Annotated in this window: 39 protein-coding genes and 1 pseudogene; 24 read left to right on the top strand and 16 right to left on the bottom strand. The window is 66.5% G+C overall.

Annotated elements, in window-relative coordinates; genetic code table 11:
• On the bottom strand, positions 1 to 947 hold a 947-nt coding region (locus tag ABE485_RS23440), incomplete at its 3' end, for a DMT family transporter (protein WP_346517644.1).
• Positions 948 to 1,048: 101 nt separating this feature from the next.
• On the opposite strand from ABE485_RS23440, the gene ABE485_RS23435 reads away from it, so the two are divergent.
• From ABE485_RS23435 to ABE485_RS23405, 7 genes are all read left to right on the top strand, one after another.
• The gene (locus ABE485_RS23435) at positions 1,049 to 1,936 is read left to right on the top strand and encodes a LysR family transcriptional regulator (protein WP_346517639.1); all 888 of its coding nucleotides are present in this window, start codon (positions 1,049 to 1,051) and stop codon (positions 1,934 to 1,936) included.
• Between the two features lie 459 nt (positions 1,937 to 2,395).
• Positions 2,396 to 3,442 carry a TRAP transporter substrate-binding protein gene (locus tag ABE485_RS23430; protein ID WP_346517638.1) on the top strand — a complete coding sequence of 349 codons (1,047 nt, stop codon included), beginning with the start codon at positions 2,396 to 2,398 and terminating at the stop codon, positions 3,440 to 3,442.
• 90 nt (positions 3,443 to 3,532) lie between these two features.
• Positions 3,533 to 4,153 carry a TRAP transporter small permease subunit gene (locus ABE485_RS23425; protein ID WP_346517637.1) on the top strand — a complete coding sequence of 207 codons (621 nt, stop codon included), beginning with the start codon at positions 3,533 to 3,535 and terminating at the stop codon, positions 4,151 to 4,153.
• Positions 4,150 to 5,433 (top strand): TRAP transporter large permease, encoded by a 1,284-nt coding sequence (locus ABE485_RS23420; protein WP_346517636.1) that lies wholly within the window; start codon positions 4,150 to 4,152, stop codon positions 5,431 to 5,433. Before ABE485_RS23425 ends, ABE485_RS23420 begins: the two co-directional genes overlap by 4 nt.
• 71 nt (positions 5,434 to 5,504) lie before the next feature.
• A complete protein-coding gene (locus tag ABE485_RS23415) occupies positions 5,505 to 6,188 on the top strand; it encodes a DUF2848 domain-containing protein (RefSeq protein ID WP_346517635.1) in 684 nt (227 codons plus the stop codon).
• Between the two features lie 91 nt (positions 6,189 to 6,279).
• Positions 6,280 to 7,629, top strand: coding sequence for an amidase (locus ABE485_RS23410; RefSeq protein ID WP_346517643.1), 1,350 nt, complete (start codon positions 6,280 to 6,282; stop codon positions 7,627 to 7,629).
• Positions 7,630 to 7,664: 35 nt separating this feature from the next.
• The gene (locus ABE485_RS23405) at positions 7,665 to 8,471 is read left to right on the top strand and encodes a putative hydro-lyase (protein WP_346517634.1); all 807 of its coding nucleotides are present in this window, start codon (positions 7,665 to 7,667) and stop codon (positions 8,469 to 8,471) included.
• A gap of 69 nt (positions 8,472 to 8,540) precedes the next feature.
• Here ABE485_RS23405 and ABE485_RS23400 read toward each other — a convergent pair whose 3' ends face one another.
• From ABE485_RS23400 to ABE485_RS23380, 5 genes are all read right to left on the bottom strand, one after another.
• On the bottom strand, positions 8,541 to 9,866 hold the full coding sequence (locus ABE485_RS23400) for an alpha/beta hydrolase (protein ID WP_346517633.1): 1,326 nt from the start codon (positions 9,864 to 9,866) through the stop codon (positions 8,541 to 8,543).
• Positions 9,867 to 10,066: 200 nt separating this feature from the next.
• On the bottom strand, positions 10,067 to 11,137 hold the full coding sequence (locus ABE485_RS23395) for a porin (RefSeq protein WP_346517642.1): 1,071 nt from the start codon (positions 11,135 to 11,137) through the stop codon (positions 10,067 to 10,069).
• A gap of 358 nt (positions 11,138 to 11,495) precedes the next feature.
• A complete protein-coding gene (locus ABE485_RS23390; protein ID WP_346517632.1) occupies positions 11,496 to 12,797 on the bottom strand; it encodes a TRAP transporter large permease in 1,302 nt (433 codons plus the stop codon).
• Entirely contained in the window at positions 12,790 to 13,290 is a 501-nt protein-coding gene (locus ABE485_RS23385) for a TRAP transporter small permease (protein ID WP_346517631.1), read from the bottom strand. Before ABE485_RS23385 ends, ABE485_RS23390 begins: the two co-directional genes overlap by 8 nt.
• Before the next feature lie 7 nt (positions 13,291 to 13,297).
• Positions 13,298 to 14,272, bottom strand: coding sequence for a TRAP transporter substrate-binding protein (locus ABE485_RS23380; RefSeq protein WP_346517630.1), 975 nt, complete (start codon positions 14,270 to 14,272; stop codon positions 13,298 to 13,300).
• 279 nt (positions 14,273 to 14,551) lie between these two features.
• Between ABE485_RS23380 and nudC the strand changes: the two genes are divergently transcribed.
• From nudC to ABE485_RS23365, 3 genes are all read left to right on the top strand, one after another.
• The gene (gene nudC, locus ABE485_RS23375) at positions 14,552 to 15,322 is read left to right on the top strand and encodes an NAD(+) diphosphatase (RefSeq protein WP_346517629.1); all 771 of its coding nucleotides are present in this window, start codon (positions 14,552 to 14,554) and stop codon (positions 15,320 to 15,322) included.
• A 130-nt stretch (positions 15,323 to 15,452) separates the two neighbouring features.
• Entirely contained in the window at positions 15,453 to 15,962 is a 510-nt protein-coding gene (locus ABE485_RS23370) for a winged helix DNA-binding protein (protein ID WP_346517628.1), read from the top strand.
• An 85-nt stretch (positions 15,963 to 16,047) separates the two neighbouring features.
• Positions 16,048 to 19,671, top strand: a complete 3,624-nt coding sequence (locus ABE485_RS23365; RefSeq protein WP_346517627.1) for a hydantoinase B/oxoprolinase family protein — start codon at positions 16,048 to 16,050, stop codon at positions 19,669 to 19,671.
• A gap of 28 nt (positions 19,672 to 19,699) precedes the next feature.
• On the opposite strand, the gene ABE485_RS23360 is transcribed toward ABE485_RS23365, so the two are convergent.
• Positions 19,700 to 20,734 (bottom strand): C45 family peptidase, encoded by a 1,035-nt coding sequence (locus ABE485_RS23360; protein WP_346517626.1) that lies wholly within the window; start codon positions 20,732 to 20,734, stop codon positions 19,700 to 19,702.
• A 167-nt stretch (positions 20,735 to 20,901) separates the two neighbouring features.
• On the opposite strand from ABE485_RS23360, the gene glnH reads away from it, so the two are divergent.
• The 3 genes from glnH to glnQ all read left to right on the top strand — a co-directional run bounded on the left by glnH (position 20,902) and on the right by glnQ (position 23,209).
• Positions 20,902 to 21,654: a glutamine ABC transporter substrate-binding protein GlnH gene (gene glnH, locus ABE485_RS23355; protein ID WP_346517625.1), complete on the top strand. Its 753-nt coding sequence runs from the start codon at positions 20,902 to 20,904 to the stop codon at positions 21,652 to 21,654.
• A gap of 173 nt (positions 21,655 to 21,827) precedes the next feature.
• Entirely contained in the window at positions 21,828 to 22,484 is a 657-nt protein-coding gene (gene glnP / locus ABE485_RS23350) for a glutamine ABC transporter permease GlnP (protein ID WP_346517624.1), read from the top strand.
• Positions 22,481 to 23,209: a glutamine ABC transporter ATP-binding protein GlnQ gene (gene glnQ / locus ABE485_RS23345; protein WP_346517623.1), complete on the top strand. Its 729-nt coding sequence runs from the start codon at positions 22,481 to 22,483 to the stop codon at positions 23,207 to 23,209. The genes glnP and glnQ overlap by 4 nt, the downstream gene beginning before the upstream one ends.
• Positions 23,210 to 23,272: 63 nt before the next feature.
• Here the strand turns inward: glnQ and ABE485_RS23340 are convergent, their stop codons facing one another.
• The 3 genes from ABE485_RS23340 to gmk are packed head-to-tail and all read right to left on the bottom strand — an operon-like array spanning position 23,273 to position 26,470.
• Positions 23,273 to 25,567 (bottom strand): RelA/SpoT family protein, encoded by a 2,295-nt coding sequence (locus ABE485_RS23340; protein ID WP_346517622.1) that lies wholly within the window; start codon positions 25,565 to 25,567, stop codon positions 23,273 to 23,275.
• A 22-nt stretch (positions 25,568 to 25,589) separates the two neighbouring features.
• Positions 25,590 to 25,793 (bottom strand): DNA-directed RNA polymerase subunit omega, encoded by a 204-nt coding sequence (rpoZ, locus tag ABE485_RS23335; RefSeq protein ID WP_006219679.1) that lies wholly within the window; start codon positions 25,791 to 25,793, stop codon positions 25,590 to 25,592.
• A 44-nt stretch (positions 25,794 to 25,837) separates the two neighbouring features.
• On the bottom strand, positions 25,838 to 26,470 hold the full coding sequence (gmk, locus tag ABE485_RS23330; RefSeq protein ID WP_346517621.1) for a guanylate kinase: 633 nt from the start codon (positions 26,468 to 26,470) through the stop codon (positions 25,838 to 25,840).
• A 224-nt stretch (positions 26,471 to 26,694) separates the two neighbouring features.
• Between gmk and ABE485_RS23325 the strand changes: the two genes are divergently transcribed.
• The gene (locus tag ABE485_RS23325; protein ID WP_346517620.1) at positions 26,695 to 27,465 is read left to right on the top strand and encodes an SDR family oxidoreductase; all 771 of its coding nucleotides are present in this window, start codon (positions 26,695 to 26,697) and stop codon (positions 27,463 to 27,465) included.
• 98 nt (positions 27,466 to 27,563) lie between these two features.
• Here ABE485_RS23325 and ABE485_RS23320 read toward each other — a convergent pair whose 3' ends face one another.
• Positions 27,564 to 28,160: a C40 family peptidase gene (locus ABE485_RS23320; protein ID WP_346517619.1), complete on the bottom strand. Its 597-nt coding sequence runs from the start codon at positions 28,158 to 28,160 to the stop codon at positions 27,564 to 27,566.
• 397 nt (positions 28,161 to 28,557) lie between these two features.
• On the opposite strand from ABE485_RS23320, the gene ABE485_RS23315 reads away from it, so the two are divergent.
• Entirely contained in the window at positions 28,558 to 30,057 is a 1,500-nt protein-coding gene (locus ABE485_RS23315) for an AMP nucleosidase (protein WP_430795463.1), read from the top strand.
• Positions 30,058 to 30,287: 230 nt separating this feature from the next.
• Positions 30,288 to 31,775 (top strand): amino acid permease, encoded by a 1,488-nt coding sequence (locus tag ABE485_RS23310; protein ID WP_346517640.1) that lies wholly within the window; start codon positions 30,288 to 30,290, stop codon positions 31,773 to 31,775.
• 22 nt (positions 31,776 to 31,797) lie between these two features.
• On the opposite strand, the gene ABE485_RS23305 is transcribed toward ABE485_RS23310, so the two are convergent.
• The gene (locus ABE485_RS23305) at positions 31,798 to 32,730 is read right to left on the bottom strand and encodes a YicC/YloC family endoribonuclease (protein ID WP_346517618.1); all 933 of its coding nucleotides are present in this window, start codon (positions 32,728 to 32,730) and stop codon (positions 31,798 to 31,800) included.
• A gap of 188 nt (positions 32,731 to 32,918) precedes the next feature.
• On the opposite strand from ABE485_RS23305, the gene rph reads away from it, so the two are divergent.
• Positions 32,919 to 33,653: a ribonuclease PH gene (gene rph / locus ABE485_RS23300; RefSeq protein ID WP_346517617.1), complete on the top strand. Its 735-nt coding sequence runs from the start codon at positions 32,919 to 32,921 to the stop codon at positions 33,651 to 33,653.
• Positions 33,654 to 33,767: 114 nt separating this feature from the next.
• Here the strand turns inward: rph and ABE485_RS23295 are convergent, their stop codons facing one another.
• Together ABE485_RS23295 and ABE485_RS23290 are read right to left on the bottom strand one after the other, a co-directional pair.
• Entirely contained in the window at positions 33,768 to 35,141 is a 1,374-nt protein-coding gene (locus ABE485_RS23295; protein ID WP_346517616.1) for an MmgE/PrpD family protein, read from the bottom strand.
• 13 nt (positions 35,142 to 35,154) lie between these two features.
• Complete coding sequence (locus ABE485_RS23290) at positions 35,155 to 36,315, bottom strand: acyl-CoA dehydrogenase family protein (RefSeq protein ID WP_008165724.1); 1,161 nt, start codon at positions 36,313 to 36,315, stop codon at positions 35,155 to 35,157.
• A gap of 230 nt (positions 36,316 to 36,545) precedes the next feature.
• Between ABE485_RS23290 and ABE485_RS23285 the strand changes: the two are divergent.
• Positions 36,546 to 37,979: pseudogene (locus ABE485_RS23285) on the top strand (methyl-accepting chemotaxis protein); the annotation flags it as partial.
• A gap of 150 nt (positions 37,980 to 38,129) precedes the next feature.
• Here ABE485_RS23285 and ABE485_RS23280 read toward each other — a convergent pair.
• Positions 38,130 to 39,926 (bottom strand): EAL domain-containing protein, encoded by a 1,797-nt coding sequence (locus ABE485_RS23280; RefSeq protein ID WP_346517615.1) that lies wholly within the window; start codon positions 39,924 to 39,926, stop codon positions 38,130 to 38,132.
• Between the two features lie 259 nt (positions 39,927 to 40,185).
• Here ABE485_RS23280 and rdgB point away from each other — a divergent pair, with 259 nt between their 5' ends.
• From rdgB to ntrC, 5 genes are all read left to right on the top strand, one after another.
• Complete coding sequence (rdgB, locus tag ABE485_RS23275; protein WP_346517614.1) at positions 40,186 to 40,809, top strand: RdgB/HAM1 family non-canonical purine NTP pyrophosphatase; 624 nt, start codon at positions 40,186 to 40,188, stop codon at positions 40,807 to 40,809.
• 32 nt (positions 40,810 to 40,841) lie between these two features.
• Entirely contained in the window at positions 40,842 to 42,062 is a 1,221-nt protein-coding gene (hemW, locus tag ABE485_RS23270) for a radical SAM family heme chaperone HemW (protein ID WP_346517613.1), read from the top strand.
• Between the two features lie 184 nt (positions 42,063 to 42,246).
• Positions 42,247 to 43,659, top strand: coding sequence for a type I glutamate--ammonia ligase (gene glnA, locus ABE485_RS23265; protein ID WP_008165729.1), 1,413 nt, complete (start codon positions 42,247 to 42,249; stop codon positions 43,657 to 43,659).
• Positions 43,660 to 43,850: 191 nt separating this feature from the next.
• Positions 43,851 to 44,915, top strand: a complete 1,065-nt coding sequence (gene glnL / locus ABE485_RS23260) for a nitrogen regulation protein NR(II) (RefSeq protein ID WP_346517612.1) — start codon at positions 43,851 to 43,853, stop codon at positions 44,913 to 44,915.
• Positions 44,915 to 46,417: a nitrogen regulation protein NR(I) gene (ntrC, locus tag ABE485_RS23255; protein ID WP_346517611.1), complete on the top strand. Its 1,503-nt coding sequence runs from the start codon at positions 44,915 to 44,917 to the stop codon at positions 46,415 to 46,417. Before glnL ends, ntrC begins: the two co-directional genes overlap by 1 nt.
• Positions 46,418 to 46,466: 49 nt before the next feature.
• Here ntrC and ABE485_RS23250 read toward each other — a convergent pair whose 3' ends face one another.
• Positions 46,467 to 47,390 (bottom strand): LysR family transcriptional regulator, encoded by a 924-nt coding sequence (locus tag ABE485_RS23250; protein WP_346517610.1) that lies wholly within the window; start codon positions 47,388 to 47,390, stop codon positions 46,467 to 46,469.
• Positions 47,391 to 47,561: 171 nt separating this feature from the next.
• Here ABE485_RS23250 and ABE485_RS23245 point away from each other — a divergent pair, with 171 nt between their 5' ends.
• Positions 47,562 to 48,260, top strand: a complete 699-nt coding sequence (locus ABE485_RS23245; RefSeq protein ID WP_346517609.1) for a pirin family protein — start codon at positions 47,562 to 47,564, stop codon at positions 48,258 to 48,260.
• Positions 48,261 to 48,262 lie beyond the last annotated feature (2 nt).

The following is a 48,262-nucleotide window of genomic DNA, read 5'->3' as shown; positions in this document are numbered from 1 at the left end:
GCCCTGGCCGGCGCGGCCGCCTGGGCTTTGCCGCGGCGCCATTCGATCAGTCCGATGCGGATGCCGCTGGCGCAGATGATCGCGATCCCCAACCAGGTCAGCGGGTCTGGGAAATGCCCCCAGACCAGCCAGCCCACCGACGTGGCGCTGATGATCTGCAGGTAGATGAAGGGCGCCAGGGTGGAGGCGGGCGCGCGGCGATACGCGGCGATCTGGAACAGGTGGCCCACGCCGCCCGTGATGCCGGTCGAGATCAGCAGCAGCCAGTCCAGCGTGGACAAGCCCTGCAGCACGGGCAGGGCGGGCGGCAGGATGAAGGGCAAGGTGAGCGTGAGGCAGGCGGTGCCCACCGCGCCGCTCCAGATCAGCGAGGTGAACGGATCGTCGCCCGCCACGCGCCGCGTGGCGATGAACTGCGCGGCGAAGCAACAGGCGGTCAGGAGACCGAAGATGGTGCCGACCGGATGCAGCCCGCCGCCCGGTCGGATGACGATGATCACCCCGATGAAGGCGATGCCCGCCGCGACGAAGCGCGACAGGCGGGCGGGTTCCTTGAGGATCCAGGGCGCCAGCGACAGCACCAGCAGGGGGGCCAGGAAGTTGATGGAGGTGGCTTCGGCCTGCGGGATGTAGCTCAGCGTCGTGAAGAACATGAGCGTGGCCAGGAACATCGATCCGCCGCGGATAAGCTGCTCGCGCGGTTTGGTGCTGCGCAGCACGCGCACGCCGCGGGTGGGCAGCACCAGGGCCAGGACCAGCACCAGATGGATGGCGTAGCGGAACCAGGACAGCACCAGCAGGGGCACGCCGGCGTTCATGACCCACTTGCCGCTGGCGTCCAGGCAGGACAGCGTCCACATCGAAAGGACCAGCAGCAGTATGCCGATCATCGGGCCGCGTGCGGCGGGCGCGCTGGCGCGCGGGCGACCGGTATCGGCCGGGGGCATGGACAAGGCTCCTTTCAGCGTGAAATGGCCGCGCCGCGATTCGAGGCGACGGGCGGCTGACATGATACGCTCATCCCGCCGGGGGAAGAGGTCTTGGGCCAATGATAGAACTACGCAACATCGAAACTTTTTTCTGGGTCGCCACGCTGGGCAGCTTTCGCGCCGCGTCGGACAAGCTCAACACCACGCAGCCCGCCGTCTCGCAGCGCATCGCCTCGCTCGAGGCCGACCTGGGTGTCAAGCTGTTCGAGCGCGAAGCCCGCGGCGTCAAGCTGACCGCCAAGGGGCATGAACTTTTGTCGCACGCGGAACGCATGCTGCAAGTGCGGCGCGACATGTTCGAAGCCGCGCGCGAACAGAACGTCATGACCGGCACGGTGCGCATCGGCGTGGCCGAGACCATCGTGCAGACGTGGCTGCCGGCCCTGATCGAGCTGATCCATACGACCTATCCGGCCCTGGTGCTGGAGATCGAAGTGGACACCACACACGTCCTGCGTTCGCACCTGATGTCGCGCCAGATCGACCTGGCCTTCCTGATGGGGCCGGTGCTGGAGGCGCGCGTCGAGAATCTGCCGCTATGCACATATCCGCTGGCGTGGGTGGCCAGCCCGCTGCTGGACCTGGGGCCCGAGCCCCTGACGCTGGCGACGATCGGCAAGCTGCCGATCATCACGTATCCATCCAACAGTTCACCGTACCGGGTAGTGCGCGACATGCTCACGCGGGCGGGCGTCACGTCGCCGCGCATGTATGGCAGCGCGTCCATGTCCATGGTGGTCAGGATGACGCAGGACGCCATCGGCACCAGCGTGATCGCGCCGGTGTTCCTGGGCAAGGAACTGGCCCGGGGCGAGTTGCGCATCCTGCAGGTGCAGGCCGACCCGTTGCCCGAACTGAGTTTCACCGCGACCTGGGTGCAAGGCCCGGACAGCCACGCCGTGCGCGTCATCGCGCAGATGGCGCAGAAGGTCGCGGCGCAGGCCTGAAGACGCGTTCTCTTCGTAGGTGTTTACCCCAGCCGCCCGGACCGCCCGCCATTGCGCGAGCGGCCGGCCAGACCGATTCCGGATAGCCAGGACTGCCCGCAAAGCCGCGCCAATGCTGGCTTTGCGAAAATGCCGCGCGGGCGGCGCCGGCGAGACTTAAAAATTATTTATACCCCCACATCGCAACTTACGATTGGACGCTCTTGTCCCCTGGCGATGCAATGGCGCTACAGAAAAAAGCAGCGCCTGGATAAACAGTGCGGGGGAAAACCATGAATAGGCATCGATTGCTGGTCAGGCCGAGCGCGGCGAGGCGCCATGCGCGACTTTGCGCAGGTTCCGCTTGCGGTTTCCCCGTTTCTGCCTCGCGTTCCTGAACCACCGATTCTTACCGGCGCGCGACCAGGATAACGGGATCCCGCGCGCGACAGACCATCCCGCCAGCCAGGAGTTTTGTTCATGAAGAAGTCTCTTGCTTTCGCCGCCGTCGCCGCCAGCCTGCTGGCCGGCGCCGTCCAGGCCCAGGACCTGCCCAAAACCAATCTGAAGGTCGTGGGCGGCCTGTCGAACCTGACCGCCTACAACGATTACGAGAAGCCGTTCTGGACCAAGACCATCCCCGAGCTGTCCAAGGGCCAGGTCACGGCGGAAATCAAGGGCTTCAACGAAATGGGCCTGAAGGGTCCCGAGCTGCTGCGCCTGATGTCTCAGGGCGTGATCGAATTCGGCACGGCCACGCTGTCGTACTTCGCCAGCGACAATCCCATCAATGAAGCGATCGACCTGGCCGGCCTGGCGCCCGACGTCAAGACCGCGCGCGCCGTCACCGACGCGTTCGAGCCTGTCTACTCCAAGCTCTACGGCGAAGGCAACAACGTCAAGCTGCTGGGCATCTCGACCTATCCGGGCCAGGTGCTGTTCTGCAATGCCGAGATCAAGAGCCTGGCAGACATCAAGGGCAAGAAGGTGCGCACCAGCAGCCGCACCACCGCCGAGTTCGTCGAGGCGCTGGGCGGCTCCAGCGTGACGATGGCCTTCGGCGAAGTGGTCCCCGCGCTGCAGAACAAGGTCGTCGATTGCGCCATCACCGGTTCGCTGTCGGGCTATTCGGCCAAGTGGTATGAAGTGTCCACCCACCTGGTCGCGCTGCCGATCAACTGGAACCAGCAGATCCATGCCGTCAACCAGAAGGCCTGGGACAAGCTGGATCCCAAGGTGCGCACGTTCCTGCAGGCCAATGTGAAGACGCTGGTCGACAACATCTGGGACGCCGCCGCGCGCCAGACGCAGGAAGGCTATGACTGCAACACCGGCGCCGCCGCTTGCCCGTACCCCGTGAAGGGCAAGATGGTGCTGGTGCAGCCCTCCGAGGCCGACCACGCCCTGCTGAAGAAGGTTGCGCAAGAGGCCGTGCTGCCCAAGTGGGCCGCCCGCTGCTCGGCGCAGTGCGTCAAGGACTGGAACGCCACCGTCGGCAAGACGCTTGGCCTGACCGCCAGCAAGTAAGCACCGGGGCGCGCCTCCCCGCGGGACGGCGCGCCTTGCTGCCTTTGATACCGGCCTGTGATACCGGGCTGAACCCCAGAGGTTCCATTCATGACTCAAACCGAACACTTCCGCCTGCTCGGCGGCCTGTTGCGGCGCGCCGAGAGCTTTTCGCGCGCGGCCGTCTGGGCCGGGGGCGCCTTGACGGTGGCCAGCGTGCTGCTGATCTCCTTCGACGTGCTGGCCCGCAAATTCCTTGGCTTCACGACGGGCGGGGCGGACGAACTGTCCAGCTACGCCTTCGCGATCAGCACGTCGTGGGCGCTGGCATTCGCCACGCTGCAACGCGCCAACGTGCGCGTCGACGTGCTCTACCAATATCTTCCGGTGCGCCTGTCGGCCGTGCTGGACTGGATTTCCATGGTGGCGCTGGCCGTCTTCATGGTGTTCCTGACCTACTACGCCTATGACGTGGTGCAGACCTCCTGGATGCAGAAATCCGCCGCCAACACGCCGCTCGCGACCCCGCTGTGGATCCCGCAGGGATTGTGGGTGCTCGGCCTGGCCTGGATGTGCATCACCGTCGCGCTGATGCTGGCGCGGGCGTCGGCCGCGCTGGTCACGGGCGACATCGAACTGGTCAAGCAGATCTGCGGCGTGCGTTCCGCGCAGGAAGAAGCTGACGAAGAAGCCGCCGCGGGCGAGCGCATGGTGAAGGGAGAATCCGCATGATTTCCACCGCTTTGACACTGTTGCTGGTGCTGATCGGGCTGTCGATTCCCGTGGGCGCCGCGCTCGGCGTGCTGGGGCTCATCCTGGATCCGCTGTTCTCGATGCTGCCGCTGTCGCGCGCCATCGGCGAGATCTCCTGGAGCTCCAACAACGAATTCCTGCTGGTCGCCATTCCGCTGTTCATCATGCTGGGCGAGGTGCTGCTGCGCGCCGGCTTCGCCGAGCGCATGTACAGCGCAATGAGCCTGTGGCTGTCGTGGCTGCCGGGCGGGCTGATGCATGCCAACATCGGGGCGTCCACGCTGTTTTCCGCGACCTCCGGGTCCAGCGTCGCCACGGCCGCGACGGTTGGCACCGTCGCCATCCCCCAGATCCGCAAGTACGGCTACAACGAGCCGCTGTTTCTGGGCAGCCTGGCCGCGGGCGGCACCCTCGGCATCCTGATTCCGCCGTCGATCAACCTGGTCATCTACGGCGTGCTGACGAATTCGTCGGTGCCCAAGCTGTACCTGGCCGGCATCATCCCCGGCTTCGCAATGGCGGCGCTGTTCATGCTGACGGTGGTCATCGCCTGCGTGGCCAAGCCCTCGTGGGGCGGCAAGAAGATCACCGCGACCTGGGGCCAGCGCATCGCCAGCCTTGTGCACCTTGCACCGCCCCTGGGCATCTTCTTCCTGGTGGTGGGCTCGATCTACGCCGGCCTGGCGACGCCGACGGAAGCCGCCGCGCTGGGCGTGTTCGGCGCGTTCATCCTGGCGGCCTGGTTCCGCCGCCTGACGTGGTCGATGCTGCGCGAGGTGATGGAAGGCACGATGCGCTCCACCGCCATGATCATGCTGATCGTCATCGCGGCCAGCTTCCTGAACTTCGTCATGTCCGCCACCGGCCTGACCGATGCGCTGACGCAGTCGATCACCGGCCTGGGCCTGTCGCCGGGCTGGATGCTGCTGATCGTGGTGGTGTTCTACCTGGTGCTCGGCTGCTTCATGGAAACGCTGTCCATGATGATCACGACGATCCCCATCGTCGCTCCCATCATGATCGCCCTGGGCTACGACCCGATCTGGCTCGGCATCGTGATCATCATCCTGGTCGAGGCCGCCCTGATCACGCCGCCCGTCGGTCTGAATCTGTTCGTGGTGCAGAGCCTGCGCAAGAGCGGTTCCATGAGCGCGGTCATCGTCGGCAGCCTGCCGTTCGTCGCGGCCATGTTCGTGATGCTGGCCCTGCTGGCGTTCTGGCCCGACATCGCGCTGTGGCTGCCGCGCGTCTTCGGCTGATCCCATCCATTTTCTGAATCCGGCGCGGCTTCATGCCGCGCGCCCCTCAAAGACATCTTCGCAGGACTGATATGAAAGCCGTATTCAAGATCGACGACGCCAATCCCCGCCAGGTGGAAGTGGACTTCAACTCCGTGATCGTGGCGGGCTGGGCCGGCCGCGACATGGCCGCCATCGAGCATCACATCGAGGAACTGGCCGCCATCGGCGTGCCGCGCCCGACCAGCGTGCCGCTGTACTACCGCATCGCCGAGAACCAGCTCACCCAGGCCGCCAACGTGCAGGCGCTGGGCGTGGAATCCTCGGGCGAAGTCGAAACGTTCGTGTTCGCCGTGGACGGCGAGATGTACGTCAGCATCGCGTCGGACCATACCGACCGCAAGCTGGAAACGGTCAGCGTCGCCATGTCCAAGCAGGTCTGCGCCAAGCCCGTGGCGACCGAAGCCTGGCGCCTGGCCGACGTGGCGGCCCACTGGGACGAGCTGATCATCCGCTCGTACATCGTCGAAAACGGCGAGAAGGTGCTGTACCAGGAAGGCCCGCTGTCCACGCTGCGCACGCCGCAGGACCTGATCGCCGGCTACACCGGCGGCGCCGCGGTGCTGCCGCAAGGCGCGGGCATGACCTGCGGCACCGTGGGCGCCATTGGCGGCATCCGCGCCGCGGCGGATTTCACCATGGAGCTGTTCGATCCGCGCCTGCAGCGCACGCTGCGCCACAGCTATCATGTTGAATCGCTGCCTGTGGTGGCCTGATTCCCGCCGCGCACGGCCTTGATCACCAGGCGCTTGCCCTTCGGTTGCGCCTGTCCGCACTTTTACGCCGCCAGGCGGCATTAGGACAATGATGGTTTCGACCCTGAACGATCTGACCCTGGCCCTGAACGAGGGCCGCAGCACCTCTGTCGAGCTGACCGAAGCCGCGCTGGCCCGGGCGCGGGACGAGGCGGGCGAGGGCGCCCGCGTGTTCACCAAGCTGTACGCAGAAGCGGCGCTGGCCCAGGCGCGCGCCTCCGACACCCTGCGCGCGGCCGGCATCGTGCGTTCCGCCGTGGAAGGCCTGCCGATCAGCATCAAGGACCTGTTCGACATCGAAGGCGAAACCACGATGGCCGGCTCGGTGGCGCGCGAAGGCGAGCCCGCGGCCGAAGAGAACGCCGAGGTCGTGCAGCGCCTGATCGCCGCGGGCGCCGTCATCATCGGCCGCACCAACATGACCGAATTTGCCTATTCGGGCCTGGGCATCAACCCCCATTACGGCACCCCGCTGAACCCCTATGACCGCGCCACCGGCCGCATTCCCGGCGGTTCGTCCTCGGGCGCCGCGGTGTCGGTCGCGGACGGCATGGCCGTTGCGGGCATCGGTTCGGACACGGGCGGTTCCGTCCGCATTCCCGCCGCCCTGTGCGGCCTGACCGGCTTCAAGCCCAGCGCCTGGCGCGTGTCCATGCAGGGCGTGCTGCCGCTGTCGGCAAACCTGGATTCCATCGGCCCGATCGCGGCCAGCGTGCGCTGCTGCGCCGAACTGGACGCCATCCTGTCCGGCGACGGCGGTCCGGTGCCGCAAGCGATGCCCGTGCGCGGCCTGCGCCTGGCCATTCCCACCACGCTGGCGCTGGATGCGATGGACAAGCACGTCTCCGACACCTTCGCGGCGGCGGTGCAGCGGCTGCAGGACGCGGGCGCGCTGGTCGACAGGATCGAGATCCCCGAATTCGCCGAACTGGCCTCCATCAACAGCAAGGGCGGCTTTACCGCCGCCGAGGCCTGGGCCTGGCACCGCGACCTGATCGCGCGCGCCGGCAAACGCTACGATCCGCGCGTCGTGTCGCGCATCATGCGCGGCCAGGACATGTCCGCGGCCGACTACCTGGACCTGCTGGACGCGCGCGAAGCGTGGGTCGCGGCGGTGGACCACCGCATCGCGGGCTACGACGCCCTGATCATGCCCACCACGCCCATCGTGGCGCCGGCGGTGGCGGACCTGCAGGCTTCCGATGACGCCTATTACGCGGCCAACGGCCTGATCCTGCGCAACCCGACGTTGATCAACTTCCTGGACGGCTGCGCGCTGTCGCTGCCTTGCCAGGCGGCGGGCACGGCGCCCGTCGGCCTGATGATCGCGGGCAGCAACGGCACGGACCGCCGGATCCTTGGCATCGGGCTGGCGGTCGAAGCGCTGTTCGCCAACCGCTGATCATCGTTCGAACAACCTGCAACACGAGACTTTCCATGGCTGACGCCAATCCACTTCGACACAGCGTCGCGCTGGCCCGCCAGGCGCGGCTGGACGCGCGCAGCGGCCGCCTGACCGGTCCCACGGCCAACCTGGCGCCCGGGCACGTGCAGGCCAACCTGGCGATCCTGCCGCGTGCGCTGGCGGCGGACTTCCTGCATTTCTGCCAGCGCAATCCCAAGCCGTGCCCGTTGCTCGCCATGTCCGAGCCCGGCGATCCATCGCTGCCGGAACTGGGCGCGGACATCGACATCCGCACCGACGTTCCGCGGTACCGGGTCTGGAAGAAGGGCGAGCTGGTCGCGGAGCCCACCGATGTGCGCGACATCTGGCGCGACGATCTCGTGTCCTTCCTCATCGGATGTTCGTTTTCATTCGAAGAGGCGATGCTCGACAACGGCCTGCCGGTGCGCCACATCGAGCAAGGCAGCAATGTACCGATGTACCGGACGAACATTCCGACGCAGCAAGCTGGCGTGTTCGGCGGCCCCCTGGTCGTGTCGATGCGGCCGTTGAAGGCGGCCGACGCCATCCGGGCGATCCAGGTCACCTCGCGCTTTCCGTCGGTGCATGGCGCCCCGGTTCATATCGGGGATCCGGCGCTGATCGGTATCAAGGATATCGATCGTCCCGACTACGGCGACCCCGTGGAGATACGCGCGGGCGAGATGCCGGTGTTCTGGGCTTGCGGCGTGACGCCGCAATCCGTCGTGGCGGCCGTGCGGCCCGATTTTTGCATTACGCACGCGCCGGGCCACATGCTGGTCACCGACCTCATCAACAGCCGCATGGCGGTGCTGTAGGCCACCTGTGCGAAACATTGCGCCCGTCCGCCGTCAGTGCGGACGGGCGCTTCTTTTTGGGCCCGCGGTTCAGCGGGGAGCGGGCGCGGGCCTCAGGCCGCGCATCAGGTCCTCGACGCGTTGCTCGTAGTCCGCGGGAAAGGTCCAGAAGCGCATGCCCTGCGGCGTGAATGCCTCCTGCAACCCGCGCTCGGCCGGCGCCTTGTGCCACAGGAACTGCATCAGGACATCGCTGCTGACCCACGCGTTGCTGAACCAGAAGCTGTGTGCGCGGCGTCCCATGTCGGGAATGTTGCGGGGGTCCACCCGGATCATGTCGAAGTTCAGCCGTTGCGATGCCGCGTTAACGAATTCGATCTGTTCTTCGGTAAGGTCATCGGCATTGGGGCGGCCGGCGCGCGACGCACGCTGGTGCCGCGCCGCGAAGCGCAACGCGCGGTCGCCCAGGTTGGCGCCCAGGCTTACGCGCTGCGTCAGGTCGATGTACTGGCGCAGGTCGGTCACGAAGCGGTAAGTGTCTTCGTCCGGTGCGGCGAAATAGATCTGTCCCAGGCGCAGCCTTGCCCGCAAGGCGTCGCGCGATTCGCCTTCCCGAGGCTGGGCCAGCGTGGCAAGGCCTTCGCTGGCAATCCGGGCGCCTGCGCTGAACGCGAGGATGTTGATGTGCTCCGCGTTGGTGTTCTCGGACAACAGTTCGATCAGGCGCGCGAACGCCGGCACGGACGCCCGCGCGGACCGGACATCGGTCGCATAGGAAAGCAGGCTGCCGGCCGACGGCCACAGGAAAGCCAGGACGACGGCCTGGCGGCCGGTGAAATGGTGGAATTGCGCGGCTTGCGCCGTGCCGCGCCACACCGCGTTGTTGAAGCCATGCACGTAGACGATCAGGTCCGGGTGCTGGCTGACGGCCAGCGCCTTGTTGATGACGCTGAAATACGCCTGCGCCTCGGGCGAGGCCGCGGCGTCGCTTTGCGGCGTGAGCGCAACCAGTTCGTCCATCCGCTCCAGGCTCAGCACGGGCCTGCCGCGCTGGCTTGGCGATGTGGAGAGCTGGCGCAGCTGCTCCCAATCCAGCGTGCCGTCGCCGACCTGGACCTGCGCCACGCCCAGGCGCAGGGTGTCGCTGGGGAAGATCGAGTAGAACGGCTGGCGCGACTCGATGAAGACGGCGCGATTGGTGGCGTACAGCAGCGGTATCGACGTGCTGTCGCCCTTGGCTTCGTTGAGTTTGAAGGGGTCGGTCTGGCCGGCCGTGAACTTTACCGGCGTCGGCATGAGCTGGACGGGCGAGGAGCAGGCCGCCAGCAGGGCCAGCGTGGCCAAGGCCAGGGATGTCCGGGCCGCGCGCGGCAGGCGGGCGGCGGACGCGAACGCGCGGACATCGTAAAGGCTCATGCGGCGGGCCCGATTGATGTTGGAGAATTGGCGCTGCGCATGGGCCAGGGGCAGGGTGCGGGCGGCCAGAGGAATTCCACGGGAAACGGCGAAGGCACCCGTTGGATTGTCGCCGTGGTTTTTGCGGCGATCAAGGGGGGGGGCTTGGGGGGGAGGGGTTGGCTGGTGTCAGACACGCACGGTGTCTGACACGCAGGAGGTTAGAAAATGTGCCGGAAGCCCACTGCCGCGCCGACCTGGTTGCTCTTGCCGGCGATTTCGCCGCTGGCGGCGTCGCTGACCTTGTTCCAGTCCACGGTGCCGTACAGTTGCGAGCGCTTGGACAGCGAGTACTCCGCCACCGCGACGAGCGCGTAGCGCTTGCCCTTGTCGCCTTCCACGACCACGTTCTCGCTGCGGTCGTAGTAGGCGGCGCCGGTGATGGCCCAGCGCGGCGTGGCCTGCCAGGTCACGCCGGCGAAGTAGCCGTTGTCCTTGCGGTCCAGGCTGGCGGTGGTGGTGCCGCCCATGACGCCGTTGACCCAGCCCGTTTCGTCGCGGCCATTGAAGTAGCCGACGAACACCTTGGCGGAGTCGAACTGGTACGTGGCGTTCAGGTTCCAGGCACGCTGGCGCAGGTCCGAATCGGTGCCGTCGTAGGTCTGCTGCCAGGCGGCGCCCAGGCCCAGTTGGCCGGCGGTGTAGCGCAGGCTGGCGCCGTACTGCTGGCCTGCCTTGTGGTCGTCCCAATCATCGCCGTTGGCCCAGGACGCCACCACGGCCAGGTTGCCGAAGGTGTTGGCGTACTTGGTCATGTTGTTGGTGCGCACGCGCGACATGGCGGCGGGCAGCCAGGCGTTCTGGTCGTAGTTGCCGACGGTCAGCGGGTCGAAGTAGTCGGCCAGCAGGTCGAACATCGGGGTGTTCTGCAGGCCCAGCGTCAGGGTGCCGATGCCGCCTCCGTCCAGGCCTACGTAGGCCAGGCGGCTGAAGGCCTTGGTGGTGTCCGAACCTTTCCCGTTCTGCAGGTTGATGCCGTTTTCCAGGCGAAAGAAGGCGCGGTTGCCGCCGCCCAGGTCTTCGGAGCCGCGCAGGCCCCAGCGGCTGTTGGAGATTGCGCCGTTCTCCATGGAGACGCGGCTGCCGTCTTCGCCCACGCTGCCGGCGCTGGTGCTCAGGTAGCGGATGCTGACGTCGGCGATGCCGTACAGGGTGACGCTGGTTTCGGCGCTGGCCGCGCCGGCGGCCATGCCAACGCTGGCTGCCGCCAGCGCTAAGTTGATGCGTTTCACGGTGATGCGTTTCACGTAGGACTCCTCCTGGTGTAGCTGATTTGTGGTTGCGCCGCGCTTGTGGCCCGGCTGGTTGCTTGCGGCGGATCGCCGCAAGCCAGGCCGCTGCACCGACGCTTTGGGTAAGCGCGGGTCCGGAGCTTGGGCCTTGATGCAGGTTGCGCCATGCCGGTGCCGCGCATGGACGGATGGAATTCTAGAAAAGTTGGGCGGGGCGAAGGGCAGAAATCCTTGCGCGTTTTCCCTGGTTTACACAGATGGAAAACAGGGGGAGGGGGTATCGAATCCGGGCGCGGGCCCAAAAAAAACCCCGTTCATGGAACGGGGTCTTGTGGCGGGGGGCTGGCGGGGCGCCGGCCTACAGCGTCATGTGCAGCGGCAGCCAGGTGGCGATGCCCGGCGCCACATAGAGCAACAGCACGGCCAGGATCATCAGGAAGAACATCGGCAGCGAGGCGCGCGCGATGTAGGGCAGTTCCCGACCGCTCATACCAGACAGAACGAAGAGGTTGAACCCCACCGGCGGTGTGATCTGTGCCATTTCCACCACGAACACGATGAAGATGCCAAACCAGATCAGGTCGATGCCGGCCGCCTGCACGGTCGGCAGGAGCACGCCCATGGTCAGCACCACGATCGAGATGCCGTCCAGGAAGCAGCCCAGGACGATGAAGAAGACCATCAGCGCCATGATCAGGCCGAACTGCGACAGCCCCAGCCCGCCGATCCATTCCGCCAGCGCGCGCGGCAGGCCGATATAGCCCATGGCCAGCGTGAGGAACTGCGCGCCCGCCAGGATCAGCGCGATCATGCAGTACAGCCGGGTGGCGCCCAGCAGCGATTGCATGAAAGCGGAGCGGTTGAGGGACCCCTGCAGCGCCGACAGGATCAGCGCGCCCACCACGCCCACCGCCGCCGCTTCGGTGGCGGTGGCGATGCCGGTGTAGATGGAGCCCAGCACGGCGCCGATCAGCAGCAGCACGGGAATCAGGTGGCGCGAGCGCGACAGCTTTTCCATGAACGACAGGCCGGGATCCGCCGCCGGTACTTCGCCGGGATTGCGGATGGCCCACCAGGCGATATAGCCCATGAACAGCGCCGCCAGCAGGATGCCGGGCACGATGCCGGCAATGAACAGCTTGGCGATGGAGACATCCGCGGCTACGCCATAGACGATCATGATGATCGAGGGCGGAATGAGCAGGCCCAGGGTGCCGGCGCCCGACAGCGTGCCGAGGATCTTTTCCTCGGGGTAGCCGCGGCGCGTCAGTTCCGGGATGGTCATCTTGCCGACGGTGGCGCAGGTGGCGGCCGAGGAACCCGACACCGCCGCGAAGATCGCGCAGCCGATTACGTTGGTATGAAGCAGGCGCCCGGGCAGCCGGTTGAGCCAGGGCGCGAGCCCCTTGAACAGGTCCTCCGACAGCCGCGTGCGGAACAGGATTTCCCCCATCCACAGGAACAGCGGCAGCGCGGTCAGCGTCCAGCTGGACGATGCGCCCCAGATCGTGACGGCCATGGCGTCGCCTGCCGGGCGGCTGGAGAAGATCTCCATGCCGATCCAGGCCGTGCCCGCCAGGGTCAGGCCGACCCAGACCCCGCAGCCGAGCAGGACGAAGATCGAAACGACCAATAAGGTGATGACGAGAAGTTCATTCATGGGTTTGCTGCGAAGTGGCGGCGGCCTGGCCGCGTGAACGGCGGACCAGTTCGTCGACGAGCGCGACGAAGAACAGGATCGTGCCCACGGCCATGGTTGACTGCGGAATCCAGAGCGGGGTGGCGTCGTTCGATGTGGAAATGTCGTTGAACAGCCAGGAGTCGTAGGTCAGCTTGACGCTGAAAAAGGCAAACGCGGCGGCCAGTAGGCAGCCGACGGCCAGTGCGAAGATGTCCAGCCGGCGGCTGCTTGCGGGAGCCAGCGAATTGAGCAGCAGCGTCACGCGGATGTGTTCGCCGTGCTTGAAGGTGCTGGCCAAAGCCAGGAAGCCGGCGGCGGCCATGAAGTAGCCGGCGTAGGCGTCGGTGCCGGGGATGTTGAAACTGAGCTGGCGGGCGATGATCGCCGCCAGCACCGAGACCAGCACGCCGATCGTGCACAGGCCGGCCAGCAGGCCGGCCGCGCCGTACAGGCTATCTAGAAAACGGCGCATGGCGATATCACTGCTTCTTGTAGGCGTCGATCATGGCCTGGCCGTCCGCGCCAGCCTTCTTGAGCCAGTCGTCCAGCATGCGCTTGCCGATCACGCTCAGGCCTTCCTTGAGCTCAACCGTGGGCGCAATGGTTTCCATGCCGTTCTTGGCCAGCTCGGCCTGATACCACTTGTTCTTTTCCTGCGACAGCTTCCAGCCGCGTTCCTCGGCCTGCGCGCCGGCCTTTTTCAAGGCTTCCTGCGTGGCGGGGTCCAGGGCGTCGAAGGCCTTCTTGTTGACGATGATGGCGTTCTTGGGCAGCCAGGCCTGCGTGTCGTAGAACTTCTTGATGTATTCGTAGGTCTTGGTGTCGTAGCCGGTGGACGCGGACGACATGTAGGAGTCGATCACGCCGGTGGCCAGCGCCTGGGCCAGTTCGGCCTGCTGCACGGTCACGGGCTGGGCGCCGACCAGTTCGGCGATCTTGGCCGTCACGGGGCTGTAGGCGCGCCACTTCAGGCCCTTCATGTCGCTGATCTGCTTGATGTCCTTGTTGGCGAAGATGCCCTGGGGCGGCCAGGCCACCGCGTACAGGAGCGTCATGCCTTGCGAGGCCAGCTTCTTTTCCAGGAACGGCTTTTGCGCCTGGTACAGCTTGAACGAGGCGTCGTAGCCGGTGGCCAGGAAGGGCAGGCCGTCCAGTTCGTAGATCGGGTCTTCGTTGGCAAAGTTGGTCAGCAGGATTTCGCCGATCTGCGCCTGGTTGCCTTGCACCGCGCGCTTGATTTCAGGCGCCTTGTACAGCGAGGCATTGTTGTGCAGCGTGATCTTCAGCTTGCCTTGCGACAGCGAGTCGACGTCCTTGATGAAGGTCGTCAGGTTCTCGACGTGGAAGTTGCTCGCCGGATAGGCGCTGGGGAGGTCCCACTTGGTCTGGGCCTGTGCGCCCGCGCTGAATGCCAGGACGATGCTGCCGGTCAGCAGCGAGATTTTCTTGTACATGATGGTCCTTCTTTGCGAATGATGAAGACGGGCCTGGCCCGATAGGCATTGCGGAAAAAAGAATGCGCGGCGCGGCGTCGCGCCGCCGTAGCGCCGTGCCATTCTATGTTGCTGTGCGGTAACAAAGCGCGGGAAATCGCGCCTTTACGGGTAATTCCTAGGGGCCGCTGTTGCACGGTGGTTGAAGGTTCAATGTTTCGTCCGCCGCGCGCATTGCGATCCGGCGCGCGGCTTTTTCTTCTAAGATTGCGGGATTGCATACGTAGCGCCGAGGGCAGCGTGAATTTCGTTTTTCGCCGTGATGAGTTGCTGGTCGAGGAATCGTCCAGCGTGTTGCCGGATACGGCGTTGTGCGAACGCATCGGGCTGCAGGCCGCGGCGCTGCAGCCGGTATGGATGCAGGTGGGCTCCCCGTATCGCACCGTGTGCGTGGATCCGGGGATCGAAGCGCCTCAAGGCTATGCGTTCAAGAAGCTGCGCTCGCTGTTCGGCGTGTTCGACGACGAAGGCATGGCGCTGGCCGGCCGCGCTTACCAGATCGCGGAATGGGCGCGCACCCACCGCTTTTGCGGCGCCTGCGGCACGCCCGCGGAGCGCGTCAGCCACGAATTCTGCCTGCGCTGCCCGTCCTGCGGCTTTTCGGCCTATCCGCGCATCTCGCCGGCCATGATGGTCCTGATTCGCAAGGGGGACAGCATCCTGCTGGCCCGTCACGCCAACTCGCCCACGGCCCGCTATACCGCGCTGGCCGGCTTCGTCGAACCCGGCGAGAGCATCGAGCAGACCGTGCACCGCGAAATCTACGAAGAGGTCGGGCTGAAGGTCGGCAATCTGCAGTACTTCGGCAGCCAGTCCTGGCCCTTTCCGCATTCGCTGATGGTCGCGTTCACCGCCGACTACGTGTCGGGCGATATCCGCGTCCAGGAAGACGAAATCGCCGACGCGCGCTGGTTCGGCCCGGGCGACGCCATGCCCGACATCGCCGCCCGCATCTCCATCGCCGGATGGCTGATCCGTGCGAACCTTCCCATGGGCTGGTCAGCCCCCTGATCCTGGCCCTGTTCCGCTAGGGGTATTCCCTCGAACCGAGGGAATTCTGGCGTTCAGTCGTTATTTTTTATTGATGAAATATAGATAAATTATTAGTATTTCACTCAAATAAACTCGGCTTTGGTCTCTTATGACACCCGCTTTGATAGCGTCGTCGGCCCATCTGGCCGGCGGCAGCGCGCCCGACCTCTCCGAAGTGGAGTTCGGCCTGATGATCGCCAGCCATGCCTTTGACCGCTGGACCGTGCGTTGCATGGCGGCGGCGGGCCTGCCCGACCTGACCCCGACCGACGTCATGGTCTTCCACCACGTCTACCACCGGCAGCGGCCCAAGAAGCTTGCCGACATCTGCTTCACCTTGAATGTGGAAGACACCCACATCGTCAGCTACGCGCTCAAGAAGCTGGACAGAATGGGCGTGGTGCGCGGCGAGCGCAGCAGCAAGGAAGTGTTCTACAGCGTCACGCCCGAAGGCGCGGCGATTCTCAAGCGCTACGGAGAAATCCGCGAGCAATGCCTGACCGCCGGGCTGGACACGCCGGGCGGAGGCGGCCTGGATTTCAGCCGCCAGCTGGCGCACACGCTGCGCGCACTGTCCGGCCTGTACGACCAGGCGGCGCGGGCCGCGACCTCTCTCTGAACCCAACACGCGGGGCTTGCCCCGATATCAGCAACCCGACCGTGGCCGCACGCGCCCCGGCGGCCTCTTGTTTTCGAGGATACCTATGAAGTGGCAATTCTGGATTGATCGTGGGGGCACCTTCACCGACATCGTGGCGCGTCGTCCCGATGGCAGCACCACCACCGCGAAGATGCTGTCCGAAAACCCCGAGCAGTACCGCGATGCGGCGGTCGCCGGCATCCGCAAGCTGCTGGGCATCGCGCCGGGCCAGCCCGTGCCGGCCGACCAGGTCGAGTGCGTGAAAATGGGCACCACGGTGGCCACCAATGCCCTGCTCGAGCGCAAGGGCGAACGCACGCTGCTGGTCACCACGCGCGGTTTCCGCGATGCCCTGCGCATCGCCTACCAGAACCGCCCGCGGCTGTTTGACCGCAATGTGCTGCTGCCCGAGATGCTTTACGAATCCGTCGTCGAGGCGGACGAGCGTGTGGCCACCGACGGCGAGGTCATCCGCGCGCTGGACGAGGCAGGCCTGCGCAAGGATATGCAGGCCGCCTACGATAGCGGCATCCGCGCGGTCGCCATCGTGTTCATGCATGCCTGGCACGCCCCGGCGCACGAACAGCTGGCGGCGCGGATTGCCGCCGACATCGGTTTCACGCAGGTTTCCGTGTCGCACGAGGTCAGCCCGCTGATCAAGTTCGTGTCGCGCGGCGACACGACGGTGGTGGATGCGTACCTGTCGCCCATCCTGAAGCGCTACGTGGACCAGGTGGCCGGCGAACTGCCGGGTATCCGCCTGATGTTCATGCAGTCAAGCGGCGGCCTGACCGACGCACACCGCTTCCGCGGCAAGGACGCCATCCTGTCGGGCCCCGCCGGCGGCATCGTCGGCATGGTGCGCACCAGCGAGATCGCGGGCTTCCCGAAGGTCATCGGCTTCGACATGGGCGGCACGTCCACGGACGTGTCGCACTACGCGGGCGAATTCGAACGCGAATTCGAAACCCAGGTGGCCGGCGTGCGCATGCGCGCGCCCATGATGAGCATCCACACCGTCGCCGCCGGCGGCGGGTCCATCCTGCATTTCGATGGCGCGCGGCTGCGCGTCGGCCCGGATTCCGCCGGCGCCAACCCCGGCCCCGCGTGCTATCGCCGGGGCGGTCCGCTCGCGGTCACCGACTGCAACGTCCTGCTCGGCAAGATCCAGCCGGACTTCTTCCCCAAGGTGTTCGGACCCGAGGCCAACGAGGCACTGGACCGCGAGGCCGTGGTCGCGCGCTTTGCCGCCATGGCCGACGAGGTGCGCACGGCCACCGGGCGCGAGATGTCGCCCGAGCAACTGGCCGAGGGCTTTCTCGAAATCGCCGTGGGCAACATGGCCGAGGCCATCAAGCGCATTTCGGTGCAACGCGGCCATGACGTGACGGAGTACGCGCTGACCGTGTTCGGCGGCGCGGGCGGCCAGCATGCGTGCCTGGTGGCCGATGCGCTGGGCATGACGACGGTGTTCGCCCATCCGCTGGGCGGGGTGCTGTCGGCCTATGGCATGGGCCTGGCGGACCAGACCGACATGCGCCAGAAGACGGTCGAGAAGGTGCTGGACGCCGCGCTGATGGGCGAGCTGAAGGACGAACTGGACGTCCTGGCCGGCCAGGCGGTCGGCGAACTGCGCCGCCAGCACGTGGCGGAAGGCGACATCAGCGTGCAGCGACGCCTGCACCTGAAGTACCGCGGCACCGACACCGCGCTGGAAGTGGCCTATTCCGATCTGGAGCAGGCGCGCCGCGATTTCGAGGCCGCCTACCGCCAGCGCTATTCCTTCCTGATGCCCAACCGCGAACTCGTGGTCGAGACCATTTCGGTCGAGGCCACCGGCGGCGGCGAACGCGTGGGCGAGGCGTCGACGTCGCGCACCCGCGAGGGCGCGCTGGCCGCGCGTCGCGTGGTCAGCATGTACAGCGCCGGCGCGTGGCGCGACACGCCGCTGTACGTGCGTGAAGACATGGCCGGCGGCGACGTGGTGGCGGGTCCCGCCATCATCTCCGAACCCAACCAGACCACGGTGGTGGAACCGGGCTGGCAGGCCGAACTGACGGCCCAGGACCACTTTGTGATCCGCCGCGTCGAAGCGCGCCCGGAGCGCCGCAAGGTCGGCACGCAGGCCGACCCGGTCATGCTCGAGGTCTTCAACAACCTCTTCATGTCCATCGCCGAGCAGATGGGCTACCGCCTGCAGAACACGGCGTACTCGGTGAACATCAAAGAGCGCCTGGACTTCTCGTGCGCGATCTTCGACGCGCAGGCCCGCCTGATCGCCAACGCGCCGCACATGCCGGTGCACCTGGGATCCATGGGCGAATCGGTCCGCACGGTGATGAACGCCAACGCCGGCAAGATGATGCCGGGCGATGCCTACGTGGTGAACGATCCCTACCATGGCGGCACGCACCTGCCCGACGTCACGGTCATCACGCCGGTGTTCGACAAGGCCGGGCGCGAGATCCTGTTCTACGTGGGTTCGCGCGGCCACCATGCAGACATCGGCGGCACCACGCCGGGCTCGATGCCGCCGGATTCCAAGACGGTGGAAGACGAGGGCGTGCTGTTCACAAACTTCCAGCTGGTCAAGAACGGAGAGTTCCGCGAGCAGGCCGCGCGAGACATCCTGGGCTCGGGCCGCTGGCCGGCGCGCAATCCGGACCAGAACATCGCCGACATGCACGCGCAGATCGCCGCCAATGAAAAGGGCGTGCAGGAATTGCTTCGCATGTGCGACCACTTCGGCCTGGATGTCGTGCGCGCCTACATGGGGCACGTGCAGGACAACGCCGAAGAGGCGGTGCGCCGCGTGATCTCGGTGCTCAAGGACGGCAGCTACGAGTATCCGCTGGACAACGGCGCGGTCATTCGCGTGGCGGTGCGCGTGGATACCGCGGCGCGCAGCGCGGTGGTCGACTTCACCGGCACGTCGGCGCAGCTGGACAACAACTTCAACGCGCCGGGCGCGATCGCCGTGGCCGCGGTGCTGTACGTGTTCCGCACGATGGTCAACGACGACATCCCGCTGAACGACGGCTGCCTGGTGCCGCTGTCCATCATCGTGCCGGAAGGCTCGATGCTGCGTCCGAACCCGCCGGCCTCGGTGGTGGCGGGCAACGTGGAAACGTCCATGTGCATCGTCAACGCGCTGTACGGCGCGCTGGGCGTGCTGGCGGCCAGCCAGGGCACGATGAACAACTTCACGTTCGGCAACGCGCGGCACCAGTACTACGAGACCATCTCGGGCGGCACGGGCGCAGGTCCGGTGCGCATCGACGCGGCGGGTCCGCAGGACGAAGGGTTCGCGGGAACGTCGGTGGTGCAGGCGCACATGACCAACTCGCGCCTCACCGATCCCGAAGTCCTGGAGTTCCGGTTCCCGGTTCGGCTCGAATCCTACGAGATCCGCAAGGGCTCGGGCGGCGCGGGCCGGTATCCGGGCGGCGACGGCGGCGTGCGCCGCATCCGCTTCCTGGAAGACATGACCGCGGCGATCCTGTCGAACAACCGCCGCTTTGCGCCGTTCGGCCTGGCCGGCGGCCAGCCGGGCGCGATGGGCCGCAACACGGTCGAGCGCGCGGACGGCAGCATCCAGGAGCTCGGTCCGCAGGACAGCGCCCAGCTGCATCCGGGCGACGTGTTCGTGGTGGAAACGCCGGGAGGCGGCGGCTACGGCGCCGCCTGACCCGCGCCGGCGTGATGTCCGGTTCCGGTCAGCCGGGATCTGACATCACGTCCAGCGCGATGTCCGCGCGCGCCTTGCGGTCGTGCACGCGCAGGACCACCTCGCCATCGCGTATCTCGAAGATCGCGGTGGCGAGCGTGTTTTCGTCGTCCGGGTCGTCTCGGGCGGTGCGCAGGATAGGCAATTTGCCTTCGGTGTCGAGCAGGGCGGCGAGCATGTCCGCGCTGCCCGAGTCGGCGGACCAGCCGTCCACCAGGCCCTCGATGCGGTTCTGTCGCGCGCGCGACGAATCGGTGATGATCTGCGGCTGTCCGCGGGTCTCGACGTGCACCATGTGGTTGGCGTGGCCGTAGCGCCTGCCGATCTCCAGGATCGATACCGACCCCGGCGTGACCTCGGCGCTGATGATGCGCGGGTCCGTGGCCGCGGCCAGCGTGTGGTGAAAGCCCCCCGAATGCGGCAGGTCGCGCAGCAGGTCCAGCGCTTCGTCCAGCGTCGCGCAGTCGAGCACCGCGCGCGCCAGGAACATGCGCGGCACGCCAGGATGGCGCTGGCGCGTGCGCAGGTTGTTGATGGTCTGGACCAGCCCCGCGCGGTTTGCGCCGAACGTGTGGCCCGGCAGCGATCCCGGATAGTAGAAGCTCAGGTAGCCCGGCGCGCCTTCCAGGGCGACATCCACCAGATGGCATCGGCCGTGCAGGTAGGGATCGCCGTCTTCGTTGTGGCCGATCCAGCGCGAGCCGTCGGCGGCTTTCAGGGCCACGGAGGTGCAGCCGTCCGTGGTGCTGTGCAGCAGATCGCCCCGGCAATGCCACAGCAGCACGTCCTTGATGGGCATGCGCAACCCTTCGGCCATTCCTTCCAGTTCTTCCCAGACCTGGGGCAGGGCGGCCTGCGCCTGCTGCGCGAGTTCGTCGACGTACGGATGGCCGCGCCATGGCCTCAGGGCTTCCCAGGCGCCGCTCTGGTCCAGGTAGGCCGCCATGATGGGGCGGGCAAGTTTGCCCAGCGCCTGGCCGACCTGGCGACGGTTTCCAGCGATGCGTACGTATTTGTAGGCCATGGGAATCCTCCGGGTGTCACGCGGATTGTAAATTTTCCGGGAGCCGCCGGGTGGGGACTCATGCGTTAAGATCGTCGGTAAGTTGCGCCGGACATCCCGGCGCAACCCAGGAATCATGCCCTTACAACAACCCCGGGGTGCCTGGTGCTCCCCAAGAGGAGAGTTTCATGATCAAACGTAAAGTCGCCGCCGCTCTGGTCGGCCTGTCCGTGACCCTGTTCGGCGCCGCCTCGGCCGTCCAGGCCCAGGGCAAGGAATTGGTGGTGGCCACCGATACCGCTTTCGTGCCGTTCGAGTTCAAGCAGGGTAATACCTACACGGGCTTCGACGTGGATCTCTGGGCCGCCATCGCCAAGGAACTCAACCTCAAGTACAAGCTGCAGCCGATGGACTTCGCGGGCATCATCCCCGGCCTGCAGACCAAGAACATCGACGCCGCGCTCGCGGGCATCACGATCCGCGACGACCGCAAGAAGGTCATCGACTTCTCCGATCCCTATTACGAAAGCGGCCTGGCGATCCTGGTGGGCGAAAAGAACACCGACATCAAGGATGCCAAATCCCTGGCCGGCAAGACGGTCGCCGTCAAGACCGGCACCGCCACGGTGGACTTCCTGAAGGCCCAGGTGCCGGACGCCAAGCTCAAGCTGTTCCCCAACATCGACAACGCCTACCTGGAACTGGCCACCGGCCGTGTCGACGCCGCCGTGCACGATACCCCCAATGTCCAGTATTACGCCAACACCGCCGGCAAGGGCCGCGTGAAGGTCGTCGGCTCGGTCAAGAGCGGCGACTTCTACGGCATCGCCTTCCCCAAGGGCAGCGATCTGGTTCCGCAGGTGAACAAGGCGCTTGCCACGCTCAAGGCCAACGGCCAGTACGACGCGATCTACACCAAGTGGTTCGGCAAGAAGCCCTGACCGGCTTCGCGAGCGGCACTTTTCAAGGGCGCGCCAGCTAGGCGACGGTTAGGGGGCAGGATCCGGCGGCAACGCCGGACGCCGGCGCGGCGGCAGCCGCAAGCGGCATCGGCACCCTCCCGCGGGCGCGTCCGCCATGATGCGGCGCGCCAGCGCGCCGAAGGGGGACGATCGTGGAGTTTGACTGGGCTGTAATCGAAGGCGCGCTACCCAATCTGCTCGAGGGTACGCTCATGACCATCAAGATCACCTTCTGGGGGCTGGCGGGCGGTTTCCTGCTGGGCGCGCTCTCGGGGGTGACGCGGGCCTACGGGAACGCGATATTGTCGGGCATCGCGCAGGTCTATGTCGCGGTCATCCGCGGCACGCCGATCGTGGTGCAGGTCATGTTCATCTACTTTGCCTTGCCCCTGCTGGCGGACATCCGGGTGGACGCCGAATGGGCGGCCATCGCCACCCTCATCATCAACTCGGGGGCGTACATCTCCGAAATCGTGCGCGGGTCGCTGTTGTCGGTGCACAAGGGTTTGCGGGAAGCGGGGCAGGCGATGGGGCTGCCCTTCCACAAGATCCTGCTCCATATCATCGGCCCGGTCGCGTTCAGGCGCATGATTCCGCCGCTGGGCAACCAGTGCATCATCAGCCTGAAGGACTCATCGCTGTTCATCGTGATCGGGGTGGCCGAGCTGACCCGGCAAGGCCAAGAGATCATGGCCAGCAACTTCCGTGCGGTTGAAATCTGGTCCGCGGTCGCGATCATCTACCTGATCCTGACCGGCCTGATGGCGCTGGGCCTGCACCTGGTGGAAAAAAGGATGCGCATCCTATGAGCATGGTCGAATTTCATAACGTCACCAAGCGCTTCGGCGAATCCACGGTGCTCAATGGCATTTCGCTCAACATCGACGCGGGCGAGGTCGTGGTGGTGGTCGGCCCCTCGGGGTCCGGCAAGTCCACCTTCCTGCGCTGCATCAACGTGCTGGAAACCATCAACGACGGCGATCTGCTGGTCGATGGCCTGAGCGTGAAGGGAGATCCAGCGCAAGTGCGCGAGATCCGGCGCGAGGCGGGCATGGTCTTCCAGCAGTTCAATCTGTTTCCGCAGATGACGGCGCTTGAGAACGTGATGTTCGGGCCGGTGCATACGCGCGGGCAGGGCCGCGCCGAGGCGCGGGAAGAGGCCAAGGCGCTGCTGGCCAAGGTTGGCCTGGCCGAGCGCATGAACCACTACCCGGCGGAACTCTCTGGCGGTCAGCAGCAGCGGGTGGCGATCGCCCGCGCGTTGGCGATCAAGCCCAAGCTCATGCTGTTCGACGAACCCACGTCCGCGCTCGATCCCGAGCTGCGCCACGAGGTGCTCAAGGTGATGCGCGACCTGGCGGAAGAGGGCATGACGATGGTGGTCGTCACGCACGAAATGGAGTTCGCGCGCAAGGTCGGCAGCCGATTGATCTTCATCGACGCCGGCAAGGTCGCGCACGATGGCCCGCCCGAAGACCTGCTGACCAATCCGCCCAGCCAGCGGCTCAAGGACTTCCTGCAGCACGTGACCTGAGGCCGCGAAAAAAAAGCGTCCGGCCATGCCGGACGCCTTGTTTCCTGCGGCTCAAGCCGAGGCTCAGCCTTTCACGCGGACGATCTTCTGGACCTGCGGCACGTGCCGGATGGCGCGGATGACCTGGGCCAGGTGCTTGCGGCTGTCTACCTGGATGGTCAGGTGCAGCGACACCGTGGACACCGCGTCGTCGTGCATCGTGACATGCATGATGTTGGCGTCGGCGGCGGTGACTTCCGCCGCCAGCCGGCCGAGCACGCCTCGCTCGTTGCGCGTGATGATGTCCAGGCGGGTGGCCAGGTGCTTGGCGGTGTGGGCGTCCCAGCCGACGTTGATCCAGCGTTCGGGTTCGCGCAGGCGCTGGCGCAAGGCCACCGGGCAATCGGCGGTGTGCACCACCAGCCCATGGCCCATGCGCATGCCGGCCACGATGGGGTCGCCCGGCAGCGGGCCGCAGCAAGGCGCAAGCTGGACGGCCTGGCCTTCGTTGCCCTGGATCAGGATGGGCGCGCTGCGCGCCGAGGTCAGTTCGTCCACCGCGGCGGCGGTGGTGGCCACCAGTTGATGTTCGGGCGCGAAACGGCGGGCCACGACGGCGGCCAGGCGCTTGCCCAGCCCGATGTCGGCCAGGATTTCCTCGCGGGAGCTGGCGCCCGTGCTGCGCGCCAGCTTCTGCCAGGCCGGATCGTCCGTGGCGGGCAGCGGCATGTGCAGCTCTTGCAGGGCCTGGCCCAGCAGGCGCTCGCCGAAGGCAACCGACTCTTCGTACTTGACCGTGCGCAGGTAGTGCCGGATTTCCGAGCGGGCCCGGCCGGTGCGTACATAGTTGAGCCACTGCGCATTGGGGCGCGAAGCGGGCGAGGTGACGATCTCGACCGTGTCGCCGCTGTTGAGTTCGGTGCGCAGCGGCACGAACTCGCCGTTGACCTTGGCGGCGACGGCCTGGTTGCCGATGTCGGTGTGGATCGCGTAGGCGAAATCCACCGGCGTTGCGCCGCGGGGCAGGGAAATGATCTTGCCGCGGGGCGTGAACACATAGACCGCGTCCGGGAACAGATCGACCTTGACGTGTTCCAGGAATTCGCCGGAATCCCCGGTCTGGCTCTGGATGTCCAGCAGCGACTGCAGCCATTGGTGCGTGCGCTTCTGCAGGTCGTTGAGGGTAAGGTCTGCGCCCTTGTACAGCCAGTGCGAGGCCACGCCTTCTTCGGCGACATGGTGCATGTCGCGCGTGCGGAACTGGAATTCCACCGGCGTGCCGTAGGGGCCCACCAGCGTCGTGTGCAGGGACTGGTAGCCGTTCACCTTGGGAATGGCGATGTAGTCCTTGAACTTGCCGGGCACGGGCCGGTAGAGCTGATGCAGCGTGCCCAGCGCCAGATAGCATTCCGGCAGCGTATGGACCACGACGCGAAAGCCGTAGATGTCCAGGACGTCCGAGAACGACTTTTTCTGGTCGACCATCTTGCGGTAGATGCCGAACAGGGTTTTCTCGCGCCCGCTGACTTCGGCCTCGATGCCGGCGGCGGGCAGGGCCGCGCGCACGGAATCGGCGATCTTGGTGATGACCTCTCGGCGGTTGCCGCGCGCGGCCAGGACGGCCTTGTACAGCACCTGGTAGCGGTTCGGGTACATCGCGGCGAAGCACAGGTCCTGCAGTTCGCGGAACAGCAGGTTCAGGCCCAGGCGATGCGCGATGGGCGCGTAGATGTCCAGGGTCTCGCGGGCGATGCGTCGCCGCTTATCAGGATTGACCGCGTCCAGCGTGCGCATGTTGTGCAGGCGGTCGGCCAGCTTGATGAGGATGACGCGCACGTCGCGCGCCATTGCCAGGAGCATTTTGCGGAAGCTCTCGGCCTGCTGCTCGGCCTTGGTGGCGAAGTCCAGGCGGTCCAGTTTGGACAGCCCGTCCACCAGTTCGGCCACTTCAGGGCCGAATTTCTCGGCAAGCTCGTGCTTGGCGATGCCCTGGTCTTCCATCACGTCGTGCAGCAAGGCCGCGGACAGCGCGTTGACGTCGAGCTTCCAGCCCGCGCAGATTTCGGTGACGGCGATGGGATGCGAGATGTAGGGCGAGCCGCTGGCGCGGAACTGGCCCAGGTGCGCCTGATCCGCGAAGCGATAGGCTTCGCGCACGCGTTCTACATCTTTCTTGTCGAGATAGCTGCCGATGATTTCGGTCAGCGGCGCCAGCGAGGCGACCGGCGAGGCGGTCGTGTCCGCCGCTTCTTGTGCGGCGACGGACGGTGGCGTAGGGGAATTCTTGTCTTTCTTGCCCGTGCGGCGCCCTAGGCGGGAGCCGGCACGAAGTGCGGCAAGCAGACCAGATGAAGCGTACTTCAGCCCGGGAAAAGCCATGCTTGCCGCCCCCCGGAAATGATCAGGTGGGAACTTTACGCAGCATTTCCACGCCGGTTAGGCCGCCCGCGATTTCGCGCAGTGCTGTGACCGTGGGCTTGTCTTTGCTGTCCAGGCGCGGGGCATGGCCTTGCGCCAATTCACGGGCGCGGTACGTTGCGGCCAGCGTGAGCTTGAAACGGTTGGGGATTTGATTCAGACAGTCTTCGACGGTAATGCGAGCCATTAGGACACCTGGTGCTGATGGAAGATGGGGAGAATGCGTTCGGCTCAGTGTTCGGCCGGAATGCCAAGTTGCGCAAACAACTGGGCATGGCGGGCGGCCTGAGACGAAAAGCGCAGCCGTGCGGCGCTGACTATTTGGGTCAGTTCCGACAGGGCCACGCTAAATTCTTGATTAATAATAACATATTCGCATTCAGGCGCATGGGCGATTTCGCCGCCCGCGGCCATGAGCCGGCGCGCGATGACTTGCGGCTCGTCCTGGCCGCGCGCCTTCAGGCGGTTTTCGAGTTCGTCGATAGACGGCGGCAGCACGAATATGCCGATGGCGCGGGGGAAGCGCTGCTTCACCTGGCGCGCGCCTTGCCAGTCGATTTCGAGGAGCACGTCGCGGCCCTGGCTGGTGGCTTCGTCGATGCGGTCGCGCGGCGTGCCGTAGAAATTGCCATGGACTTCAGCCCATTCCAGCAGGTTCTGGGCTTCGCGCATGAGCTTGAATTCGTCGGACGACACAAAGCGGTATTCGCGGCCGTCTTCTTCGCCGGGCCGGGGCGCGCGCGTCGTGCAGGAAATGGACAGCAGGATGGAGGGATCCTGGGCAAGCAAAGCCTTCACGAGGCTGGACTTGCCGGCGCCGCTGGGCGCGACGACCATGAAGACGTTTCCGGGAGTGGCGTGCATGAATGAATGTGACCGGCGTGTGATGCTAAGACTCGAAGAATAGCAAATCGCGGCCGATCGCGCGGCCTGGGGCACGGGGATGGCGGCCGGTGCGCCATGGGAACTGCGGCGCTTTCTTCTGCTTACGCAGTGCGCTGAAACTGTGTTGCGCTTGGAACCTTCGCTTGCAGCATCGGCGGGGCGATTCGGGTAGCATTTCGCCGGTTGATAAGAAGGAGAATCCGATGAACACGAACGAGATCGATCCGCCCCGCGTAGCGCTGGTCACCGGCGCCGGCACCGGCATAGGCCGCGCGGTGGCCCTGGAATTCCTGGCCCAGGGTTACCGGGTCGTGCTGGCCGGCCGCCGGCGCGAGCCCCTGGAAGCGACCCGCACGGCGGCGGGGGAAGACGGACTGCGTGCGCTGGTGGTGCCCACGGACGTGTCCGACGAGCAAGCCGTGCGCGATCTGTTCGATACCGCCCAGCGCGAATACGGCCGCCTGGACGTGCTTTTCAATAATGCCGGACGCGGCGCGCCGGCCGTGCCGATCGAAGAGCTGCCGGTTGCGGTCTGGCGCGAAGTGGTCGACACCAACCTGACCGGCTTGTTCCTGTGCGCCCAGGCCGCCATCCGCATCATGAAGGCCCAGACGCCGCGCGGCGGCCGCATCATCAACAACGGCTCGATTTCCGCGCACGCGCCGCGGCCGTTCTCCATCGCCTACACCGCCACCAAGCATGCGGTGACGGGGCTGACCAAGTCGATTTCGCTGGATTGCCGGCCTTACGGCATCGCCTGCGGCCAGATCGACATCGGCAACGCGGCCACCGACATGACGGAGCGCATGGCCGCCGGCATCCTGCAGGCCGACGGCAGCACCAAGGTCGAGCCGCGCATGGATGTGGCGCACGTCGCCCAGGCGGTGGCCGCAATGGCCCGCCTGCCGCTGGAAGCCAACGTGCAGTTCATGACGATCATGGCGACCAACATGCCCTTCGTGGGCCGCGGCTGATTCAGCCGAAGTCGCCTGATCGGCGCCGGCACGGCGTGCCGGCCCCTTTGCGATCAATCCCCTGGGCGCCCGCCGGGCGCCGTCCGCCGGACTTGCGCTCAGCGCGAGGCCTGGGCGAGCATCTGCTTGGGCGTCGTGTCCAGGTAGGCGCGGGCGCCGACGTAGCGCTTGGCCCAATAGGCGGTCTTCATGTCGTCCACCCGCACCTTGGTGCCGCGGCGCGGCGCGTGGACGAATTTGTTCTGGCCGATATAGATGCCGACGTGGGAGGTCACGCCGCGACCGCGCGTGGCAAAGAACACCAGGTCGCCGGGGCGCAGTTCTTTCTTGGCCGAGACGGTCTGTCCCTCGCTGCGCTGGGCGCGTGCGGTGCGGGGCAGGTCCAGGCCGGCGATTTCGCGGAAGACATACAAGACCAGGCCGCTGCAATCGAAACCTTCGGCGTCGTCGCCGCCCCAGCTATAGGGGGTACCGATGGCATCCAGGCCTGCCTGGACGACGCGGTCACGCAGGGTGGGCACGGTGGGTTCTTGCGCCAGGCGCAGGCCACTGAGGGTGGGGCGGGCTTGTTCGGCGGGCAGGGACGCCTGGGCGGCGCCGGGAATCCAGGACAGCGTCAGGGCCAGGAGGGGCGCTGACAGGAATGCGGGAGTGCGGAAATTGGCAAATCGAGCTTTTCGCGTGGGCGGAGTCATTACGTCACTTCAAGAATCGGAGTGGGCGGCATGGCTTTGCCCGGGGGAGGGCAAGCCGGCGGAAAGGGGGAGGCTCACGGGCAGAACACCCGGAACGCTTCACGATTATAGTGTAATAAAGTTTCATTACATTTGTAGTGCAATGCAGCATTCTGGGGCCGGACGGGTTACGCGCCGCCCCGCGGAACTCGTAACGGGACCCTCATTTGGGAGCGCCGGGTACCCGACACGGACCCGCGCGCGCTGCAACCTCTGCAGATGACACTTCATATTGCATGCGCTCGTGCATAATCGACGGCATCGGTCCGGGCCTTCGGGCTTGCCTGCCGCCCGGGGCCGAGGATGCGAGCAAGACAGATAAGAAGGTGAAGCAAATAAGAAGGCGGAGTAAAGCTCAATGATGAACGCAGTACACCCTTTGTCGTCCATGGACCGGCCTGACGCCTTGCCCTTCGAACCCTTCCAGGACGCGGAATCCGCGGTCGACCGGCTGGTCGAAATCTACGCCCGCAACACGGCTTTCCTGCGGGCCGCGTTCCGCGAAGTCCTGAAGGGAACCGGTAACGGCCGTGAACGGGCCCGGGCCTACTACCCGGCCATCCGCATCGTCGTGGAAACCTACGACCCCATCGATACCCGGCTGTCCTACGGCCACGTGGCCGAACCCGGCATCTACCAGACGACCATCACCCAGCCGGCGCTGTTCCGCGACTACCTGATCGAGCAGGTCGGCCAGCTGCTGCAGAACCACCGGGTGGCGGTCGAAGTCGGCGAGTCCGATTCGCCGATTCCCCTGCATTTCGCCTTCCCCGAGGGCGCCTACGTGGAAGGCGAGCACCTGGAGGCGCTCAAGCGCCCGTTGCGCGACCTGTTCGACGTGCCGGACCTGGCAGTGACGGACGACGCCATCGTCAATGGCTCCTGGCGCGGCAAGGAAGGCGAGCCCAAGCCGCTGGCGCCGTTCACCGCGCAGCGCGTGGACTACTCCCTGCATCGGCTGCAGCACTACACATCCACCGCGCCGGCGCATTTCCAGAATTTCGTGCTGTTCACCAACTACCAGTTCTACGTGGACGAGTTCTGCGCCCGGGCGCGCGCGCTGATGGCCAGCGGCAACGAAGACTACGAAATGCTGGTCGAACCCGGCAACCGCATCACGCGACGCGGCGAAAGCGGCCCGGGCGATGAGGGCCAGACGGTCCGGCTGCCGCAGATGCCCGCGTACCACCTGGTGCGTGGCGACCATTCCGGCATCACGTTGGTGAACATCGGCGTGGGGCCGTCCAACGCCAAGACCATCACCGACCATATCGCCGTGCTGCGCCCGCACGCCTGGCTGATGCTTGGGCATTGCGCCGGCCTGCGGGATTCGCAGCGGCTGGGCGACTACGTGCTGGCGCACGGCTACGTGCGCGAGGACCACGTCCTGGACGCCGACCTTCCCACCTGGGTGCCGGTGCCCGCGCTGGCCGAGGTGCAGGTGGCGCTGGAACAGGCGGTGGAAGAAGTGGCGGGGCTGTCCGGCTGGGACCTCAAGCGCATCATGCGCACGGGGACCGTGGCGACCATCGACAACCGCAACTGGGAGCTGCGGGACCATGTCGAACTCGTGGAGCGTTTCGCGCAGTCGCGGGCGATCGCGCTGGACATGGAATCGGCCACCATTGCGGCGAACGGCTTTCGCTTCCGGGTGCCGTACGGCACCTTGCTGTGCGTGTCCGACAAGCCGCTGCACGGCGAGCTCAAGTTGCCGGGCATGGCCAGCGCGTTCTACCGCCGCCAGGTCAACCAGCACCTGGAAATCGGCATCCGGGCCCTCGAGCGCCTGCGCGACATGCCGCCGGAACGGCTGCACTCGCGCAAGCTGCGCACCTTCATGGAAACGGCGTTTCAATAATTCCGTGAGCTGGCGGCGCGTCGCGCGGACGATCCGTCCCCGGCGCGCCGCCGTTTTTCATGTCGGGGGCGATTGCGCTATTCTCGCCCGTTGCTCGGAAATCCCCGGGCGCCCGGGGTTGCTTGCGCGGGCGCCTTCAAGACGTGAAGGAATGCATTTTGGCACCATCGGAACACGATGATCGCCGCTCAGGCGGCACGCGCAAAGCGGACGGGAACGGCCCTTCCGAATTGCGGCGCACGCTGTCCGCGCGCCATCTGACCATGATTGCGGTGGGCGGGTCGATCGGCACGGGGTTGTTCGTGGCCTCGGGCGCGACCATTGCCAAGGCCGGCCCCGGCGGCGCGTTGCTGGGCTATGTGCTGATCGGCATCATGGTCTATTTCCTGATGACCAGCCTGGGCGAGCTGGCGGCGGCCATGCCGGTGTCGGGCTCGTTTTCCACGTACGGCGCGCGCTACGTCGAGGACGGCTTCGGCTTCGCGCTGGGCTGGAACTATTGGTACAACTGGGCGGTCACCGTGGCGGTGGACCTGGTGGCGGCGCAGCTCGTCATGGCGTACTGGTTTCCGGACGTGCCGGGCTTTTACTGGAGCGCCTTGTTCCTGGCGATCACTTTCGGACTGAACGCCATGTCCGCCCGCGGCTTCGGCGAAGCTGAGTTCTGGTTCGCCCTGATCAAGGTGCTGGCCGTGCTGGGTTTCGTCGCGATGGGCGTGATGATGCTGCTGGGCATCATCCGCGGCGGCGAAACCGGCGGGCTGGCCAACTGGACCGTGGGCGACGCGCCTTTCGCGGGCGGCTTCGCCGCGCTGATCGGCGTGGCGATGGTCGTGGGGTTTTCGTTCCAGGGGACGGAGCTGATCGGCATCGCGGCGGGCGAATCCAAGGACCCGGCGCGCAACCTGCCGCGCGCCGTGCGGCAGGTGTTCTGGCGCATCCTGCTGTTCTACGTGGCGGCGATCCTGGTCATCGGCCTGCTCATTCCCTATACCGATCCGCACCTGCTGCGCAATGATGTCGAGGACATCAGCGTCAGCCCCTTCGCCCTGATCTTCGAGCGCGCGGGCTTGCTGGGGGCGGCCTCCATCATGAACGCCGTCGTGCTGACTTCCGTGCTGTCGGCCGGAAACTCCGGCATGTACGCGGCCACGCGCATGCTCTACAGCCTGGCCCGCGAAGGCAAGGCGCCGCGCATCTTCGGCCGCATTTCGCGCAGCGGCGTGCCGCTGTGGGCGCTGCTGGCAACCACGGTCGTGGCCGCGCTGTGTTTCTTCACGTTCATCTTCAGCCCGAACGCCGTCTACATCTGGCTGCTGAACACGTCGGGAATGACGGGGTTCATCGCGTGGCTGGGCATCGCGATCAGCCATTACCGGTTCCGCCGGGGCTACGTGAAGCAGGGCAACAGCCTGGCCGATCTGCCGTATGTGTCGCCGTTTTTCCCCTTTGGCCCGATCTTCGCGTTCGTGCTGTGCCTGGTCATCACGCTGGGCCAGAACTACCAGGCTTTCCTGCAGGACAAAATCGACTGGGGCGGCGTGGTCGCCACCTATATCGGCATTCCGCTGTTCCTGCTGATCTGGGCCGGCTACCGGCTGGCGCGCGGTTCGCGCTTCGTGAATTACCGCGACATGCGGTTCCCGGATGCGCGCGCCCGGAGCGCCTACCTGGATTCGGCCCTGCGGGGCGAGCCCGCCACGGGCGAAGTCCGGTAAGTCGGGGCGGCGCGCGCGCTGCCTACTCGATGTTCTGCGCCTGTTCGCGCATCTGCTCGATCAGCAGCTTCAGATCCATGGCGGCGCGGGTGACTTCCATGCTGCCGGCCTTGGAGCCCAGCGTGTTGGCCTCGCGGTTCATTTCCTGGAACAGGAAGTCCAGGCGCTTGCCGGCGCTGCCGGCATTTTTCTTGCCGCCGGCCGATTTGCCGCCGCCGTCGGTCAGCAGGTGGCGCAGTTCTTCCAGGTGCGAGCGCAGGCGCGACAGCTCTTCCGCCACGTCGATGCGCAGGGCGAACAGGTTGGCTTCCTGCGACAGGCGCTCGGACAGCTCCGCGCCCGAGATGTGGGTGAAGCCGCCGGGGAAGGCGGATTCCACGCTTTCGCGCAGCTTGGCCGCCTGCTTTTCCCGGTGGTCGGCCAGCAGCTGGGGCAGATGCGCCTGGACGATGTCGACCACGCGCGCGACGCCATCGGCGCACTCGCGCATCATGCCGGCCAGGCGCTCGCCTTCGCGCTCGCGGCCTTCCTGCAGCTGGGTCAGCGCCTGTTGCGCGGCCTGCAGGCAGGCCGCGCCCCAGATCTGCGGATCAAGCGCGTCGTTGCCGCGCTGGCCGGGCCAGTTGAACAATTCGGCCAGGCGCGGGGGCGCGATGTCGGGGACGATGCGGCGGGCGGCCTGCAGCTGTTCGGCCAGGCTCTCCAGCCAGGCGGGATCCAGCTTGGACAGGTCGGCACTGGCGGCGCGGGTGAAGGAAACGCGGATCTCGACCTTGCCCCGGGCCAGATTGGCGGTGAGCAGTTCGCGCAGAGGCGTTTCCACGTGCCGCAGTTCGTCGGGCAGGCGGAAGTACAGGTCGAGAAAGCGGCTGTTGACGCTGCGCAGTTCTATGGCAAGCGTGCCTTGTTCTAAGTCTGCGCGGGCGTTGCCGAAGGCGGTCATGCTGCGGATCATGATGTGCGTGTCCTGGTGATTCTTGGAGTAGGAACCGGTTGCGCCGGGGCCCGCGGCGGCCGGGTGCTGGCGCGCGGGTCTGTGTTTTCAACCGGATACATCGCGGCAGGATACTCCAAGCGCGATTTTCCCGTGGCGCCAGCCCGTACAATGCCGCGAATCGAACCCACACGTCTGGAGCCTGCCCCGTGACCACTACCCCCGCCATTGCCCGCCCCTCGGGCCGCGCCGTCGATCAACTGCGCCCGTTCACCCTGGAGCGCGGATTCACGCGCTACGCCGAGGGATCGGTGCTGGTGAAGGCCGGCGACACCCATGTGCTGTGTACGGCCAGCGTCCTGGACAAGGTACCGCCTTTCCTGAAGGGCAAGGGGGAAGGCTGGGTAACGGCTGAATACGGCATGTTGCCGCGGGCCACGCACACGCGCGGCGACCGCGAGGCCGCGCGCGGCAAGCAAAGCGGCCGCACGCAGGAGATCCAGCGGCTGATCGGCCGCAGCCTGCGCGCCGTGTTCGACATGCAGGCGCTCGGCGAGCGCACGCTGCACCTGGATTGCGACGTGCTGCAGGCCGACGGCGGCACGCGCTGCGCCAGCATCACCGGCGCCTGGGTGGCGGCGGCCGACGCGGTCGCGCTGCTGATGAAGCGCGGCGACCTGGCCGTCAATCCCATCCGCGATGCGGTGGCAGCGGTATCGGTGGGCCTGGTGCAGGGCCGCGCGGTGCTGGACCTGGACTACCAGGAAGACTCGGCCTGCGATGCCGACGTCAATGTGATCATGACGGGCAGCGGCGCGTTCGTGGAAGTGCAGGGCACGGGCGAAGGCGCGACCTTCACCCGCGCGGAGCTGGACACGATGCTGATGCTGGCCGAGGGAGGCATCGCCAGCCTGGTGCGCGAGCAGCGGGCCGCGCTGGCTTGAAGCCGGCCATTGCGGGGCCGCACACCGCGGCTTCGCGAGGCGCGGGCGCGGCGTGCCGTCCTGACCCGCCACGCAAAAAAAGCCGCATATGCGGCTTTTTTCGTTGGACGGCCGTCAGCGAGGTAGGAGCGCCTGCACCTTGCCCACGCCCTCCAGCCCCCAGATCGCGTCAATCAGCCCGCGCAATTCCTGCTCCGTCGCGGCGTCCGCATACCGCCCCAGGCTCAGGGTCTTGTCCTCGATCTCGGGACGGCTCAGGGTGTTGCCCGGATCACCCTTGGGTTCGTCCACCCGGCCGTGCAGGGTGCGGCCGTCGCGGGTATGCACCGTGACCTTGCCGATCCAGCGCTGGGGATAGGCGCCGTCGACTTCGGGGTCGAGCTCCATTTCCACCTTGCCGCGGAAGGCCGCGACGCCCGGATCGTCCAGCCCGGCGTCGAACTCCGCCAGGCCCGCGCGGCCCTGGCGCGCGATCAGCGCCAGCACGGTGCCCATCGAGAACTTGGACTGGTGCACGGTTTGCGGATTGACGACCGGCCCCAGGACGTCGATGGCGCCCTGGTGGACGTGCGCCACGACGCGCGCCACGTCGGCTTCGGTCAGGTTGTTGTCGCGCAGCGCCTGCTGCAGGGCGTCGGCCGCGGGATGCGTGTGGCGGCAGGACGCGTGGAACTTGAAGGAGGTCTCGGCCAAAGCCCAGCGCTGGCCCAGGCGGTCGCACAGGCGGCTGGGATCGGCGTCGGTGGACATGCCGGCGGCCATGCCTTGTGGGCCTTCCAGGATGTGGCGGGCGCCGGTGAAACCCTCGCGCGCCAGGTAGGCTGCGGTAATGCCGTCGGCCGCCGCCTTGGCGGTGTGCAATTGCTTGGAATCGGCGGCGTCGCGCAGGAACTCCCAGAGGCCCGCGGCCTGGGTGCCGGCCGAGCCCAGCGCGTGCAGCATCTGTTCGGGCGACAGGCCGAGCAGGCGCCCGGTGGTGACAGCCGCTGCCAGCGTGCCCGCCGTGCCGGTGGTGTGGAAGATCTTGTAGTGCGAGCGGCCGAGGAATTCGCCCACGCGGATGCCGACTTCATAGCCCGCCACGGCGGCGGTCAGCAAGTCGCGGCCGGAGCTGCCCAGCGCCTGCGCGACGGCCAGGGCGGGTGGGAACACGACGGCGGCGGGGTGGAAGACGGACCCGTTGTGCACGTCGTCCTGTTCGACCACATGCGCGGCGGCCGCGTTGACCATGGCGGCGAACAGCGGCGTCGTGCGCCGGCGCGTGATGAGGACTTCGCTGGGGCCGTCGGCGGGTCCCATCGCCGCGGCGTAGCGGTCGATGGCCTGGACTGCGCGCGCGGACGCGCCCGCCAGGATCGAGGCCAGGCAGTCGAGCAGCAGGTCTTCGGCGCGGCGCAGCACCGGGGCGGGGATGTCTTCGTAGCGCAGGTTGGCGGCAAAGGCCGCGAGCTCGGCGCTCAGGTGCGGGGTGTCTTGGTCTGCGGTCATGGCGATAGGGGTATCAGAAGGAGCGGGGCAGGCCCAGGATGTGTTCGGCCACGTACGACAGGATCAGGTTGGTGGAGATGGGGGCGACCTGATACAGGCGCGTCTCGCGGAACTTGCGCTCGACGTCGTATTCGGTGGCGAAGCCGAAGCCGCCATGGAACTGCAGGCAGGCGTTGGCCGCTTCCCAGGATGCGTCGGCGGCCAGCAGCTTGGCCATGTTGGCTTGCGCGCCGCAAGGTTCATGGGCGTCGAACAGGCGGCAGGCCTCGTAGCGCATCAGGCTGGCGGCCTCGACGTTGATGTGGGCGCGGGCGATCGGGAACTGCACGCCCTGGTTCTGGCCGATGGGGCGCCCGAACACCATGCGCTCTTTGGCGTAGGCCGTGACCTTGTCCACGAACCAGTAGCCGTCGCCGATGCATTCGGCGGCGATCAGCGTGCGCTCGGCGTTCAGCCCGTCGAGGATGTACTTGAAACCCTTGCCCTCTTCGCCGATGAGGTTTTCCTCGGGGATTTCCAGGTTGTCGAAGAACAGCTCGTTGGTCTCGTGGTTGACCATGTTGGGAATCGGGCGGATCGACATGCCGTGCTTGACCGCGTGGTGCAGGTCCACCAGGAAGATCGACATGCCCTCCGATTTGCGCGTGACCTGGTCCAGCGGCGTGGTGCGCGCCAGCAGGATCATCAGGTCGGAGTGCTGCACCCGCGAGATCCAGACCTTCTGGCCGTTGATGACGTAGCGGTCGCCGCGCTTGACGGCGGTGGTCTTGATCTTGGTGGTGTCGGTGCCGGTGGTGGGTTCCGTCACGCCCATGGACTGCAGGCGCAGTTCGCCGGCGGCGATGCGCGGCAGGTACTCGCGCTTCTGGGCCTCGGAACCGTGGCGCAGCAGCGTGCCCATGTTGTACATCTGGCCGTGGCAGGCCCCCGAATTGCCGCCGCTGCGATTGATTTCTTCCATGATGACCGAGGCCTCGGTCAGTCCGAGGCCCGAGCCGCCGTATTCCTGCGGGATCAGCGCGGCCAGCCAGCCGGCTTCGGTGAGGGCGCGCACGAAGTCTTCGGGGTAGCCGCGTTCTTCGTCGACCTTGCGGAAGTATTCGGAGGGGAACTGGGCGCAGAGGTCGCGCACGGCTTCGCGGATGTCCTGGTAGGCGTGGGAGGCGTGGGGCATAGGGCTGCTGTTCTGATTGAAGGAATGGTTCGGTACAGGATCGAATGTGCCGCAAGGGCGCGCAGGTGCCAATTCACAATTCGTTAATACGGGGTTCCTGTTCGCAAAAGCGCGCTTTCATGACGGGAGTGCGTCATACGGGCAGGCAGGTTGTGTCAAGAAATTGCCAAACTGGGTGTCCATAATCCGGAGCACTGCCGCAGAGGCGGCGAGGCTACACACGGACGGATATGCGGAAAAATCTACGGGTCACGACGGCGTTGTCGGCGATTCTTGCCTTGTTTGTGGTGCTGTTTGCCGTCGCTGCGGCGGCAGGCATCACCGTGCTGCGCGACAACCGCGCGGATATCGAGGCGCTGGGCCGCGGCAGCATCGAGCGGGCGAGCGACCTGGCCGACATGACCAGCCGGCTGTTCCAGGCGCGCGCTGCGCTGACGGACGCCAAGACCGCCATGGAAGGCGGGCTGGAAGAGGCGCGCAACGAATCCCTGGGCCAGGCGCAGGCGTTGCTCAGGCAGGCGGCGGCCAGCCAGGCGCGCCTGCGCGCCAATGCGGACGAAACCGCGCAGGGCACGCCCCTGTTCGCGCAGGTGCTGACGGCGTACGCGGCTTTCGCGGACCAGGCGCTGCTGCCCATGAGCAAGGCGATCCAGGGCTGGAACGGCATCGAGGTCAACCGCCTGACGGAAAAGGTGCTGCCCGCGAGCAGCGCGGCCTACGTCAAGCGGGCCGAGGCCTACCAGGCCTATGCCCGCGAGCACGGCCAGTCCGCGGTGGCGGGCGCGAGCCGGACGCTTGAAAATGTCATTCTGGTGGCGGCCGGCATGCTGGGCTTCGTGCTGCTGCTGGCGGTGCTGATCCGGCTGGCGTTCCGCCGCGGCATCCTGCGGCCCCTGAACGAGGCGGGCGCGCATTTCGACCGTATCGCCGACGGCGACTTGACGGGCGCGATCGCCCTGCGCGGCGACAACGAGATCGGCGTGCTGTATTCGGCCATGCGCCGCATGCAGACCGGGCTGTCCGCGGCGGTGGCCTCGGTGCGCCAGGGCGTCGAGGAAATCCATACCGGGTCGGGCGAGATCGCGGCCGGCGGCGCCGACATGTCGGACCGCACGGCACGGCAGGCGGGCTCCTTGCAGGAGGCTGCGGCGAACATGACGCAGCTGGCGCACACCGTGCAGCTGACGGCGGACAATGCCGACCTGGCCAGCCGCCAGGCCTTGAGCGCGACGCAACTGGCGCAGCGCGGCGGGCAGGCGGTGGAGGAAGTGGTCCAGAGCATGCAGGGCATTGCCGACAGCGCCAGGCGGATCGGCGAGATCGTGGGCGTGGTCGACAGCATCGCGTTCCAGACCAATATTCTTGCGCTGAACGCGGCGGTGGAAGCCGCGCGCGCCGGCGAACAGGGCAAGGGCTTTGCCGTGGTGGCGGGAGAGGTCCGTTCGCTGGCCCAGCGCAGCGCGCAGGCCGCCAGGGAGATCAAAGGCCTGATCGAAGACTCCGGCGCGCGCGTGGATGCCGGCGTGCGCCAGGTCAATCTTGCGGGGGACGCCATGCGCGACATGGTGGCCTCGGTGGACCGGGTGACGCAGATCGTGGCCGAGATTTCCAATGCCACGGCCGAACAGGCTGCCGGCATCGCTTCGGTGAACGATGCGGTGGCGGACATCGAGCGTTCGACGCAGGAGACCGCCGCGATGGTCGAACAGACCGCTGCCGCCGCCGCTGCCCTGGAAACCCAGGCGCAAGGCCTGCAGCGCGCCGTGGCGGTGTTCCAGATCGTGCAGGGCGCGCCGCGGACGGCGGGACAGGCCTCAGCCGGTCAGTTGGGGCAGGATGGCGCCGGTGTAGCGCTCGGTCACCAGCGACAGGTTCCCGTGCTTGACCTTGTGCTTGACGTGGGCGGCCGCCGACGCGATGTCCTCGGGGCGGATGCGCTCGCATAGGGACGGCGTGACGGTCAGGGCGCCCACGCCCAGCGTCACGAAGGGGAAGAACCGGGGAACGCCGTAGCGGTCCTCGGCCTCGATGCCGCCGTTGCGGCGACCCTGGTCGTCGTACAGGGCCATGGCGGCTTCGTTGAACTCGGCGATGATGCGCTGGATGCGGTCTTTCCAGTCCGGGCTGCGCAGCAGCACGACGAAATCATCGCCGCCCACGTGGCCGACGAAGTCGCGCTGCGGATCGCAATGGCGCTTGATGACTTCGGCGGTGAGCATGATCATGTCGTCGCCACGCCAGTAGCCGTAGACGTCGTTGAAAGGCTTGAAATTGTTCAGGTCGCCATAGCAGATGGCGAAATCCGCGGCGTCCTCGAGCAGGGTCGCGATATGGCGGCTGATGGGGATGTTGCCCGGCAGCGACGTCAGAGGGTTGGCGTAGCGGGCGGCCTCGATCCGCATTTCGGTCACTGAACGCACCAGCGTTTCACCGGTGGCCAGGCCGTCGTAGCGGCCTTCGCGGGTGATGATCAGTCCGTCCATCAGGTAGCGCTGGTCTTCGGAGATCAGCACGTGGCTCAGCTGGTCGATGGAGACGTTCAGGTCCACCAGCACCGGCTCGGCGTTCATGAAGGTCGAGCAGGCATCGCGCCCGAACAGCTCGCGGGTGTAGCGCTGGGCGTAGTGTTCGGAAAAGTCCCGCCGGTTGATGATGCCGACGGGGCGGTTGTCCCCATCGACCACCGCCACGGCGTGCAGGCTTTTGTGCTCGATGAACAGGCGGTGGACGTCGTCGTTGGTGTCGCGGGTGAGCAGGGCGGCCGGCGCCTCGACCCGCAGGCTGGCGGCGGTGCCGCCGGCGGAGCGCTGCGCCAGCGGCGCGGTCGTGCGCAGCCGCAGGGAGTCGCGCAGGGGCGGCGTCAGTTCCGTGAGCAGCGTTTCGTCGGGCATGCCCAGGAACCAGCCTTGGGCGTAGCGGATGTCCAGTTCGCGGACCACGGCCAGATCCTCGGCGGTTTCTATGCCTTCGGCCACGATGGAGGTGCCCAGGTGCTGCGCCACCTTCAGGATGGCGCGCACCATGTTCTGCTTGCGATCGTCCTGGCCGATGCCGTCGAAGAAGTAGCGGTCGATCTTGACCAGCTCGGGCTGCATTTCCGCCCAAAGCTGAAGATTGGAATTGCCCACGCCGTAGTCGTCCAGCGCAATGCGCATGCCGGCTTCGCGCAGACAGGAAAAGGCGTCCTGCACTTCCGGCATGCGGTCCGACAGCGGATCCTGTTCGGTCAGTTCCACGATGATGCTGGCGGGCTCCAGCGGGCAGTCCTTTAGCAGGCGGGCTGGCATCTCGTCGGCCCAGAGGGTCCAGTAGTGCAGCAGGGCCGAGCCGGAGAGGTTCAGGAACAGTTTGCCGGGGGCGTCGTTCTGGTGGAACCCCTGGGCGCCGGCGCGGAAGCTGGCCAGTTCGAGCTGCGGATGCAGCCCTTGGCGGCGGGCTTCGGCAAACAGGGCGTCGGGAAAGTGCAGGGGGGTGTCAGCGGGGCCGCGGATCAGGCTTTCATGGCCGTAGATGCGGCTTTGCGACAGGTCGACAACCGGTTGGAAGCGCGGGCGCAACAGCCTTTCGCGCAGGATTCCCGCCAGGCTGGGAGGCGCGGCTGCGCCTTCCATCGGGGAGAGGGGGGCGCGGGCCGCGGTCGGCCTTGGCAAAGCGTGAAGTGAGTTCATCGCCGTGGCATTCAGATACGATCAGTGACAAGATAGGTCATATTGACAACAAAATATGTCTGTGTTGTTGCGCCGAATCGTGAATTGCCATCTTCAAGTGCTGTTACAAAAGTGTCAATAAAGATTTGTCGTGGCCGTGGACGCACGCCAACAGGGCGGGGCAAATCGCCTGGCGGCGCCCCGGGCCTATACAATTTGCGCTATGACTTCCCCCAAGATTCCCGATTCCCTGCGCCGTGTCGTCCTGGCGTCCAACAACGCCGGCAAGCTGCGCGAGTTTTCCGCCTTGTTCGCGCCTTTGGGCATCGAACTGGTGCCCCAGGGCGAACTGGGCGTGCCCGAGGCCGAAGAGCCGCACGTCACCTTCGTCGAGAACGCGCTGGCCAAGGCGCGCCATGCCAGCCGCCTGACCGGGCTGCCGGCGCTGGCCGACGATTCCGGATTGTGCGTGGCCGCGCTGGACGGCGCGCCAGGGGTGTATTCGGCGCGCTACGCCAAGATGCACGGCGGCGAAAAGTCCGACGCAGCCAACAATGCATTGCTGGTGCGCAACCTGGCATCGGTCGCCGACCGCAGCGCCTGGTACGTGGCCGTGCTGGCGCTGGTGCGCTCCGAAAACGATCCGCGTCCGCTCATCGGCGAAGGGCTGTGGCACGGCGAGATCATCGACCAGCCCGAGGGCGCCAACGGCTTTGGCTACGATCCGCACTTTTACCTGCCCGACATGGCGCTGACCGCTGCCTCGCTGGATCCCGACGAAAAGAACCGGGTCAGCCACCGGGCCCGCGCGCTGCGCGAGCTGCTGAGCAAGCTCAGCCAGGCTTGATGAGGGCGCCCCCGGGGCGCCAGGAATTCCGCATGTCCATCACCATACCCATACGCAACGACCTGGGCGTGCCCAAGTCGCGCCTGATCGTGCCGGCGGGCGCCACGCTGACCAGCCTGCCGCCGCTGTCGGTCTATGTCCACGTGCCCTGGTGCGTGCGCAAATGCCCCTATTGCGACTTCAATTCGCACGCCGCGCCCGGCGAGATCCCCGAGCGCGCCTACCTGGACGCGCTGCGCAGCGACCTGGAACAGTCGCTGCCTTCGATCTGGGGACGCCAGGTGACCACCGTGTTCATCGGCGGCGGCACGCCCAGCCTGCTGTCCGCGGCCGGCCTGGACGAACTGCTGGCCATGCTGCGGGCGTACCTGAACGTCTGGCCGGACGCCGAGATCACGATGGAAGCCAACCCCGGCACCGCCGAGGCCGGGCGTTTTCGCGACTATGCCGCCAGTGGCGTGACGCGGTTCTCGCTGGGCATCCAGAGTTTCGACGATGCGCAACTGAAAAAGCTAGGCCGCATCCATGATTCCGCGCAGGCCCGCGCCGCCATCGAGATGGCGCAGCGCGCCGCGCCGCGCGTCAACCTGGACATGATGTTCGCGCTGCCCGGGCAGACGCTGGAGGCCTGTCGGACGGATCTACGGCAGGCGGTGTCGTTCGGCACCGAGCATCTATCGCTGTATCACCTGACGATGGAACCCAATACCGTCTTCGCGAAGTTTCCGCCCGAAGACCTGCCGGACGACGACACCAGCGCCGCCATGCAGGACATGGTGGAATCCGAGCTGGCCGCGGCGGGACTGGCCCGCTATGAAGTGTCCGCGTACGCCAAGCCCGGCGCCCGCTGCCGCCACAACCTGAACTACTGGGAGTTCGGCGACTACCTGGGGATCGGTCCTGGCGCGCACGGCAAGCTGTCGTTCCACGACCGCATCGTGCGCGAGGCGCGCCTGCGCAGCCCCGACTCCTGGATGCAGGCCGCCATGGCTCGCGACGGCAGCCATCTGGCCGAAAGCCGTCCGGTCGGACCGGAGGAACTGCCGTTCGAGTTCATGCTCAACGCCCTGCGCCTGAAGGACGGGGTGGCCGCCACGACCTTCAATGAACGCACCGGCCTGTCCCTGGCCGTGATTGCGCACCAATTGGAGGCAGCATCGAAACGGGGCCTGCTGGACGCCGATCCGACCCGCCTGAAGGCCACGCCCTTGGGGTGGAGCTTCCTCAATGACCTGCAGGAAATGTTCCTGTAGCGTGCAAGCACCATAGTGGGGCAATCGTGCCCCACCTTTTGCACCAATACGGTGCTACATTTTTCCATGACTGTGCCGCCTTCCCCGGGGAATCCCGGGGGTGAAACCTGGCACGCTTATTGCTTCCCTCTTTTATGCCAGTCGACGGGCAAAGCCCTCGACCTTTTTATCTAATGGAGATGACATGGCAAGCCCGAAAGACGTCCTGAAACAGATCGCCGATAACGAAGTGAAATTCGTGGATTTCCGCTTTACCGATACGGTCGGCCGTGAGCACCACGTTTCCGTGCCCACCACCGCTATCGATGAAGACAAGCTGGAAAGCGGGCAGGCTTTCGACGGTTCGTCGATCCCGGGCTGGAAGGGCATTGAAGCGTCCGACATGCTGCTCATCCCCGACTGCTCGACCGCCAACCTGGATCCGTTCCGCGAAGAGCCGACCCTGATCCTGTCGTGCGACGTCGTCGAACCGTCCGACCTGAAGGGCTATGACCGCGACCCGCGCTCGCTGGCCAAGCGCGCCGAAGCCTACCTGAAGTCCTCCGGCCTGGGCGATACCGCCTACTTCGGTCCGGAACCCGAATTCTTCGTGTTCGACGGCGTGACCTGGAACACCGACATGTCGGGCACCTTCGTCAAGATCAAGTCCGAAGAAGCTCCCTGGTCCACCGGCCTGGAATTCGAAGGCGGCAACACCGGCCATCGTCCGGGCGTGAAGGGCGGCTACTTCCCCGTTCCGCCGGTCGACTCGTTCCAGGACATGCGTTCGGAAATGTGCCTGCTGATGGAACAGATGGGCGTGCCGGTCGAAGTGCACCACCATGAAGTGGCCGCTCCCGGCCAGCTCGAAATCGGCACCAAGTTCAGCACGCTGGTTCAGCGCGCCGACTGGACGCAGATCGTCAAGTACATCGTGCACAACGTGGCCCACGCCTACGGCAAGACCGCCACGTTCATGCCCAAGCCCGTCGTCGGCGACAACGGCTCCGGCATGCACGTCCACCAGTCCATCTGGAAGGACGGCCAGAACCTGTTCGCGGGCAACGGCTACGCCGGCCTGTCCGAATTCGCCCTGTACTACATCGGCGGCATCATCAAGCACGCTCGCGCGCTGAACGCCATCACCAACCCGGGCACGAACTCCTACAAGCGCCTGGTCCCGCACTTCGAAGCGCCCGTGAAGCTGGCCTACTCGGCCCGCAACCGTTCGGCCTCGATCCGCATCCCGTACGTGGGCAACCCGAAGGGCCGCCGCATCGAAACGCGCTTCCCGGATCCCCTGGCCAACCCGTACCTGGCTTTCTCGGCCCTGATGATGGCCGGCCTGGACGGTATCCAGAACAAGATCCACCCCGGCGATCCGGCCGACAAGAACCTGTACGACCTGCCGCCGGAAGAAGACGCGAAGATCCCGACCGTCTGCGCCTCGCTAGAAGAAGCGCTGGAAGCCCTGGACAACGACCGCGAGTTCCTGACCCGCGGCGGCGTGTTCAGCAACGACATGCTCAGCGCCTACATCGACCTGAAGATGGCCGACGTGACGCGCCTGCGCATGACGACGCACCCGGTCGAATTCGACATGTACTACAGCCTCTGATGGTTTGAGGCTGTGGCTGGGGGAGGGCGATGATGTAGGCAGAAACCAGGGCCCACACCACGCGCACCGCCAGGTCGCGGCTCGACGAATTGTCCGGCAGGCTCCACGCCTGCCGGGCAGCGCGCCGGGTTCCGGCGCCGCCGTCGCGGACGCGTTCCGCTTTCCCCCTGTCCATTCGGGTACGTTGAAAAATGAATGTAGAAGCTCTCGATCTGCTTGCCACGTCCGTTTTCCTGGTCAACGAACGAGGCCACATCGAATACGCCAATGCGGCCGCCGAGGATCTGTTCGGCCGCTCGCGCAAGCAACTGGGCGGACAATCCGCCGCCACCCTGTTCGACAATCCTGAGAATATCCAGTCATCGATCGACCGCGCCGCGGGCGGACGGTACGCCGACGTGAGGCAGCTTGCCTCGTTGCGCCGGGCCACCGAATCCGTGGAAGTCGCCGTGACGACCGTGGGCCTGACCGGCCAGCGCTGGCCGGTGCTGATCGAGACGCGCGAAATCGAGCAGCGCGTCCTGGCCGACCGCAACCACCGGCTGGTTGACGAGATCGAAGCCCACCGCGAATTGCTGCGCAACCTTGCGCATGAAGTCAAGAATCCCCTGGGCGGCCTGCGCGGCGCCGCGCAATTGCTGGAAGCCGAGCTGCCCAGCGCGGCCCTGGCTGAATACACCCAGGTCATCATTTCCGAAGCCGACCGCCTGCAGGCGCTGGTGGACCGCCTGAGCGGGCCGCAACGTGTGCCGCTGAACGCGCGGCCGGTCAACATCCATGAAATCTGCGAGCGCGTCTGCGCGCTGATCCAGGCCGAGTTCCGCAACGACGTCACCATCCAGCGCGACTACGACGCCTCGGTGCCGGACCTGAAGGGCGACGCCGCCCGCCTGATGCAGGCGGTGCTGAACGTGGCGCGCAACGCGGCGCAGGAACTGGTCGCGCGGCCCCAGGGGCCGCAGACCGAACCCGGCGTGGTGACGTTGCGCACGCGTGTTGCGCGGCAGGTCATGCTGGCCCACAGGCAGCACCGGCTGGCGCTGGTGCTGTCCATCATCGACAACGGTCCCGGCGTGCCGGACCACATCCGCGACCGCATCTTCCATCCACTGGTCACGGCCAGGGCTGGCGGCACCGGCCTGGGCTTGAGCCTGGCGCAGGATTTCGTGCAACAGCACGGCGGCATCATCGAATTTGAATCCCGGCCAGGGCGCACCGAGTTTCGCCTGGTCCTCCCGATGGAGCCCGCAAACTGATGAAACCCGTATGGATCGTCGACGACGACCAGGCCATCCGCTGGGTCCTCGAAAAGGCCCTGGCCCGCGCTGGCGTCACCACCCGCAGTTTTTCCCAATCGGCCGATGTGCTGGAAGCCCTGGCGCGCGAAACGCCGGTAGCCCTGGTGTCGGATATCCGCATGCCGGGCGGCAACGGCCTTGAGCTGCTGCGCCAGCTCAAGGAGCGCCATCCGGGACTGCCGGTCATCGTGATGACCGCGTTCGCGGACCTGGACAGCACCGTGTCCGCCTTCCAGGGCGGCGCGTTCGACTACCTGGCCAAACCGTTCGACGTGAACGAGGCGGTCGCGCTCATCCAGCGCGCCATGCAGGAGTCCACGCAGCCGGAGACCCCTGAAGGGCAGGGCGAGGGATCGCAGAACAACGAGCGCTGGATGATGACGCAATCATCATCCACCGCCATGCAGGAAGTCTTCCGCGCCATCGGCAGGCTGGCGCAGTCCAAGGTCACCGTCCTGATCACCGGCGAATCCGGCACCGGCAAGGAGCTGGTGGCCCGCGCGCTGCACGGCCACGGGGTGCGGGCAAGCGGCCCATTCGTCGCGCTGAACGCGGCCGCCATTCCGCGCGACCTGCTCGAGGCCGAGCTGTTCGGGCACGAACGGGGCGCCTTCACCGGGGCGAACAACCTGCGCCGCGGCCGCTTCGAGGAAGCCCACGGCGGAACCCTGTTCCTGGACGAAATCGGCGACATGCCGATCGAGCTGCAGACGCGCCTGTTGCGTGTGCTGGCCGAAGGCAGCTTTTACCGGGTCGGCGGCGCGCAGCCCGTGCGCGTGGACGTGCGCATCGTCGCGGCCACCCACCAGCCGCTGGAGCAGCGCGTCGAACAAGGCCTGTTCCGCGAAGACCTGTTTCATCGCCTGAACGTCATCCGGCTGCGCCTGCCGCCGCTGCGCGAACGCGTGGAAGACATCCCCGCGCTGGCCCAGCATTTCCTCACCGCCAGCGCGCGGACGCTGGGCGTTCCGGTCAAGCGCCTGACGCCGGAAGCGCTGGCCGTGCTGACCAAGTTCGACTTTCCCGGCAACGTCCGCCAGTTGGAGAACTTCTGCCATTGGCTGACGGTGATGGCGCCGGGCCAGACGGTGGACCGGGCGGACCTGCCGCCCGAGATCCGCGCCATGGAGCATCAGCCGCCCGCAGGGGCCGCGCTGATGCGTCCGGCGGCGCCTGCCGCCGGCATGGGCACCGTGGTGCAGGCCGGGGCGTCCTCGGCCGCCGCGGACGACGGCACGCCGCGCAATTGGCAGGATTCGTTGCTGCGCGACGCGCAGTACCGGCTGGAACGGGGCGAACCCGCAGTGATGGCGACCCTGACGCGCCAGTTCGAAAAGATCCTGCTGCAAAGCGCCCTGGACGCCAGCCGCGGCCGGCGCGTGGAAGCGGCGTCGCGGCTGGGCATCGGCCGCAACACCATCACGCGCAAATTGCGCGAACTGGGTATCGAGGACGAATGAGGCAGGGCGCCCGCTTCGGCGGGCGCCTTTCGTCAGTTCCGCGCCGCCCCTATAGCCCCAGCAGGCTTTCGCACAGGCGGGGCGACTCCAGCTTCTTGAGCCACCACTTCAAGGCTTCGCCTGGCGGTTCCGCCCGCCACGCATAGGCGACGTGTTCCGTCAGGGACATGCCTTCATCCGTCTCGCACACCACCAGCAGGCCCTGCGCCAGGTAGGGCGCCGCCAGCGTCAGCGGCAGGTAGCCGCAGCCCAGCCCGCGCACCTGCGCGTCGATCTTGGCCTGCATGCTCGGCATCACCAGCGTGGGCTGCTCGGACAGGATGCCGCGCGACTGCGCGGGCAGATTGCGCGACGTATCGGCGATCACCACGGCGCAGTAGCGCGTGATGTCGGCGCGGGTCAGCGGCTGGGGCAGCGACGCCAGGGGATGGTGGGCCGCCACGCAGAAACCGAACTGCATCATGCCGATGGCCTGGGACCGGTACGGCCCGGTCGGTTCGCCGGCGGCCCCCGCGCCGATCACCAGATCCGCCCGGCCCGAGGTCAGCGCATCCCAGTTGCCGCTCAGGACTTCGCTGGAAAAGCGCAGCGTCGTGGCGCTGCCCAGCGTGTTGAACTCGTCGATCAGGTCGTACAGCGGCCGCCAGGGCAGCACGGCGCTGACGGCGATGCGCAACTGCACTTCCCAGCCCGTGGCGATGCGCTTGACGCGGCAGGCCAGGTCGTCCAGCGACTGCAGGAGATAGCGCCCGTCCTTGAGCAGCGCCTCGCCGGCGGGTGTCAGCAGCGCCCGGTGCCCCGAACGGTCGAACAGCAGCACGTCCAGGCCGTCCTCCAGTTTGCGGATGGAGTAGGTGACGGCGGACGGCACCTTGCCCAGTTCGCGGGCCGCCTTGGCAAAGCTGCCGTGGCGCGCGATGGCGTCTACCAGCACGAGCAGTTCGGGGGTGATGGGCTGTGGGGGAAGCGGCATGGAACGAATATTCAAAATATTTGAATGAAATCGTCAAAATATAGCGCCAAACGCAGACGCCGGCACGCGCAGAATATCACTCATGCCGGGGTTGCAACGAAACCGGCGGGGCAGGAAGCCTCAGCCACGATGCAGCCCTAATCATTCATATTATTGAAACAGGAGTTCACGATGCTTACGATCCGCCGCGCTGCCGAACGGGGTCACGCCAACCATGGCTGGCTCGATTCGTTTCATACCTTCTCCTTCGCCAACTACTACGACCCCGCTCACATGGGCTTCGGCGCGCTGCGCGTGATCAACGACGACCGCATCGCCGCCGGACGCGGCTTCGGCACCCACGGCCATCGGGACATGGAGATCATCACCTACGTGCTGGACGGCGCCATCGCCCACAAGGACAGCATGGGCAGCGGCTCGACGATCCAGCCGGGCAACGTCCAGCGCATGAGCGCCGGCCGCGGCGTGATGCACTCCGAGTTCAACCCGCTGCCGGACACGGAAACGCACATGCTGCAGATCTGGATCGAACCGGACGTCGCCGGGATCGCGCCGGAATACGAAGAGCGCGGTTTCTCGGATGCGCAAAAGCGCGGCCGGCTGCAAGCCCTGGTGTCGGGCGACGGCATTGACGGGTCGATGAAGATCCATCAGGACGTGCGCCTGTACGCCGGACTGTTCGACGGCGATGAATCGGCCGCGCTGACGCTGGCTGCCGGCCGCCGGGCCTGGATCCACGTGGCCCGCGGCAGCATCGTCGCCAACGGCGTCGAGCTGTCGGCTGGCGACGCGCTGGCGATCACGGACGAAAGCCGTGTCGAGCTGTCGGGCGGCAAGAACGCCGAAGTGCTGGTGTTCGACCTGGCCTGAGG

Origin of the sequence: Achromobacter spanius (assembly GCF_039673305.1) — a bacterium.
Taxonomy (GTDB): domain Bacteria; phylum Pseudomonadota; class Gammaproteobacteria; order Burkholderiales; family Burkholderiaceae_B; genus Achromobacter; species Achromobacter spanius_F.
The sequence above is the reverse complement of the archived record's forward strand: the minus strand, read 5'-3'. Positions and strand labels throughout refer to the sequence as shown.

What these genes read in the sequence shown, in the direction of transcription:
- ABE485_RS23305 (WP_346517618.1), bottom strand. Translation starts at nt 32,730, where the DNA reads ATGATCCGCAGCATGACCGCCTTCGGCAACGCCCGCGCAGACTTAGAA.
- ABE485_RS23410 (WP_346517643.1), top strand. Translation starts at nt 6,280, where the DNA reads ATGGTTTCGACCCTGAACGATCTGACCCTGGCCCTGAACGAGGGCCGC.
- glnA (WP_008165729.1), top strand. Translation starts at nt 42,247, where the DNA reads ATGGCAAGCCCGAAAGACGTCCTGAAACAGATCGCCGATAACGAAGTG.
- rdgB (WP_346517614.1), top strand. Translation starts at nt 40,186, where the DNA reads ATGACTTCCCCCAAGATTCCCGATTCCCTGCGCCGTGTCGTCCTGGCG.
- ABE485_RS23435 (WP_346517639.1), top strand. Translation starts at nt 1,049, where the DNA reads ATGATAGAACTACGCAACATCGAAACTTTTTTCTGGGTCGCCACGCTG.
- ABE485_RS23325 (WP_346517620.1), top strand. Translation starts at nt 26,695, where the DNA reads ATGAACACGAACGAGATCGATCCGCCCCGCGTAGCGCTGGTCACCGGC.
- ABE485_RS23320 (WP_346517619.1), bottom strand. Translation starts at nt 28,160, where the DNA reads ATGACTCCGCCCACGCGAAAAGCTCGATTTGCCAATTTCCGCACTCCC.
- ABE485_RS23370 (WP_346517628.1), top strand. Translation starts at nt 15,453, where the DNA reads ATGACACCCGCTTTGATAGCGTCGTCGGCCCATCTGGCCGGCGGCAGC.
- ABE485_RS23400 (WP_346517633.1), bottom strand. Translation starts at nt 9,866, where the DNA reads ATGAGCCTTTACGATGTCCGCGCGTTCGCGTCCGCCGCCCGCCTGCCG.
- ABE485_RS23340 (WP_346517622.1), bottom strand. Translation starts at nt 25,567, where the DNA reads ATGGCTTTTCCCGGGCTGAAGTACGCTTCATCTGGTCTGCTTGCCGCA.
- ABE485_RS23425 (WP_346517637.1), top strand. Translation starts at nt 3,533, where the DNA reads ATGACTCAAACCGAACACTTCCGCCTGCTCGGCGGCCTGTTGCGGCGC.
- ABE485_RS23380 (WP_346517630.1), bottom strand. Translation starts at nt 14,272, where the DNA reads ATGTACAAGAAAATCTCGCTGCTGACCGGCAGCATCGTCCTGGCATTC.
- ABE485_RS23250 (WP_346517610.1), bottom strand. Translation starts at nt 47,390, where the DNA reads ATGCCGCTTCCCCCACAGCCCATCACCCCCGAACTGCTCGTGCTGGTA.
- ABE485_RS23415 (WP_346517635.1), top strand. Translation starts at nt 5,505, where the DNA reads ATGAAAGCCGTATTCAAGATCGACGACGCCAATCCCCGCCAGGTGGAA.
- ABE485_RS23280 (WP_346517615.1), bottom strand. Translation starts at nt 39,926, where the DNA reads ATGGAAGGCGCAGCCGCGCCTCCCAGCCTGGCGGGAATCCTGCGCGAA.
- ABE485_RS23385 (WP_346517631.1), bottom strand. Translation starts at nt 13,290, where the DNA reads ATGCGCCGTTTTCTAGATAGCCTGTACGGCGCGGCCGGCCTGCTGGCC.
- ABE485_RS23405 (WP_346517634.1), top strand. Translation starts at nt 7,665, where the DNA reads ATGGCTGACGCCAATCCACTTCGACACAGCGTCGCGCTGGCCCGCCAG.
- hemW (WP_346517613.1), top strand. Translation starts at nt 40,842, where the DNA reads ATGTCCATCACCATACCCATACGCAACGACCTGGGCGTGCCCAAGTCG.
- rpoZ (WP_006219679.1), bottom strand. Translation starts at nt 25,793, where the DNA reads ATGGCTCGCATTACCGTCGAAGACTGTCTGAATCAAATCCCCAACCGT.
- glnH (WP_346517625.1), top strand. Translation starts at nt 20,902, where the DNA reads ATGATCAAACGTAAAGTCGCCGCCGCTCTGGTCGGCCTGTCCGTGACC.
- ABE485_RS23290 (WP_008165724.1), bottom strand. Translation starts at nt 36,315, where the DNA reads ATGCCCCACGCCTCCCACGCCTACCAGGACATCCGCGAAGCCGTGCGC.
- ABE485_RS23420 (WP_346517636.1), top strand. Translation starts at nt 4,150, where the DNA reads ATGATTTCCACCGCTTTGACACTGTTGCTGGTGCTGATCGGGCTGTCG.
- ABE485_RS23430 (WP_346517638.1), top strand. Translation starts at nt 2,396, where the DNA reads ATGAAGAAGTCTCTTGCTTTCGCCGCCGTCGCCGCCAGCCTGCTGGCC.
- ABE485_RS23315 (WP_430795463.1), top strand. Translation starts at nt 28,558, where the DNA reads ATGATGAACGCAGTACACCCTTTGTCGTCCATGGACCGGCCTGACGCC.
- gmk (WP_346517621.1), bottom strand. Translation starts at nt 26,470, where the DNA reads ATGCACGCCACTCCCGGAAACGTCTTCATGGTCGTCGCGCCCAGCGGC.
- glnQ (WP_346517623.1), top strand. Translation starts at nt 22,481, where the DNA reads ATGAGCATGGTCGAATTTCATAACGTCACCAAGCGCTTCGGCGAATCC.
- ntrC (WP_346517611.1), top strand. Translation starts at nt 44,915, where the DNA reads ATGAAACCCGTATGGATCGTCGACGACGACCAGGCCATCCGCTGGGTC.
- ABE485_RS23245 (WP_346517609.1), top strand. Translation starts at nt 47,562, where the DNA reads ATGCTTACGATCCGCCGCGCTGCCGAACGGGGTCACGCCAACCATGGC.
- ABE485_RS23390 (WP_346517632.1), bottom strand. Translation starts at nt 12,797, where the DNA reads ATGAATGAACTTCTCGTCATCACCTTATTGGTCGTTTCGATCTTCGTC.
- ABE485_RS23360 (WP_346517626.1), bottom strand. Translation starts at nt 20,734, where the DNA reads ATGGCCTACAAATACGTACGCATCGCTGGAAACCGTCGCCAGGTCGGC.
- ABE485_RS23365 (WP_346517627.1), top strand. Translation starts at nt 16,048, where the DNA reads ATGAAGTGGCAATTCTGGATTGATCGTGGGGGCACCTTCACCGACATC.
- glnL (WP_346517612.1), top strand. Translation starts at nt 43,851, where the DNA reads ATGAATGTAGAAGCTCTCGATCTGCTTGCCACGTCCGTTTTCCTGGTC.
- ABE485_RS23295 (WP_346517616.1), bottom strand. Translation starts at nt 35,141, where the DNA reads ATGACCGCAGACCAAGACACCCCGCACCTGAGCGCCGAGCTCGCGGCC.